Raw genomic sequence first — 57,671 nt, forward strand, 5'->3', positions numbered from 1 at the left:
TTTCCTTTTAACAAGTGAGCATTGACGTCTCGGTTTGAATTTGAGATAGTGATGAGTTCACCGGGAATTAGTTTTGGGTCTATTTTCTCAGATTTCCCGTAATACAGAACACTTCGAAACAAATAAGGGTATGAAAAGAACAAAATTAAGATTAGAGGTATAGTAATAACTACATTCTTCGTTTTCGAATTATAGAGGGATTTCAAATTATTTAGTCTTATGAAAATTTTGGGCTTTATTTCGCTTAACGACCAAGGCTTGACGACGTTGGCGAGCTGAACGAAGTGAAGACAGGCATGAGAATTGCTCTGCAATTCGAGTGACTGAGCCAATGTGCCGAAGGCCAAGCGAGAGTTGCGTAAGCAATCTCGAAGCGATGCGTCAGAGCCGATAGTTATGCGCAGTTTTGGATATTTAATCGCATGCTTTCTCGCTGATCATGCCCACTTTTATGCCTACTTGAGGAAGGAACGGTTTCTTCTTTATATTCTTTTCAACTGCTTTGGTAACAAATAACAACATCTTTCCATCTACGAGACTAATCTTCATTTGAACTAATGCCTCAGCTTTCAATTTTCCAAATTCATTAAGTATCTCAGTTTTACATACATTTCTGCAAGATTTTTCATTCGAATTTTCATTTTCAAAACACACGTTTAAGCAATCGGTTAAAGTAGAATCGATAAAATTAAAATTTAAAAGTATTTCCCCTGAACGCATTTCCCACTTTCCAATCTGTTGCGTAAACGAGTTACCCAAATCGACTGAATGAATTGCGGCTATCTTATTGTCTAAAAGGATCAATTCAAATCCCGGAAAATGAAAGCCCATATTTCTATGAAAATTTGGAAAGTTGGAGCAATTACTTTTCAAAGAATTTTCAGGAGTTTCTATAATAATATCCTTCGAGTAAATCCAACCATATGCCCAACCATCTTGATGAGCAATTTTTAGCCAAAGACGAGGAATATCGTTAATAACACTTATTTCATTCGAGTAATCAATTATATCAACATCCGTATATCTTACAACTCGCCATATTTTCTTAGAATCTATCTTCGGTGCTAAATAGGCATCAACATCCGAAAATAATCTTCCATATAATTTCTTATCATTGGAATACACGTCCGGAACAATGATAAAGTATAAAAGATAGATAACAATATATTTAGTCATAATATAATTTTTCCAAAATTGCGCATAACGACGTTGGCTTGCCGACGTTGGCGACTCTGAGCCTCGAAGAGGCGTTAGAGCCAGGCGCGACCTTTTGCCAAGCAAAAGTCGTGACTGGAGCCAATGTGCCGAAGGCCAAGCAAGGGTTGCGAAGCAAGCCCGAAGCGATGCGGCAAGTTGGCAGTTAAGCGAAGTTACGCCTCAAACACATTGCAATTTAATTCAATTTCACTACTTGGACGAAAGTCCAATAGTATTAAATTCCCTAATGCCAAAGAATCGCGCTCCCCTTTCGGGATTGGATAAAATGAAGCCATAAGCTTCCGCAGGACGCTTAAATATCAAGATGCAATCCCTGGCGACGGCACCAGCTCGCATTGGGGAGCGCTAAAACTCTGAATAATTTCCTATGTTTTAGAACCAAATCTACACGCTTCCGAGCTTCGAAAAATAAAAAAACAAAATCCGGCGGAATTTCGCTTAACGACGCATGATTGTCGAAGTTCCGCGCGTCCGAAGGACTTGGCACGAGGCTTGCTTTGCAAGACGAGTGACAAAGCGGAATTTGGCGAAGCCCAAGCAAGGGTTGCGAAGCAATCCCGAAGCGCCGCGACAATTTTTAGTTATCTGCTGTGCCGCGCCCCGAATCTCTAACCGAGCGAAGCCACGGAAGGCGTAGCCGGTTAGGGAACGCCAACAGAATTGCTATTTAAGATTTAAAAGATTACTTCTTTTTTGCAAATTCAGAAGCTACATCAGCAATGATCTTTCTCTGATCAGGTGAAATTTGTAAGAGTGTCTTTACGATTTCTTTCACACCTTTTGTGCTTTTGATTTTGCTGAATAAAACTTTATCCTCATCCATCTGATAAACCTGTCCTTCATCAGAAGAAGAATACAAAACAGGTTTAATAGGTTTCGAATCATCTAAAAGCCAGTCGAGGTTTACCTTATATCTTTCCTTGAAAGTAGTTAGAAATGCTTGAGAAAGCGATTCTACTCTACCTTGGATAATATTGTTCAATCCTGCTGGAGAAATATTTAGCTCAGGAGCTGCTTCTTTCTGGCTTTCACCATGATCTTCTATAACTGCTTGTACCTTCTTTCCAATTAGTTTTTCAGTTTTCTTTGAGGTCATTAAAAATACACTAATAATTTATTTTTCATTGACATTAATTCACTTATGGTGTATTAATGTATTTACCGATACACGGGCGCAGAATTAGTTTCTATGGCATCACCTCATACGCAAAGCAGAAAAAGACCTAATCGAAAGCGCTCGATTCCTCCAGAAGAGGCAAATGCCGAAGTTCTCCTATTGGCAAGTGTCCTTCCAAAGTGGAAAGTCTCAAAAAAAGAGAAAGATTACTTCTGTGAGGCATTAAAGAGAGCGAGAAAGGAAGCCGGATTAACTCAAGCAGAAGTGGCTGAAAAGCTTAAACGAAGTCCGAGTCATGTTTCCAAGATAGAATTGGGGCTTAGAAGACTATTTATGGATGAGTTTCTAGTCTTATATAGACTTTATGAAAAGCCTACTATCTATTTTTACGCGTCTTTCATTAGAAGTGATCTTGTAGAACAAATAGATCAAGCCCGAGTAAAATCTGCGAAGCAGTTTTAACGAGGGAGAAAACTCGTCTTCGATCGCGCAGCGTTCGAACTTATGAATATTTATATAGCAACTAAATACATGTCAACCTGTTGGTGCTGAAATCTTCCGCTTTGCAATGGTGCGTATTTCGCGAATTAAATTATCTAAATCATAACCTTCTGTTACGATAATTAATTTAACTCCATTCTTTTTCGCTATTTCAGATTTTCGTAAATCTCTTTCAACGGTTTTCTCAAATGCTTCTACTCCACCAAAAAAATCAACTGGCCCAAAATGCTGAGATCCATGATACTCGACAGCTATTTTCCAATTTGGAAACCAAATATCGAAATGCTGTCGGCCAATCCATTGCGGCTGTCCATGCTGAATAACGGTTGTAATTGAGAATTCAGATTCCAGTTTCCGGAAAAGTTCTGTCTCCGATATCCACCCTTCACCAACCTGAGGAACACCTATCTCTTTTCTTGCTATGTTCTCGGCTTCTTTCGCAAGATTCCTTATTTGATCGAGGTTTTCATAGGCCGAATAATACGCACGTATAGGAAATTCCATTTCAGGATTTTTAGGGATCATCGCTCCGCTAAACAGGAGATGAGGGTACAACTTTCTCGAATAGTTCCAACCTTCAAAAATATCAAACCAATTTCCATTCTGACCGGAGAATGTAGAGAAAACATCTCTACATTTGTCTTTGTATAATGCTTGATTATTTATGATAAATTTGCTTTTTCTGCCCCCAGCCATACGCAGGATATCAATAGGATTAGCAGTGATGCCTATTTTTTTCTGAATATTCAGACGAAGATTAGAAATGTGAGATGATGTGCCAAAGGGAGTTTGCGGTTCCGTTTTTTCTAGATAGCTCTCATATTTTCTTTGGCCGAGCAAGCAATCATAGGCCCAGAAAAGGCAATACTCTGAGAGTTTTTTCTCATGAATATATATTTCCGATAAGTAAATGAGAAATTCACTTAAGCTATCGAAGCCTGTTTTATCCCATTTAGATAATAGTTTATATAGATACACAAAAACATAGCTTATGTTTCCTTCAATGTCTACGAATTCACCCTTCTTTAAACTTGCTTCAATAATCTTATAAAATTCAGCCTGTTCATTATCCATCGCATCTTCAGATGGGAAATATATGTTAAACTTTGGAACCGACATAGTGATCTCCCCTAAAACTAACGTTCAATAAGACTTTTTCCTTTTTAGTTTAACGGTTGAAGGCTATTTATTTTGACCTTGATAGTGATCAGCCTGTCCTCGCTGGCAAAAAGCTCCTGATTTGGTTCTCCTACAATCTTGAGCGATCCAGTAAAGTGAGATGAACCTTCCTCAAACTTTTCTGTAATTTCGTTACTCGTCTGTGCCCCTTTCGGCCAATCATATGGATTTGCATATGCCTTTCCGTATGCATCTGCGGTAGCAATGAATTCAAAATTAACATCCAATATGTTAGGGCGAATACTAACGGTTCCCGATGCATCCGACCACCTGCTTTCTCCTAACTTTTTTTTATCAAAGCATGAAATCCTGAGTTTTCTGGGGGGAGCTCCTGGAAAATGATTATTTTGCAAATTACTTTTCTCAAACGGACATTCTGTGGTCGCCAGGATTGATCGTCCAATTATGAATATGTTTTTAATAGCACCCCAAGCCTGTTCTACTTCGATTTTCTTTTTCTGTGCTTTTATTGTTTGCCTTGCTTCCTCTAACTCTTTTGCTTCCACTTGTAGAATAAGCCAATTATCAATAGCCGTTTCTAGAGCATCAAGATTTAGGCCCGTCTTTGCACGCGCTTTTTGACGAACCTGCACATCATGCTTTTTTTTCTCCGTATTGGCTATTTCCTTTTGTTGCTCTTCTTGATTCCTCGCTTCTTCTTCGGCTTTAACTTTGGCATCCAGAGCTTCTGCATTTTTTCTGTCCTGTGCAATAGCCATGCCACGCGTTTCGGGTGTAGAATATTCGCGACCATTATAATGGTATGTTTGACAAGCAGAAATGAAAAGTGAGATGTAAAACAGTGAGAGAAATTTCAATTTCATTAATTACCCCTTATTCCAAATTTTTCCTTGTGATGATTTAAACAGCATATCCATAAATAAATACTTTGCATATCTTCTAACATAGATTCTGTAAGGGAAAAATATGCACTAGGTTTTATAAAAAGAGTCGCTTTTTTATTTAATAATCGTCGCACTTAAGCCTGCCACGGACGGCAGGCGCTCAAATAAAAGGGGCGCGGCATGGCAGATAACGACCAAGCCTAGCCGACGTTTGCGATGGCACGAGTTTGCTCTGCAAACGAAGTGACAGACGCAAATGTGCCGCAAGGCCGGAGCGAGGGTGCGAAAGCAGCCCGAAGCGCAGCGGCTGAGGCGATAGTTATGCGTAGTGGTCAAATCTCTTAAGGATATCTTTCCATAAGGGATTTGACCCATATAACTGATTCTTCAATAGCACCATCAAGCTTCGTTTCAAATCCCTCAGACATCAAATAATGCTGATGTTCTAAATTGAAACGTAACCTATAACCCTTTTCATTCGTTTCAGAATGAGGTATGTTTTCGAGTGCCCCGACTGATAAATCGAACAATTTTAAAAGAGAAGCAATTGGATCATCTTTCTTATCAAATTCAGTCAAGGCGATAAGAAGCCTACTTAATACGGAATAGTTCGACATCTATTTCTATTTCAAAATACTGAATTAATAACCTGATTTTAGGATTTCATATACTTATTAAAATTATTAATATAGTCATCTATATTTTCTGTTAACATTTTTTTGTATTCTTCTACAAAATATTCTAATATCTCTGGCTTATCATTCGAAAGATCTTGTTCATCACTCGCGGCACACGCAGCAACCCAAGCATTAAACCGCGCCGCAGAATATAAAAGAGATGCACTCACCTTTCCCCGTCCTAAACCTGCCTCTATTTGTCGATTCGCTAAACCTATATGTTCATCTGCTCTCTTAAAAAACTCTGAGTCTATTTCATCCATTTTGATGATTCTTTGTTTCCTTCTCTATTTTTGAATTTAATGATCAGTATTTTTTGACCATTACGCATAACGACCAAGGTGTTCCGACGTTTCGCGAGTCCGAAGGACTTGGCGCGAGACTTGCCCTGCAAGACGAGTGACAAAGCGAAATGTGGCGAAGCCCAAGCGAGTGGTCGCGTAGCGATCCACGAGCGGAGCGGAAGCACCGATAGTTAGACGCTGTGCGAGCTTTCTAACTTTGAGTTTAAAAGCACGATTATTGTAAAAGTCTCATAAAAGACTATTCTGAGTAAATAATCGCTATTTGATAGTTCGAGAAAAGAATACTTAAAAATCTCGGGGTTTTCTCCTTTATCAATAATTGAATTGAAATAAGAGTTCATTTTTGCCTCTAACTTAAATAATTCATTATTCAAATTTGCTGACCTATCTCCACCGAAAATAGCTCCATTGAGGATCACCTCCATCGATCCAAAAAATATGTCTTTGTAGTCATGATAATATAACCCATAACTGATCAGCTCGATTATTTTTTGCATACGATTTGTATCTATTTTGTAAGACAATGATGAATAAGTTTTTCTATTTTTAGGATCATAAATCAAAACTCGTTTTGGATGTAATAGAAAAGTTGCATATTTTTTTGGATCTCTATTAATACCTCTCAAAACTTTCCCATTAAATTGATTTATACTATGTGAATTTCGCCTTATGTTCGTAGTAAGAATGAATTTCAGATATTCGTCATCGTGTGACTTATTTGAGTTATGAACATCACATGAAGGTACAGTTATTAAATTTCTTTTAAGATCTCTCAGCTCGGATTTTTCTTTCTGCGGGAAAAGACATTGGGGAGGAACGTGCTCACGAGAAGTAGCTTCTTTCCCACAAAAATAGCATTTATTTTCGATCAATTTCAATTGAATACTTTCTATGCTGCATTGGCAAGCATTGCGTCTAACGACCAAGGTGTTCCGACGTTTGCGATGGCACGAGCTTGCTCTGCAAGCGAAGTGACAGAAGCAAATGTGGCGAAGCCCGAGCGAGTGGTCGCGAGCGATCCACGAGCGGAGCGGAAGCACCGTTAGTTATGCGCAGTAACTTGTTTTAAGCTTCTATCGATCTTAAGAAGTCAATTGCTTCATCTATACTTAAGACTAACAATTTTAGATTATTTCCCTGGATAACAAATTTAGCCCGTTCTCTCAGGCTTACATCTTCAACGATAAAAACTGAACAATGCAAAGCGCATTGAAAGTGAACAGGGTCTGATAGTTCCATCCAACGCGGATTGCTCTTTTGCTTTTCTATTTCTTTTTTATCACGGAAATATCCAAAATGTGAAAGAAGAATAAGCTGAAAGCCGTATTCCATAAAATCACCATTTACGTTTGAAGCTTCAAGATACGGTTTACTTAAGGAAATTAAGTCTTTCAAGTTCTCAGGTTGTTTTATATTTGGATCAGGTGGATTAGATAGTGCATTCAAAGCTTTAATACTGTCTATTTTGAATTGCTCTTTCTGCTTATGAATATTCTCTATGAATACTTTTGTATTTTCGTAAGTTTTATTTCGTAGATCTACGACTGCTAACTCTAAAAGCGCCTCAGGCATAGGCTCTCCATTGATTAGCTCATAATATTCCTTAATGCTAACTCGTCCTTTCTCTATTTCATTTTCAATATTTAGATTCATTTTTGACTCAACATCTTCCAAATATGAAAATAAAGTTTTAAAACCCTTTTCCATTTCAACTTTTAAATCGCTTAAGAAATCTTTTGAATATTGAAGATTATTATTTTTAAGATAATAATTCATTCTCTCTATAACTTTTTTAGGTTCTAGATTATTTAAGTTGCCCGGCTTAAAACCAGCATCTTCTAGGTTCCTGCGAAGTTCTTTTGACATTGCCAAGGGGAAGATTTGATAAAGATTCATTACTTCCTCCATCAACTTGATATCATAATTTTGAAGAGTAACCACTGGGAAACCAGCTACCAATTCACCTTTTTGTGCATCGATCCGATAGCCACCAGATAATTGCTCAATAATATTAATGATTAGCGATTTAGTAGATTCGTTGGGAACGTAAGCCGTTTCTCCAATGTGTGTGCTTGAAAAAGGGGATAAAAGAGCCCCTTTCTTGATGTAATCTATCAACAAAGAGTGCAGCGGATGTAAAGAGTTTTGATTTTTTATACTTTCAGCAAACCGACTGTATATATTCTGATCTAAATAAAAAAGGTGAACTCGTTTCATAGTAAATTTTTAAGTTATTGCGCATAACGACCAAGGTGTTCCGACGTTTGCAACGGCACGAGTTTGCCAATGCAAACGAAGTGACGGAAGCAAATGTGGCGAAGCCCGAGCGAGTGGTCGCGTTAGCGATCCGCGAGCGGAGCGGAAGCACCGATAGTTAGCCGACGTGCTTGCCCCTACTTGAATAGATTTCTTTTTTATCTAAAACTTTAAGGATCTTTTTATCTAATGTCCAAAGTTGAAGCTTCTTACTTCTAACTTCATTAATAAGAATTGAATCAATCAATCCAATTCCTTTATCAATATGCTTATTCTCAAAAGAAAGTTTACCTGCTAATAAGAAACTTCCATCTGAAGTTAGAGTATTTAGATTCTCCCAATATTCTAGGATAAAAGATACTTCGTTCTTATTTTTACAGCCTTGAAGTAATTCTCCGAAGACAACTTCATGAACTATTACTTCTGATGATTCGATTAGTTCTTTTAACTCACTGAAATGAGGTTCATTTCCTCTAAAGAATTCTATCCAAACAGATGTATCTACGAGAATCATCTGTTCCGATTCAAGTTGCGGACATTTTCCCCAGAGAAGCCTTCCTGGAACGAAAGTGGGGATTTATGTAGTTTCGCGTTTAAATTCCTTATTTTAGCCTGTTTTAGCCACTCTGAGAGAGCTTTCTGGAGAGAATCAGTTATGTTTTTACCTCCAGAATACTTTTGAACCTCCGCAATGAGATCGTCTGGCAATATCGCAGTCACTTTCATACGATACAATATACGATAAAAATTCGTATTATCAAGCTTTTAACAGGAAATTTTCAAAATAATGAGCTCATTCTCCCCTGTTATTTAATTCTCCATAATAAATCAATTTTCGGGAAAGCATGTTCGGCTAACGACCAAGGTGTTCCGACGTTTGCAATGGCGCGAGGCTTGCCACTGCAAGACGAGTGACAGAAGCAAATGTGGCGTAGCCCGAGCGAGTGGTCGCGAGCGATCCACGAGCGGAGCGGAAGCACCGATAGTTAGACGCAGTAAACTAAATTACGTTAGGAGTTAATCCAATTATTAAACCCTACAAACAATATCATCACACAAAGAATCAGTTGCCGCAAAAGCAGTTTTATAATCTAACAATTTCTAAAAAAACAATAAATCTGTTTTTTCATTACATTCTTCATATTTATATTGGGCATATAAACAGCCTAAAAGTAAAGCGTCGATTTCTTCGGAAGGAATTGAGCCAACTTGACTGGGAATAGAATAGCAATATAAATCGCGAGAAAATCTCCAACCCTTTTTAGCCATAAAACCCTTTGTTCCTTCTTTGCAAGCATCTCGATCAGAAAGCGTAATTCGATTATTGCAATCTGCATTTAAGAAGAAAAAACAAAAAGTGGTAAATAGAATAATCTTAGAGAATATATTTAGAAATAATTTCATTCAATACTATTTTATTAGGTAATCCGGTAAAACTTGTTTATTGCGTCTAACGACGTTGGCTTGCCGACGTTGGCGACTCTGAGCCTCGAAGAGGCGTTAGAGCCAGGCACGGGTTTTGCCTCCGCAAAAGCCGTGACTGGAGCCAATGTGCCGAAGGCCGAGCGAGGGTTGCAAAGCAAGCCCGAAGCGATGCGGCAAGTTGGCAGTTAAGCGAAGTTACGCCTCAAACACATTGCAATTTACTACAATTTCACTACTTGGACGAAAGTCCCAATAGTATTAAATTCCCAAATGCCAAAGAATCGCGCTCCCCTTTCGGGATTGGATAAAATGGAACCATATACTTCCGCAGGACGCTCAAATACCAAGATGCACAGCCTGGCGACGGCACCAGATACCATTGGGGAGCGCTTAAACTCTGAAAAATTACCTATGTTTTAGAACCAAATCTACACGCTTCCGAGCTTCGAAAAATAAAAAAATAAAATCCGGCGGAATTTCGCTTAACTCCAACTCTCCGTATGTTCGCCCATGAAGCGCATGGGCGAATGTTCGAATAGTCAGAGATCGTCCAGAGGACTTTTGATCTTCGAAACCATCGGGTCAACAATTCTAGCGTAGATTTCCGTGGTTTTAACTGAGACATGGCCCAGAAGCCGCTGGATCATTTTGATCGAAGTTCCCGACTCCAGCAAGTGGATTGCAAACGCATGCCTCAGGTCGTGGATCGAAACGTCTTTTTTAATCCCTGCTTTTTCCTTAGCGTTAGTGAATATCTTTTCCGCGGTTCTTACGTTTAGGTTTTTGCCGGGGACTTGACCTGCGAAAATCCAGGAACTTCTACCCTGACGTTCGAGCAAATCCAAAAGATCTTTTTTGCAGCTATTTGGCAAAAGGCTGAACCGATCTTTCTTTCCTTTACCTTGTCGGATCCGGATTGATTTTTTGTCCCAATCTAAATCATATCCTTTTAGCTTTACAAGTTCCCCTACCCTTAACCCGGAGCCATAACAAAGTTTTAATAGAAGTCTGTGTTTCGGATTTGAGATCGATTCTATGATCAGGAAAACTTCTTTTCTAGATAAGGACTCAGGAATTTTATTCTCTCTTTTGGGAGGAGAATAAGAAATTAAAAATTTTGTCCCTATTACAATATTATAATAAAACCTAAAAGCTTGCAGAGCGGATCTTATAGAAGTGGCAGCTAGATTCTTTTCGTATAAAATTCGATCCAAATACATTTTTAGATCCGATTCGGTTACCGAATAAGGATTTTTTTCGATCGATCTCAAGAAAGCTCTATTATAAAGAAAATAGGACTTAAGAGTTTTCTTACTATAATTGCGCCTGAGCACCTCTGTCTTGAGTGGGATTAGAAGAATGTCTGGATCCGCTTCAATCTTTTCTCTGTGAGTAGAAACGAATTCTGTGAGAAAAGATTCAGAATATGGAATTTTCCAAAATCTTGCCTTTCGATCCCAAATTGCATTTGGCATTTTGGAGAAATTATGGAAGAGCTCGGTGTCATAAGAAAACGAAATGGCGCTAAAGCAGCGTCCATTCTCCCAATGATTCCAAATTTTGATTTTTGGGGGCATAAGGAGAAGATAGAGAAATACTATATATTTGTATAGTAAATTATATGAATCTCAGAATATAGCTCCGCCCCTTCAGTCACACTGAAACAAAAAAAATCCTTTGGAAAAGAAATCGTCGGACCTCATTTGACGCTTCTGGTGGAATTTTGCCTTTTTTACTCGTAATTCGACTTATAGCCAGCAAATTCCAAAATTCTATGAATCTTACTCTAAAATTATCCGTTATGTGCCTAGTCAGGACAAATTTATTGATCAAGTCGAGGAAAAATTTTGTAGGGGGTATGACAGCTCAAAGTATCGCTTAACATGCATTATTTTCGAAATTTTTGTGAAGTATTCTTAAGCTATCCCATCACTCAAAGGACAATTCTTGAATGACAAAACTATCAAGGTCGTTTAAAAACAGAGTGGATTCTAATGGAACTTTTTGGGATATTAGATATTCTATTTTATTCGTATTCTTTAATTTTGAAATGAATTCGTTTGATTTCGAGTTTGTTTTATTTTCTATATTAGGCAAATCAGATGGATCATTCTTCCTCTTCAGGCCCTGACTTTCGTGTTCTTTTTGAATCGATTCCCGGTTTGTATCTAGTTCTTTCTCCCGAACTCAATATTATAGCTGTAAGCGATGGATATCTAAGAGCAACTCGAACCGAGCGAGATAAAATCCTAGGCAGAGGAATTTTTGAGGTTTTTCCAGACAATCCTGATGATCCGGAAGCGACAGGTGTAAGCAATCTACATAGTTCACTTCTTCACGTTTTAGAAACTAAAGCTCCAGATACAATGGCAGTTCAAAAATATGATATCCAACTTCCGAAGGAAGAAGGTGGAGGATTTACTGTAAAGTATTGGAGTCCCCTGAATGTTCCCGTCCTAAACAAAAAAGGAAAAGTGGAATATATTATCCACAAAGCGGAAGATATCACCGAGTTCGTACTTTTGAAACAAAGAGGAGAACAACAAACTGAGATGACTGAAGCTCTTCTTTCTAAAACGGAAGAGATGGAAACTGAGATCATCCGTCGCTCCCAAGAATTGCAGTCAGCGAATAAAAGTTTGAGGGAAACGGAGAGGATCAAAAATGATTTTTTTGCGAATGTTTCCCATGAACTTAGAACTCCCCTTAGTTTAATCTTGGCTCCCGTAGAATCTATTCTATTAAATAAGGAATCAAATCTTACTCCGGACAATGCTCGCATGATGGAGACCGTCCATAATAATTCTGTGCGACTTCTCCAGATGGTGAATAGCATATTAGATTTTTCTAAGTTTGAAGCCGGAAAAATGAAAGTCGAATTAGAATCCACAAATATCAGCAATCTAATCCGTGCGATCCTGAAAGATTTTGAGCCGAGTGCTTTAAAGAAGAATATACAAATCAAAAAGGAACTACCATCTTCCGATCTGAATATCCTAATCGATCGTTACTTGTTCGAAAGGATCTTCTTTAATCTTCTTTCTAATGCATTAAAATTCACTCCTGAAGATGGGACTATTTCTGTTATTTTAACATATTTAGAAGATCAACTTCTTCTCTCCGTTCAAGATTCCGGGATCGGGATCTCAGAAACAGATCAAAAGATCATATTTAAAAAGTTCCAACAAGCGGAAGGTTCCTCTACAAGAAAATATGGAGGTACAGGCTTAGGACTTGCAATGGTAAAGGAATTTTCGGAACTTTTAGGCGGTTCAGTAGAAGTTGCCAGCAAATTAGACTCCGGAAGTACATTTACAGTCAAAATCCCTGCGCAAAAAGTGGAACCTGCCAAGAAGGATTATTCTTCCGAAATTTCTTCTCGTTCTCCTCAATATTCTAATTTAAATATTTCTAATAAAGAAGATAAAGATCTTTCGGATAAGCCTAAAGTTTTGATCTGCGAAGATAATGAGGATCTTTCCAGTTATATTTATTCGCTTCTTTCTACTTTATATCAAGTTAAGTCCGCCAAAAACGGAAAAGAAGGACTGAAATTAGTCTATCTCTGGGAACCTGATCTAGTTCTTTCAGATGTGATGATGCCTGAGATGGACGGCGTACAGCTTTGTAAGGAAATCAAAGCTGATCCTAAAATTGCCAAAACAATTGTGGTCCTTCTCACTGCATTAACTCATAGAGAGGCGATGTTAAAAGGCTGGGAAGCAAAGGCCGACGAATACTTATGTAAACCTTTTCATCCAGAGGAATTACTCGCGAGAGTAAAATCCCTTCTCTCAATTGCAGAAGACAGAAAAAGCAATTTAGAAATGTTGGAGCAGAAAAATTTCGAATTAGAATTTGCGAACGCGGAGTTAGAAGCATTTTCATATTCCGTATCCCATGATTTAAGAGCACCATTAAGAGCAATCCAAGGTTACACCCAAATGATCATAGAAGATCATAGTTCAGTTTTAGACGCTGAAGGGGTTCGATTTCTGAATGTGCTCATCGACTCCACGAAAAGAATGGAGAACTTGATAGATAATTTATTAGAATTTTCTAAAGTAGGAAAAAAAGAACTGAAAGATTCCACTTTCGATCTGACCGAAGTTGCAGAAACTGTGGTAAGCCAAATCAAGGACCAAACAGAACACAAAGCCGAAATTATAGTTCATCCACTTGCAAATGTAACTACAGATAGAGATATGATGTCCTATGTGTTTCAAAACTTGATCTCCAACGCTGTAAAATATTCCGCAAAAAAGGAAAAACCTAAGGTGGAGATAGGAGTTACAAATACTGAAAAGGGTAAAACATTCTTCGTAAAAGATAATGGTGCTGGTTTCGATATGAAATATTATAATCGACTCTTCGGCGTATTCCAAAGACTGCATAGGCAGGACGAATTCTCAGGCACGGGTGTTGGACTTGCAATCGTGCATAGGATTGTTACTAGATACAAAGGTTCGGTTTGGGCAGAAGGTAAACTCGGAGAGGGCGCTTCCTTCTTCTTTACCTTGGGAGAAAAAGCCGGGACCGCGGTCGGTTTCCATAACTGAAATAGACATTAAACTCTATAATTTCTTTACTTAAGAGATAAATTTACTCTTCAAAAATAAGATATATCTCAGCTAATACGTCTTATATTTTGAGCTTAGAAACTTTCTCCTTGAGCCGAAGGGGTGGCGTTCGATATTAGTTTGCATGGGAACGGAAGTCCAATCTTTAACCTGGTTCAAATGGACACCTTACGCGATCCTTCCCTTAATCAGCCTCTTTCTTTCTTTTCTCTCTATTAGAATAGGATTCAAAAGCAGACAAACCTCCGGAGCTCCGGAATTCATTCTCGTATGCCTTGGAATCATTCTCTATAGCTTCGGTTATTTTTGGGAGATAGTCAGCACAAGACCCGAAAGTATTATCTTTTGGGACAATTTCCAATTCATAGGTCCAGACCTTCTGATCGCCTCTCTGCTTTTCCTCTGCTTAAGAGTAGCGAACTTAAATAGGTTCATTCATCCCATCAGTGTCCTTCTTTTCTCTGTCATCCCTATTTGTACAGAATTCGCAGTTTGGTTCGGACCAGGTGAATGGATCCGTCCTAGTTTAAGATTCGATAACTCTGCACCTTGGTTAGCACTGATCTACGAATATGGACCTTGGATGCAAGTCTATGTAATCAATTCCATAGCTATATTTTCTCTTTGTATTCTTATACTAATATATGGTGCCTGGTCTCAAAGGGCATTCCATAGGATACGATGTTTGGTTTTTATGATCGGGATCTCTCTTCCATTCGGAAGTCAAGTGATGACTGCTGGAGGTTTTATTCCTTTCATCCATCCTAAACTAGATATCTTTCCTTTAACTTCCAGTTTCGCTTTGATTGTATGGATGTACGGCCTTTTTTATTTCAGGATCTTAAACTTGATCCCTCTCGCAAGGAACCAAGTATTCGAATACATACAAGATGCAGTTTTTGTAATGAACACTTACGGCTTTCTTTTGGACTGCAATGTCTCGGCCTTACACTTACTTGGAATGGCAAGGATCAGAAAAGATTCTAAACTTTCAGAATTTCTTCCAGACTTGAGCGTACTTGTAGAAGAATGCCATATCCACAGAATATCGAATACCGAATGGAAAACAAATCATGGAAAATATTATGATGTTTCCGTTCGTTCACAAAGAGCGGAAGGGTCTCAATTCACAATTGTAGTCTTAAGAGATGTGACCCAGAGAGCAATTTCGGAAAGAAAACTTTCAGAGAGAAGAGATATTCTTCAAAGTATTTTGGACTCCACTAGCATCCTCTTTCTAGTTTTAGACGGAGATGGTAAATTAATTTTATTGAATAGAGCTTGTTTACAAACCACAGGATTCGACCTAATGGAGTTGGAAGGAAAAGTTTTTTGGGAAACGGAACTATTTGGGGAAGAGAGTAAAACAATCGCAAAAGTTTTCGAACTTCGTTTTGCAAAGAAGAGGTTCCCAAAACATACAAGCGTACTTCTTAGAACCAAAGACGGAAAATCCAGAAGAACACTTTGGGAGCATAAAGAAGTCAGAGACCGAAATGGTCATTTGCAATATGTAATCTCTACAGGCACCGACGCCACAGGATTAAAAGAGGCAGAGTTCAGGATCGAAACATTACAAAGGGCGAACGAAGAAATTCTAGCCCAAAAAGAGATCATTGAATCCCAAAAATTCGATTTGGAAGATGTTTTGCAAAATCTAAAAAGAACCCAAGCTAAACTGATCCAAGCATCTAAACTTGCAGATCTAGGTCAGTTAGCAGCCGGGATTGCACATGAGATCAATAATCCTATAGGCGCCATCCAAGCAGCAGGTTTTAATATTCTTTCTTATTTAGAAAAGATCAGAACGGAATTACGCCCTATTCTTCCACTTCTCTCTTCTTTATCCGATGAAGACTGGAGATCCTACAAGCAGCTAATCTCTTTAGGCGTTTCCTCCAAAGAAATACTGATCGGCTTGGAAAGGAGGAGAATACTTGCGGATATCAAAGCAGAAATGAAATTGGCAGACATTCTTTTCCCGGATGAAACTGCAGAATTTTTTGTCGATTTCGGGATCGCTTCTTCCTGGAAAAGTTTTGAACGAATATTAAAAAATCCGAATACAAGGCAGCTTCTACCATTCTTCTTAAATCTTTTGGGGCCGGAACAATGTGTAGATACGATTAAAACTGCAGTAGAACGATCCGCGAAAATTGTGTACGCACTCAGAAGTTTCGCACATTTCGAGTCTTCTCATAAGAAGAGAAAATTTTCTTTAAAAGAAAATATAGATACTGTTTTAACCCTGTACCAGAATTTATTTAAACATGGCGTAGAAGTTTCGACTAACTTAGATGGCATTCCTGAATTCCTAGGATTCCCAGATGATTTAATGCATCTATGGACAAATTTGATCATGAATTCTGTTCAGGCCATGTCATATAAAGGCTCGATTGGAATTAACGCTTCAGTCCAAGGGAATGAAGTTATAGTTTCCATCCAAGACAAGGGACCTGGTATCCCTGCAGAAGTCCAAGACCAAGTGTTCGATGCATTCTTCACTACCAAACCTTTGGGAGAAGGTTCTGGTCTAGGCTTGGATATAGCAAAGCGAATTGTAGAAAAGCATAAGGGAAGGATCTGGTTCGATTCTTCTCCTGGAAATACTATATTTTATGTGGGGCTTCCTTTCGAGGTCTGATTTTTTGTGATCGCATTTTTAGATAATTTTTTCATTTATAATTCCTCTGCTAAACTTCTTACGGCAACATACAATCCTTGGCTGGTTGTTCTTTCCGTTTTGATGGCGATATTTGCTTCTTATATCGCTCTTCAGATTGTAGGACAAAAGGTTCCGGAATCTTCTCCACCAATAACAAAATATTTAATTTCTTCTGCTGCAAGTTTGGCATTGGGCTGCGGCGTTTGGTCGATGCACTTTATCGGAATGCTTTCCTTTGAGTTGTGCACAACAGTTCAATATGACAAAAGCCTGACTATCATATCAATCTTCCCAAGCCTACTTGCGTCTACTATTGCACTATTCTTTGTGAACAGGCCTAAAATTTCTCCCGCAGAATTAGTGTTAGGTGGCGTGCTAGTAGGCTCGGGAATTGGAGCCATGCATTATACTGGAATGGCAGCAATGCAAACCGGCCCTTACCTGCGTTATGATCCTTGGTATTTTGCATTGTCCATCGTGGTGGCAGTGGTCCTTGCAATTCTATCCCTTTGGGTAAGATTCGGTCTAGAAAATTTGAAATTGGGTAATCTCTGGCCTTCTCTTATTTCTTCTGTAACTATGGGGTCCGCTATTTCCGGAATGCATTACACTGGAATGGCAGCAGCAAGATTTATAGGAGAAGAAGATAAGATCCCTCAAACTGCAGATACTACATTCTTAGCGCTTGCTGTCTCTTTGATCACGATCGCATTCACTTTGTTTGCGTTCGCAGTTAACTGGTTCTTAAGATATCGTGATCTTATAAATGACCTAAGAATCAGCGAATCCAGGCTTAGGACAATCATTACCACTGCGGTGGATGGCGTGATAACAATGGACTCTCAAGGAAGGATCAGAGAGTTCAATCGTTCCGCAGAAGTGATCTTTGGTTATATAAATAAAGAAGTAATCGGAAAAAATATCAGAGAACTAATGCCTGATCCCTATTACACTGTAAAAGATAAAAACTCAGAGATAATGTTAAGCGCAGGCTTTGCCAAAATTATAGGAAGCAGTAGAGAAGTTATAGGCATTAGAAAAGACGGCTCTGACTTCCCGGTTCGTTTGGCAATCGGCCACGGAAAACTTGCTGGAGAAGATCTATTCGTTAGTTTTGTAACAGATATCAGCGAAAGAAAAATGATTGAAAATGCACTCAAACAAAGTGAGCAGCAAGTTCGTTCATTGATCGAAAATATTCCTGGAATCACTTACAGATGCCTTCCTAATAATGAATGGAAGATGTTATTCATGAGTGATGCTTCCGAATTAATAACGGGTTATCCTGTACAAGATTTCGTAGGCGCTAACTCTATACGATCTTTCAAAGATATAGTTCATCCTGAAGATCTGGAAAGAGTTGAGTTCGAAGTAGATGCTGCGGTAGCGGGAAAAAGAGCATTTACTTTAGAATATAGGATTATCCACCAAAAGGGCGAGATCAAATGGATTTGGGAAAATGGACGCGGAGTTTATGGCGGAAATGGAGAGCCCATCTTTATTGACGGAGTCATTTTAGATATCTCTGAAAGAAGAAAGATAGAAGAAGCATTACGCAAAGAAAAGGAAAAAGCGGAACTTGCTGCAATTAGTAAAACTTCTTTCTTAGCGAACATGAGCCATGAGATCAGAACTCCAATGAATGCAATCTTAGGCTTTACTGAAGTTCTCCTTTCAGACGAATTAGAAAGAAATCATAGAACACATTTGGAGACAGTTAAAAGTTCCGCTAAGTCCTTATTAAGACTTTTGAATGATATCTTAAATACTGCCAAGCTGGAAAAAGGAGCAGTGGAATTGGAAGAGATGGACTTCTCCCTTTTCAAATTGATCGCAGAATTAAAATCTACTCTGGGTATGAGCACTCGAAAGAAAAATTTAGAATTCGAAGTGGTTCAAGATACATCACTTTCCGAATTTTATAAGGGAGACTCTCTAAGGATCAGACAAATTCTAATGAATCTGATCGGCAACGCGGTTAAATTCACTGATAATGGAAAAGTCAGCTTACAAGTATCGAGGGAAGATGGAAAACTTCATTTTGCGGTCCAAGATACTGGGATCGGGATCCAAGCAGACAGACTTGAAAAAATTTTCGAACCATTCACGCAGGCAGATATTTCTACAACAAGACGTTTTGGTGGAACCGGACTAGGCACAACGATCTGCAAACAATTAACAGAACTAATGGGCGGAAAGATTTGGGCAGAGAGTGTTCTTGGCAGAGGAAGTACATTCCATGTGCTCCTTCCATTAGAAGAAGGAAAGCCTAGGCAAGAGAATAAGATACAAAGGGGGATCAAACTTCCTGAGCTAAAGATTCTAGTTGTAGATGATGTAGAAAAAAATACAGAGTTAGTAAGTCTTCTCCTTCAAAACCTTGGGCATCAGGTAGAATCATCGTATAACGGCGAAGATGCAGTAAAAAAAGCCACGACCGGATCTTTCGATTTAGTTCTAATGGATGTACAGATGCCCGGCTTGGATGGTCACCAAGCAACTAAAGTAATACGGATGCACGAGGTCCAGGAGAATGTTTCCCGGACCCCTATCTTAGCATTAACGGCAAGCGTTTTTGAAGAAGACAAAAATGCAGCGAGTGCTGCTGGGATGGATGGATTCATTTCTAAACCTGTTGAGATGGACCAGATGATTACAGAGATCGCAAGAGTATTAGGTTATTCTGAATTGATTACAGATCAAGGAATCGATCCTTCCTGGAAAGAAGTAGAATGGGATCCTAAAAAAGCTTCCATTCTTGCCAAAGAACTATCTGATTCTTTCCAGAGAGGTTCGATCGAGGAAGAATCTCTAGAAGAATTTTCGGATCTGATCCGAGCCAAAGTGGAAAATTCCGATTTTAAATCTTTTCGTTCCAAAATAGAACAATTCGAATTCGAAGAGGCATATACTCTTCTCAAAAAATTCAGCGACCAACTTGAATTAGAAACGGAACTCGGAAAATAGAATGAGCCATCTTTTAGATTTTAGGCCTAAAATTTTAGTCGTAGACGATGAAGCGGCAAACCTTCAGGTACTCAAACAAATATTACAAGAAGATTATAGATTGTTTTTTGCAAAGGATGGGATCAAAGCTTTAGAATTAGCCGTCTCCGAAAAACCGAATCTTATCCTTTTAGATGTAATGATGCCAGGAATGACAGGACATGAAACCTGCAGAAAACTCAGGCTTGAATCCTCAACTTCTAGGATACCTGTAATATTTGTGACCGCAATGGCTGAAGAAGAAGATGAGGCGGACGGTTTCGAGGCAGGAGCTGTAGATTATATTACAAAACCTGTAAGTCCAGCAATCGTTAAAGCAAGAGTAAAAACGCATCTTTCGTTGGTTAGAAATGATGAACTAAAAGAGACCAGGCTTCAGATCATCCAAAGATTGGGTTTAGCGGCAGAATACAAAGATAATGAGACCGGCCTTCATGTAATCCGGATGAGCCATTATTCCCAAACCCTTGCCAGAGCGTTAGGACATTCAGAAGAAACGGCTGAAAAAATATTACACGCTTCTCCAATGCACGATATTGGGAAGATAGGGATCCCAGACAGTATATTACAAAAGCCTGGTAAACTAGACCCCGAAGAATGGGAAATCATGAAAACCCATCCTACCATAGGTGCAGAGATTATAGGAGATCATGATTCTTCTCTATTACAAATGGCAAGAAGTATCGCTTTAAACCATCACGAAAAATGGGATGGAAGCGGGTATCCGAACGGGCTCAAAGGAGATTCAATCCCTATTGAAGCGAGGATAGTAACGATCGCTGACGTATTCGATGCACTCACTACGGAAAGGCCTTATAAAAAAGCATGGAGTATTGAAGACGCAGTCAATCATATCCGAAAAGGAGCTGGATCACATTTTGATCCAGGACTTGTTCCGGTGTTTTTGAATTTAATGCCTGAACTTTTAGAAATCAGAGAACGCTGGGCAGAAACCTAAAATTTAAAGCACACCTTTAGGCGGAAGAAAAAGGATCTCGTCCTGGTTGAAACTTGCAGGAAGGGAATATAAACTTTCCAAAAAGACGGCAGCATCCTTTGCCGGAATCATATCTTCTCTTTTAAAACCTTCTCTGCCATCCCAGATCGGAGTGTCGATTGCTCCTGCATATACTGTACTAACTCTTATCCCACGATCTTTTACTTCTTCCCGGATTGCTTTTGCAAAGCCCGCCAGGCCATGTTTAGAAGCGCAATAAGGAGAAGATTCCGGAAATCCCTGTTTTCCTGCAGTAGAAGAAATATAACAGAGAAGAGATCCTTTTTTCATAGAAGGGAGAAGTTTAGAAGTCAGTAAAATAGGAGCGCTTAAATTTAGAATGAGATGTTTTTGAAGATCTTCCCATTCCAAATCCTCTATCTTTAAGAATAGACCATCTCCGGAAGCAAAATAGATTGCATGAATCTCTTTCCAAATTTTCAAAAGTGAAGAAGTGAATTGGACGAGCTGATTTTGATTTCCCAAATCGCAGAGATAATTTAATCCTCTTTCTAAATTTTTCTCCAAAGGGATCCCGCGTCTGGAGATCCCAATCGGAAAATATTCAGGATTTGCATTCAGTTTTTCTAATAAAGATTTGCCGATCCCGGATCCGGCCCCGACTACCAGGATATTTTTGGGTTCCATGTTTTTACTTGGACATCGCCCGCACTTTTAATAAAAAATCCGCAGCTTCTAGATGTCGATTCGCCTGGATCAGATCTTTTCCCCAAACAGTGATCCCGTGTTTTTCTATCACGCAGAATGGAACTCTTGGTTTTGCCTGGATCAGATGTTGTTCCAAATGATCTGAGATATCTTGGACCTTAGGATAATTATATAAAACCGGAACGGATACATTCGGATTTTCATCCCAAATACCGAATGCTTTTATGATCTCTAAAGGAAGAAGTGGAAGATCCTCAATTGGATTTTCTTTAGAAACTCCAATTTCGATCAAATTAGATTCAGGAGTATGAACATGAAGAGAACATCCTATTTCAGGAAATGCTTTATACACTGCTCTGTGGATAGAAGTTTCAGCAGAAGGTTTGAGACCTTCTCTACCTTTCCAACCTTCTAATACTTTTCCGGATTGGATCTCGACAGGGAGAAAATCTTTGCGAGTCAGTTTGTTCTTATCCAAACCACTTCCGCTTACCCAGAATACGTTGGGATCTTTTTCGTCTTTGATAGAAAGGTTGCCCGCTGTTCCGGGCATCCACCCTTTAGAATGATATAGTACTCCCGACTCCGCTAAGCGGGTCAGGATTTTTTTTTGGGACATTCTTTAAACTAAAGCCGTAGTTTCTTCTACGTAATTAGGAACCCAGCCGCTCATGTCTTGGAAATAACGGACTGCTTTGATCCTTTTGTTCTCGTCTAGAGTAAACCAGTGGTTTGTATTTTTTGGAACAGAGATGAAATCGTCCTTCTCCACTCTTACTAAAAACTTTTCACCAGCGAGAGCGAACCCGAAAATCCCGGAACCATCTACGATATAACGAACTTCGTCGTCTGTATGATAATGCACTTTATCAAATTTGGCTAACATCTCGTTTAAGCCAGGAACTTGTGGATGAAGAACGATCAAATCTCTGGATTGATAACCTTCTTTTTCTTTTAAGGTCTCGAAACGATTGTCCAAATTTTTGAGAAGAGCTTCCTTCTCATCATCTACAAGAGTTAATTTATCAGTAAGAGAATTAGAGGTATTAGGAACCGGCCAATGATCGTACTCGATCCCTCTTTTATTTAGAAAAGATTTAACTTCAGTGTTGTCTTTGATTTCCGGTAGTCCCGGTTTTTGGATAATAGTCGCCATTCGCGCCCTCCTTTAGGTGGTGTCCCTTTTTTAGCTCCGCACCCTCAAGCGGTAGTCGCGGCCCCGTTTGTTTGGAAGGCCGCTTTATAAAACCTTATTTATTGACCCTCTCCACGTAGGTAAGATCTCTCAAGTCGATCCGGATAGAATCACCTTGTTTAATAAAAATAGGTACGTTAATCTCTCCGCCTGTCTCTACTGTTACTCTCTTAAGAGCAGTACCGGAAGTATCACCTTTTAGACCCTCTTCTGCATAAGTAACTTGCAAGATTGCAAAGTTTGGTGGAGTCACTCCGATTGGTTTACCTTCGTAAAAGGAAACTTCCATAGCGGTTTCTTCTTTTAAGAATGGAAGGATGTCCTCTAGGTATTCTTTAGAAACCGGAAGTTGTTCGAAGTCATTCGTGTCCATGAAGATGATATCATCACCCTCGGAATAACAGATAGTCATCTGTCTCTTTTCCAATTCTACGGATTCTAATTTTTCCGCAGCCTTGAAGGTTCTTTCAATGGAGCTACTACGGACCAGGTTCTTTAATTTTGTGCGGATAAAGGCAGATCCTTTTCCTGGGTTCACGAATTCGCTTTTTACAACGGAATAAAGTTCTCCTTCTACCTTGAGAACCATTCCTTTTCTAACTTCAGTGATGCCTAAGTTCATAAACGACCTAAAATAAAAATTACGCTACTTCTATATCCTTGCAGTAAGGCCGGGTGTCAAGCGATGTACTCGGGCTCCTTCGTTAATTGTAATATTTCAGGGCCAAAATCCGTTCGACTTTTACCCTTATAAGAGGAGAATCCCCTTTTGGAAAAGATTTCCGGAGAACCCAAGACTCGATGAAACAAAAATTAACGCTCTTACTCCTTCTGCTTACCGTGCTAACGGTTACCAATTGCAAAAAAGAACCCTTACTGATCACAGGCTCCGAAACCATGCATACTTTACTGAATGTGGTAGCGGCTGGATATGCTAAGAAAAATCCGAATGTAGAAGTCACCGTCCAAGGAGGAGGCTCCTTCGAAGGGATCGAAAAATTATTCGATGCAAAGACTGACATAGCTGCTTCTTCCAGACCGTTAACTCCCGAAGAACAAACCCAGTTCGAAAGAAGGGGAAGATTTGAGAATGTACTGATCGGTTACGATGGGATCGCCGTAGTAGTGAATCCTGCTAACTCTGTTTCTAAACTTACCTTAGAACAGATCTCCAAAATATTCTCCGGAGAAATAAAAGATTGGTCTCAAGTAGGCGGAAAGCCTGGGCCGATCCATGTTGTTCTTAGGAACGATAAGAGTGGAACTGCTGCTTATTTTGAAACTCATATCTTAAGACAAAGAGACCTGGGAGAAAAAGAATACCAAACTTCTAAAAAGAAAGAATTCACTAATGATTCCAAAGTAGTTGCGGATAACGATGAGATGGCGGATCTGATCGAGAAAGATACAGCATCCGTTGGATTCATGGGGATGGGAAGCGCCCAGATCCAAAACAAAGGAAAAGTAAAAGCAGTTCCATATTCCAAAACTGGAAAGGATCCTTTTGTAGAACCGAGCATCCAAAACGTTTCCGAAAGAAAATACAAACTCTCTAGAGGATTGTACCTATTTTATCTCTCCGATAGAGGTAAAAAAATTGATGAGTTCATTACTTATATCACTTCGGAAGAAGGGCAAACAATGGTGCTGAAAAGCGGCTATTTAAGAAGTACTTTAAGTACTGTAGAGGTAGAAGCTACCAAACCATAAATTCCGATTTTCTCTCCGAAAAAAGGTTGCGAAAGCCGTTTTGTTCCGTCTAAGTTTAGATAGATATGAAGCGGCTTTGGCTTTTACCTCTGATCTTATTTATGGTGCTCGCCCTCTTCAGCGAGGTAGTGGCCAGAGATTATAGTACCGCTAAAAGTTATTCTTTCCAGAAGAAATCAAGAACACAATCCTTTAGAGATGGTGATGACCAAGGACTTCCTTCCTTGTTCTCTGCAAGCGCAGACGATGCAGTCATTGGGTTATTTACAAAGTTCTCCCAGACAGCTTCCGGATTAAATAGTAGTCTTCTTGCAAACGATTCAGCTCGCAATTTTTACATTCACACCCTAGCATATCGTTATCTTTTCCTTCCCCCTCCGGTCTGACCGGTTTTCATTCTGTAAGTCCTCGGGAGGACTTTTCCCCGTAAAAAGCATGAATGCGGTTTCGGGCAAAAATTCCGCTTCGGCAAAAACAGAAAACGGGAAATCTTGCTCATCCTTCTCCTAAGTCTCCAACTTTAATTGATGGGCATTCTCCTCGAGGTTATATAAATAAACGACTCGAATGGAAACCTATGTTTGGTTTCCTTCTTTTTTATACGGATACTCAGTTGACTGAAATCACAGGCATGAGAATCCATCAGTAAGAGGGCTTCTTGGAACTAGTTTCCTCACATTTAAAACAAAAGACTGTTTCCGGGCCGGAATGGCTGGATTGGAAATGGCAGATCCAAAATCGGATCAAAGATGGGTCCGAATTGGAAAATTATATCCGGATCAGTTCTGAAGAAAAAGAAGCATTGCTCACCTGTGGCGAAGTGTTCAGCTTCTCCGCTACTCCTTATTATTTGAATCTTGCAGATCCGGAAGATCCGAACTGCCCTATTCGATTACAAGTTTTACCGAGAAAGGAAGAACTGCATTCGAGAACTTGGGATAGAAGGGATCCTTTAGCAGAAGAATCCTATATGCCCGTAAAAGGAGTAACACATCGTTATCCGGACAGGGCGCTTTGGTATCTATCTCATGTATGTGCTGTCTATTGTAGATTCTGTACCAGAAAAAGAAAGGTATCTCAATCTGCGGATACTCCAGGCTCAGAAGATTGGAAGGACGCGTTACGTTATTTTAGAGAGCATACAGAAATCAAAGAAGTGATCCTATCAGGTGGAGATCCTTTAAATCTATCAGACTCCAAACTGGATTACCTCCTAGGTGAATTAAAATCTATTCCACATATCAATCAAGTGCGCATTCATACAAGATATCCAGTTACACTTCCTATGAGGATTACACCTGAACTATGCCAGGTGCTGAAAAAACATTTCCCGATCTATCTGATCACACATTTCAACCATGCCAAAGAACTAACAGAACTTGTAAAAGAAAGGATCGGGATGCTCGCGAAAGAAGGTGCGGTGACAGTTCTAAACCAAGCTGTACTTTTGAAAGGGATCAATAATTCTGTAGGAGCTTTGACAGATCTATTCTACGGGCTCACCAAAATAGGGATCAAACCCTATTATTTGCACCAATGTGACGAGGTATTCGGATCTTCTCATTTTAGAGTCCCGATAGAAGAAGGTGTAGAACTTATGAAACAGATCCGAGGAAGTATCAGCGGGTTAAGCGTTCCCCTTTACGTCGTGGATCTAACTGGTGGTGGAGGAAAAGTACCTCTACCTGCGAACTATCTGGAAGAAACCAAACCTTCTTCTTATGTGTTCCGAAATTATAAAGGAGATCTGTATGAGATCGGTTTTTAGAATTGCGATTCTGCTTATATCGTCCCTGGCCCTTACAGAATGCAAAAGCCACCAGGAGAATCCGACCTCGGTCGTAGCCGAAAATCCGTCGGCACTTCGACTCAATTACGATGTAGTATATTATACAGGCGGACATTCCGTTTTACTCAACTCAGGTAGATTATTCGCCAGGGGTCTATTCTACGAATGTAAAGTATCCGACACGAATTCCAATTTTGAAAGTTTCAGGGCTTCTTCATACACTGAGGATAATTCTAACGATTTCAGACAATTGGTATCCGAAACAGACCAGTCAAAATTCAATTCCAGACAATTCCAATATTTCCCTATGGGGGAAAATTCCAGAGCTACAGTATTCTCAGGCTGCGCCAAAGCATCCGGAACAGAAAAATGTTACGTCCGTTGGGAATGGCAAAAAGAAGCGTTCATATTCGTATTCGAAACCCAATTGGAAAACAAAAAGGGATTGGGTACCGCGGAATTGGGAAAAGAATTCCATGAATTCGTAAGCCGGGGAATAAAAGCATTTTAACAGTGTATTTTCTTGACCGATTTTGATCCGGAAAGTATGTTATCCGGCGGGGAGAAGATATCCCGAGGATAAGATAGAATGTGGTTAAAATTGGGGGATACCGAGGTCATTAATCTAGACTATATCTCCTCCATCAAAAAGAACATGGCGGCAAACTCGATAGAGATCACCTACCATGACTTCAACCACGTAAAATCGTTGCCCTTCGGAGATCCGGAAGATAGAGATCGGGCCTACAAAGCAATTTTGGAAAACCTTTCCAGGATGCGTTTGTTTTTCGAATAAAAATATCTTCTAATATTCCTAGAGTAGAGACCAAAGCGATCTAAGCCATGGAACGAATTAAAGAAAATCTATCCAGCGTCTCCTCCCTAAAACCATTTGAACTCATATTTTTTGGTTCCAGACAAAGAGGAGAAGGAGACGAATCCTCCGACTTCAACTTTCTAGTACTCGCAGATCCTTCGGATCAACTCAAAGGGAATTTTATCCGAGAGATCAATAGAGCTATGGAGCCACTCCAAAGCCAGGGACAGGTCAATTTACTCGCAGCAGACTGGGACGGATTCCGCACCAGGATGAGAAGTTACGACCCAGGTGCCATCCATATCTGCGAACTGGGCGAACCTTATTTCGGTTCCGAATATTTTCCGGTCATCAAAGAAGAATGGGACAAACTTAAATCAGAGCCAATCGACGGAAATATCGCAGGCAAATATTTAAGAAAACGTTATAGATTCTATAAAGGTATTGTTCCGCGTAACACTAAGGAAGATGTAGTTCGGATGGAAAGACTATTAACAGTCTATCTGCAAAACTGGATGTTCCGACATATCGAAGATCTTGGGATCGCAGAAATCGTAAACTCAGACATCCCTTCCAGGATCGGGCCAATGTTCCGTGCGCTTTACTCTAAAGAAGCTAAAGGAAACACTTTGGAACTACTGGAACTGTATGAAGAAGTTCTAAAGTTAAAAAAAGAACTCCGCTCTCCAGAGTCCCCTTTCTCCGTGGAAAGATTCAACCAACTCAAAGAAACTCTTCGATTCGAAGAAAAAGAAATTCGAATTCTAAAACTGAATTATTGAGTCGCAGATTTGTAGGAGCTCCTACAAATTTTTCTTAGAAAAATTGTTTACCGCCTTGGCCAAAATAGATTCAGCAATTTCTTCTCCCCAAATAGAACAACCTTCTATCGAAGGATGAAATCCATCTGAACAGAAAATCCCTTTTGGAGAGAGTGATCCAATCTTCCTCATTGGAATATGAAATACATTTTCCAATTTCGCAGAAAGATAAGAAGAAGCTTGGTCTAAAAGTCGAGCCTTCCAACCCAAAACAAATCTCATAGTTTTGGGCAAGGCAGGGAAAATCCCAAGAGGAGGAACTCCTGCAATAAAAACTGGAGCATCCGGATATTTTGATCTACAAATGTCGATCAGATCCTGCAGATCAGATGACCATTTTTTCTGAGAGTGTAATTTAACTACATCGTTCGCACCTAAAGCAAGAACGATCGCATCCGGTAAAGACTCAGGCAAGCGAGACCCGAACTTCTGCTTTGCTTCCTCTAAAGTGATCCCACTTTGTCCAATCGCTTTCCAAAAAATCTTTCTTCCACTTTTGTTTCTCAGAGCTGAGGCAATTTGGCCAGTCAAAGAACTTTTATAGTCAGGAATTCCCACACCAGCAACGGTAGATTCTCCCAAAACCAAAAGATGAAATGGATTAGAACCCGGTAATTCGCCGAAGTCCGGGCCGGCAGCTTCTGGTAAACGAGGAATTGTTCTACGAGCCTTCAACCCCTGCCATAAAAGTACAGGGGATAAAAGAAGACTCGTAGTATAAAATGGGATCTCTTTCATTAGAATTTTCTAATTTTTTAATTCTCTCAGCAGGTTTGCATTTCCAGTTACCGCCAAGGCAGCAGCCAAGCCCCCCATCATAGCTCCTGCTATCCCGGGAGAAGCGGCATCTGCACCAGTCAAATAAAGTCCCTCAACCGGAGTTCTTACATCGAACCAAGGACTTTTTTCCTTCTTATATCTTTCTGGAACGCAGGCTAATCCATAAATGGCACCGTCTGGGTGAGAAGTAAAATGTTCGTTCGTGATTGGAGTCGAAAGTTCAGCAAATTCGACCAGCTTAGTAAGACCTGGAAATCTGGCTTCTAATGTAGTAAGGATTCGCTTTATGATCCTCTCCTTAAAGTCTTTATATTCCTCTCCCCTTTTTTTCCAAGGTTCGTCTTTCCATTCTGCAAAATTGGAATAATCAGTGAATGTGATCACATCCATTGTATGAGACTTTGCCTCTGGATTTTTCAAACTTGGAAAGGAAAGATATAGATTCGGTATTTCATCACTTTCAGAAAGCCAATCGTTCCTTTCAGAAAAATTCTTATCATGATCAGGAGAAGAGAAAATCCAGTAGTTCTCCCCACTAAATCCGAATTTTGCAGGACTCTCGGAAAGACCAAGGTAGAGACAAATACTTGTGGTCATTTTTTCTCTATTATAAAAGTCTTTTAGATCCTTTCTGAATGGAATCGGAAAAGAATCCGGGATCAGTTTTGTATAAGTGGGATAAGCTCCTGCACATGAGATCACAACCGGTGCGAAAAAGTCTCGTTCATGACCTTCTCCCCTCAATGCTTTTGCTTTAACCCCTACTACCTTTCCATCCTTGATCAGGATCTCCTTCGCTTCCACTGAAGATAAAACTGCGCCGCCATTTTCCTGAAGGATCGGTTCTATTGTATCAAAAATTTTACCCGCACCTCCCACTGGATAATAACCTCCGTTAATATAATGCTGCACTAGTGTTGCATGCATCGCAAAAGCTACTTTAGAAGGAGGAAGACCATAATCTCCCCATTGTGCCGCAAGGATCCCTTTCAAGTCTTCACTCTTGAAATTTTTATCGAAATAGTCTTTGAGAGTAACTACGTTCCCTTCCCCCAGAATACCAATGAGAGAATTCAAAGGTGGAGGAGAAAGCCTCATCATGATTGCCTTTCCAAAAAGAACCGAAACCTTTCTAATGTCCTTTAGATATCTTTCGATTGCTTCCTCTTCTTCAGGGAATTCGTTGATCAGATCTGATTTAAACTTTTCCGGATCTCCATATATATCAAATTTTCGAGAAGGAAAAACCAAACGTTCGAAAGGATCAGGCATCCTTTTCCATACAAGCTGCCCGCGAGTGATCTTATCAGAGATTTTTTTACAAAGTCCGCCTTCATGCATATCACCTACATAGTGAATGCCTACATCCCAATGATACTTTCCTTGTTTTCTTTGAAATTCGTGAGTAAAACCGCCCGGCTGAAAATGTTTTTCCAGGACTAAAACCTTCTTACCCGCAGATTGGGCCAAAAGACTTGCAGTGGTTAGGCTTCCCATTCCGGAACCTATAAATATAATATCGAATTCGTTTCCTACTTGATCAATATTCATTGACAAAACCTCTTATTCGCATTCAATGTGAACACTGAACACATTCAGTTTTATAATATCAACCTCTAATGTAATACATGTCAACATGAAAAATTCCCAAGAAAAAAATTCATACCACCACGGAGACCTAAAAAGGGCCCTATTGGATGCCTCCATAAAGATCTTAAAAGAAGAAGGTTATAAGGCCTTAAGTCTCAGAAAAGCCGCGACCTTGGCCGGAGTCAGTCAATCTGCCCCATATAGGCATTATCCAGATTTAGAATCTTTATATGCTGATATCGCTGAAGAAGGATTTAAGATCTTAGCGGAAAGGCAAAAGAAACTTAGATCGAAATACAAGAAGAGGCCATTACTTCTATTTAGAGAGTCTGGGGTTTCTTATGTAGAATTCGCATTAGAAAATCCTGATCTATTTAGGATCATGTATGGAAACCAGATTGAAAGCCATCTAAAATACGATTCTTTAATCAAAACCGAGGATGAAACTTTTCAAATCATAGTGGATATCATCAAAGATTGCCAAAAAGCAGGGCTGATCCCGGAAGGAAATGCAGAAAAAGCGGCCACCTCCGCTTGGACAATGGCTCATGGAGTCGCAGTATTATTATCAGGTCAACAAATGATGTTTCGATCAATAGAGATAAAACAGGCAAGAAAGATCACGAAGGACTTAATCCAATTCCTATATACCGGCCTAAAGGCATAATTTTAACCTAAGGAATAGAGCTCGTCGATTCGACTTTCTCGACTATTAGAAGAAACTAGAAGTTATACTTCTTCTATCTCTTATCGAAAAGATAATGTGATACGATCCATTCTTCTCCGTTTTTATATTTCCAAAGTTCTGCGCAAGCCATGAAGAAAGTTTTCCAATAAACAAACCATTTCACAGCCTGATCCTTTCCATAGGTTTCGCTTAAAATTTGCAGAACTTCTTCCTTATTTTTATACATATTAGAAAGCCAAGCTTCAGAAGTAAGAGCGTAATTATTGCCGTTTACCACCCATTGGTTGCGAATCTGAAAATCTTTTTGGAAATATAAGAACAGATCATGAGAAGGCATCTGCCCTCCCGTAAAAAAGTACTTTGCCATCCAATCTGTATCATCCACTACTTCGAAAGGATACGCGAACTTTTTATGAGTAAATATATGTACGAAAAATTTTCCCTTCGGTTTCAGGAAACTCGCAAGTTTTCCAAATAAAACTTCATAGTTTTTCATATGTTCTAACATTTCTATCGAGATGATACGATCGAATTTTAGGCTCGTTTTAAATACGTTCATATCGGCTGTTATAATATTTAGGTTTTTTAAACCTCTTTTCTTTGCCTCAGAATCTATGAACTTCTTTTGGGTTCTGGAATTAGAAACTCCTGTTACTTTACATTTCGGATACTTCTCCGCTACATAAAGAGAAAGAGATCCCCAACCACAACCCAAATCTAAAACGTTCATTCCATTTTCGAGCTCTGCTCTTTTGCAGGTGAGTTCGAGCATAGCCCTTTCTGATTCATCGATCCCAACATCGGGAGAAGTCCAAAAGCCTGAACTATACTTCATGTATTTTCCCATCACCAATTTGAAAAAGGCAGAAGGAACCTCATAATGTTGCTCATTTGCTGACTGAGTATCAATTGCAATGGGAGATTGTTTCAAAGAGTTTACGTATCGAATCAGATGTTCCTGATTTTTCTCCAAGCTCCCTTTATCTTCCATATGAAGTCTGAGATGCAGGAGTTGGCGTATCCTAAATCGGATCAGCCAATCCGGGAAAACATCTTTTTCCATAAGTTTATAGATAAGATTCATATTGAGTTTTCCTATATTTTAAATTTCGAATCTACTTTTTGGGAAACCAAGGAAAGAAGGCACTGGTCTTGGATTTGTATTCAGAGTACAGGTTCCCTTTAGACTTTAATTGCCCAATCTCATTCAGAGGAATGCCGGTGATCTTAGTCAAAAGAATAAACATGATCAACGGAGAGATGAGGCCGATCCAACCCCATGGAGAAGCAAGAGAAACTAAGCCGAAAGAAATCCAAATAACCCATTCAAAAAAATAGTTTGGATGTCTGCTGTATTTCCAAAGTCCTACGTCACACACCTTTCCCTTGTTAGCTGCGTCTAATTTAAATTCTGCCAATTGAAAATCAGCTACCGATTCTCCCCAAAGTCCCATCGCAAAAACACAAAGTCCAATCACTTCTAAAGGATGGGTTTGGATTGAAGGGTTCAAAGCCGGAAAAAGAAATGGGAGGCTTAAGATCGTTCCAAGAATTCCTTGGAACTGAAATACATTGATAAAAAACTTTCGATCTACCTTGTCTCCGTAGTCCTTTCGGAATTCGGTATATCTTGCGTCTTCATGCCCGGTCAGAACTCTTGTAGTAAATATGAAGTAAGAAAGTCTCCAACCCCAGACCGTTGCCATAAAAGCAAAAATAGCCTTTCTTACGGAAAAAGAATCGCCTAATATAAAATATACGATTGCAATTGTGGAGATACAAAGTCCCCATCCCACATCTACAATAGAATAATTTTTGATTAGCTTTCCAATCAACCAAAGTAAACTCATCAAAAAGAATACAACCACCCAAGCGCTGAACATTAAAGACACTGCTTTTTCGTACATTAGAATGCTCCGATATACATGGATTTTTATTTGCGAACAATCTGGTTTGCTTTTTTAACCAGTAATAATAATGGGAAATAAGAGATCACTGCTGAAATTGGCACGATACAAACCCAACCAAGAATAGCGTATCCAGCAGAATGAGAAAGCCCTTCCCAAACTTGGGAACTATCACCTTCTACAAGTTTATAGGCCCAAGTCAGATCTAATTCTCTATCTGATAAATACGCACCTAATTTCAAAAAAGGGACAATTAGAAAAACTTGAAATGGATACATTGCATAATTTGCGATCTGAATGGAAACTGGATTTAATCTTAAAACAAAACCTACAATAGCACATAGTGCCATTGTAGTTCCAATCAAAGGGAAAATACCAATTGCTCCGCCAATTGCCAATGATAATGCAATCTTTTTCGGACTAGTTCCGGTTTTTAATTCCTCTAATATCCTTAATTTTGTCTTAGCGAAAAAAGAAGGTTTCGATTCTTGATTTTCTAATTTTGTCACTGAGAATTTAATCCGAGATTATTCGGTCTGGTATACACTACCTGAACCACGCTGATATTTCTCATATGAAAGGCAGCAGCGCAATACGAAAAATAATATCTCCATTTACGTAGAAATGATTCATCATAACCCATGCTTCGAATGGAGGAAAGATTTACTTCAAATCCCTTCTGCCAAGACATGAGAGTTTGATCATAGTATCTACCTATATCTTCTAACTCATGGAGGAACATATCACCGGTTTTATTGATGGCCTCGTTGATCCTTGCAATCGAAGGCAAAAGTGATCCGGGGAAAATGTGTTTTTGGATAAAATCCACTCCCTTTCTAAAAGATTCATATCTAGAGTCAGGGCATGTGATGATCTGGTGTGCCATTAGTCCGTCTTTTTTCAAAACTCTATGACACATTGCAAAGAAGTCCTCGAAATATTCGTGGCCGACTGCTTCTAACATTTCCACAGTCACAATCTTATCGTAAGAGCCTTGTACTTTTCGATAATCTTCCAATCGGACTTCTATCTTATCTTCTAAACCCATAGCGGAAATCTTTGCTTTTGCAAATTTATATTGTTCTTCCGAAATCGTATAAGAAGTCACTCTGCATCCATAATTTTTAGCAGCGTAAGTAGAGAATGCACCCCAGCCAGTTCCAATCTCCAAGAGATGATCGGAAGATTTGAGTTTCAATTTTTTACAAAGATTTTCGATCTTTGCAATTTGAGCTTCTTCTAACGATTTTGATGGATCAGAGAAGTATGCGCAGGAATAAGTCATTGTAGGATCTAAGAATTTCTTGTAAAAATCATTTCCTAAATCGTAATGTTCGGAAATATTTTTCTTACTTCCTCTGACAGAATTATTTCTGAACAAATGTAAAAGCCGATTCCCCAAATTCATTAGAGCAAGATGAATGAAATTTTTATTAGAACCGCTGACAGAAGGTGTACTTTCTATATTTAGCAAGAACCAGCAAATGATTGCACGAATATCGTCCGTATCCCAATCACCGTCCATGTAAGATTCTGCTAGTCCAATATCTCCATACAATACTATCTTTTTGAAAAACTTTCTATCTTTCACTTGTAAGATAGCGTGATGGAACTCTGGGGGATCAGAAGAATTCGGATTTCCTAGATATCTTTGCCCGCCATCAGGAAAAAGAACACGTAAAGATCCTCTCTGCATTCCAGATAAAGCGGAGAAGAAAATCCTCTCATAAAAACCTAAAGTTCCGGACTCGGAACCTGCACTTTCCAACGGTTCTACTTTTGCAATATTATCGCCTTCCAAGATGCAATCCTCTTTGTTTGTCTAATCCTTCATTCTTTCGAATGAACGGAAGTTTTTTTAGGTAAAGAAGAAAGGCCTGCCAGTGTATAAGCCCGATCACTCTCAAAGTTACGAAAGGATATTTTAAGAACATCCAGATCAAATTTAGATCAGTTAGATCTAAATCCTTCCCGGTATAAGTAGTCACCATGACCCTTTCTCCATTTTCGAAAGCGTCTATCCTTAAGTTTATCCTTCCACCCTGGGGAGGATTTAAATAAAATTCGAACTCTGAGTCCAAGCTGACAAACGGAGAAACATAGAAGAACTTCCCTTCTTTCTTTTTAAATCCTTTTTGTTCAAAGGATCCTTTTCCAAGGAAGAATAACTTCATTTCTCCGAATGTATTTCCAACCTCAGCAACGGCGCATATTGGATTTCCATCTTTACCCTCAGCAAAATAAAATGATACCGGATTAAAGACGTAGCCGAATACTCTTAGGTTGGTGATTAGCGTTACCTTTTCTACCTCTTCTTTGACTCCTTCCTGTCTTAAGTACTCTAAAAAATTTTCTTTAATACCTTTTTTTCCGAAGTTTAGATGATCGCTATCCTTGAAAGAAAATATCCGAAACTTATTATTTCCAAGCATCCATAAACGATCGTTTACTAAATCAAGTTCGTCCAGATCCAATTGAAATGTAAAGATTCCGTAATTAAACCGATTCGGTTTAGGGATCTTTCGATCATGCATGACCCTTGCTTCGACTATCTTAGAATTTAGTCCCATACCTTCTTCCCAAGTAAGGTTTCTGATAATTCTTTTGCTGACCAAAAGGCATCCTCATGAAATCCATATCTAAAATAACTGCCGCAGAAATAGATAGGTCCAATTTGATTCAGTTCGGATAATCTACCTTGCGCTTTTAGAGAACCAACATGAAAGAGAGGATGTTCGTATTTTATCCTTTTCACGATCTTTCTAGGGTCCACAAGTCCCGGGTCCCCTATCGATAGAAAGTAATCCTTCTTCTTTGACACGCCCTGCAAACTATTCATCCAATAAATCGTATGAGGTTTGATTTGCCCTTGGATTTGGTCCATTCTATAATTCCAAGACGACCAAGTAGATCTTGTGTTAGGCATTACGGAAACATCAGTATGTAAGGTAGCAATATTCTCCTGATAGGCAAACTGTGATAATAATTCTTTCTGGAGCGGAGTAGGTTTTTTCAGAATGGATAAGGAACTATCAGCATGACAGGCAAGTATTACCTTATCGAATACTTCAGACTTTTTACCCTTGAATATAAGTTTTACCTTACCCGCTGGAGTCGCTTCTACACCTAAAACTGGTGAGTTTGTATGAAATCGATCTCTATTGGGAGAAAGAAGCCTTTTTACATACTCAATGGAACCCCCATCCACAGTGTACCATTGGTGTTGAGTATTCAGCCCCAAAAATCCATGATTCAAGAAGAATCGAACTAAAGAGTAAGCTGGGAACTCCAACATCAGATCTTCCGGAGTGGACCAAACTGCTGAACTCATTGGCACAAGATAGTATGTCAAAAGATCAGGATGATACCCTTCTTCTTTTATATATCTATCCAAAGAATATTCTTTGTATTTAGGATCTTGTAAGATCTTAGGAGACTCATCGTTGAAACGATTGATATTCAAAAGTAAACGTAAAAAGCGAAAATTGAATATATTCTTTTTCTGAGCAAATAAACCACTCAGACCTGAACCGCAAAACTCCAGATTGTCCGGAACATGCTGCACACTAAATGACATACTGGTCTTTTTTGTAGGCACATTCAATTCTTCAAAAAAACGTTTTAAGTTGGGATAAGTGACATGATTGAAGACAATAAATCCAGTATCTATTGGGATGTTTTTATCATCCTCCGGAACAGATACAGTATTTGTGTGACCTCCAACATAGTCTGCTTTTTCGAAAACGGTAATATCGTAATGATCCCTTAGGAAATAAGAACAACCCATTCCTGCAATGCCAGAACCAACGATAGCAAGTTTTTCCTTTTTTCGATTAGAAATCCGTACAGACTTCTTCTTTAGCGGAGAATTCTTTTTCAAAAACTTCCTTCTTCCTTTGTATTTTTGTATTATTGGAGTTCCTTCGCTAAGATATGTCTTAGGAAGGCTTTTTTATAGACTTACTTTGAATCTTTATGGTTTGGAAAAAATTTTCCAAAACTTGGCCATTAAAAGGAAATTCGTAGTTTTAGTAAAACAAATTAGCCGAATCCGTATGCAAGAGCAAGGTATCGTAAGATACGAAGTGAGAATACTACCAAAGCAAATATCCAAAACTTCTGTCGGAAGAAGCCAGAAAGTACCGTGATTGGATCTCCTACAAATGGTAGAAAAGAAAATCCCAATACCCAATATCCCCATCTGGACATTCTTTCTGCCCAGCCTGAGTATGTTTTGGATTCGGAGATCCTTGCTTCTATCTTTTTCCCGAACCAATAACCCAGAGAATAGTTGAAAGCGCAAGCGGCACAATTTCCGATCGATGCCCAGAGCACTGCCTCTCCTGGTGAAAGCCCGGACCAGATTGCTCCCATTAGCGCGGCCTCTGAACTGAATGGAAGCAATGTAGCGGCTGCAAAAGAGATCAGTGTCAATCCGGGGCCAGCATATGCTTGTAGGAATTCCGATAAAAATTTTGAAAATTCCAATATTGGGTCTCCAGGTCCTAGATTTTTTCCAGAACAAGTCCAATTTCAAATGACCCCTTTAGGCCTTGGATCGGATATGTAAAGTAAGACAATTTTAATACAAGAGCGCCTAACCTTGAAAAAATTAATATTCATATTTGCACTTTGCATTTTCTCCATTGTTCCTTTTTCATTATTCGCAGAACCCTTTACCCTATTAGGAGAAGGCACACAAATTTCCCCATTCACAGTAAAATTGGGAGTCGGAACAGGACAGGCAGAATACCAGTACGGTCTTTCAGGCAGATCTGAAACTTACAGAGCAGGTTTTGAATATAATCCTAGAAACTTAGGTTTCGAAGTTGGAGTGAACCGAAGCGGCTATTTTGTTCCTCAAGACCGCTCTACAGAAATGGCCTCCGCAATAATACTTTCCGCCCCTTCTTTGGACAATTTCGCTTATTATTTTGCAGCGGCAGCAGCGATCGATAAGGTGACCTTCTCCAAAACGTTTTTAGACCTGGGGCCCACGCTTCATTTTCGTCCTGGATCCAAATTCGATCCATATATTGGAGGTGGATTGGGAATTGCAGACTTGGGAGCCAAACAATCCACATTAAGGGCTTACGGTAAAATTGGAGTCCGGATGAATTTCGAACGTAGCTTTTTGTTTTTAGAATTGGAAGGAGCTTCTATCAATCGCCATTTCCAAGGAGAAAAGTTTATCTATGGAGAAGGTTCCGGAATTTTTGGATTCGGTTACTATTTCGGATCTTCCCCTTCCTCTGACACTAAAGAAATATCTCCTGTAAAACCGAAAGAAGAAGAACCTGCATCTAAGCAGGAAGAAGTTAAAAAAGAAGAGGTTACTCCTTCCAAAACGGAAGAGGATAAACATCTGGAAGAGAATCGATAAGATCGATTTTGAAGACTTCCTATATTTTATGAGGGAATGACTTAATTTTTCGTTTTACCTCGGAAAAGACCTAAAAACAATACGAAGCAAGCGGTGAAAAGCCTGCTTCGTATGGACATCTTCCAGTTTTCCTACCATTCTATCGGTTATATTTCCGGGACCATATTCACTGTTTTTCTAATCGTTTCTTTGCTAAAATTGAAAAGCAAAACGAAACATGCTTGGATCCTGATAACTTATCTTCTATTTGTTTTATTTTTGAATTTCGGATTTTTGGTCAGGACTTCTTTGTTTCTGCCTTCCCTATCTAAGCCCGCTTGCTTCTTAATCGCGCTATATACGTCTTTTTCCAATCTGGGGCTTTTATATTTTATATATTCCTTTTTTGGAATAGATCGCAAAAAAGAATCCAGGATCACACTAATAACAATATTTTCCGCCGGAGTGTTCGGATTTTTATTCTATGTTTTTAAGAATGTAAACTCAGATGTATCTTATAATTTCAGCATCCAGATGTTTGAATTTCAGGAGCCGGAATCCACGGCCCCTATGGGTTCTATACATTTTTTAACCTTTATTTGGATCTTGGTTGTGATACTAAGACAAAACGTACATTTAAGAAAGGAACTTACTCTCGAATCAGATACAGCCTCAATAACAGAGAAGAAAAGAGAATTAAGAATGTCCCGAAACTTCGGACTAGCTGTTTTACTTCATGCATTATTTTCTCTCACCTATACTTTTTATGGATGGGGCTATCTTTCATTTTCCAACTTTCAGCTTATACTAACTTCCGCCACAAGCTTGCAGCTTTTCTTATATACGGTTCTGTATCTGAATTATTTTCCAGAACCTTCTTCTTTTATGATCAAGATACTGGGGGTTTCCCTGGCTACCGTGCTCATACTTCTATGTGTGGTCGCTCGGATCAGCTTTATACTAATTGAAAGTAATTATGATGATACGAGAAGAACTGAAATTGAGAACCTAAGAGAAAATTTAAAATTAGGCAAAGACCATATCCTGCCTAAAGACGTATTATATCTAATCTCCAGTTCAGATCAAAATAATACTTCTAGGTCCAATTCTTCAGATGGGAACGAACTGGAGCCTATTTCTAAAAGAATGTATAGAACACTCTCTCTTCCTGAGAATAAACCTGCTTACATTATTTGGTATACATTTTATTCAGAGGGAAGGATCTACGAAATAGGTTATCCTTATGAATCTTATAGTAAGATGATACATTCGATAGTTTCGGTAATTGCTTTGATCCTAATTTCTTCTTCTCTCTTTTTGCTCCTTCTACTTCCATATTTGATCCGTAAAGGATTAAGAGATCTGCAAGTAGATCAGAAAAAGATCTAGCTCAATTTCGATAGTAGTAGTTTAGACTAGCAGCTTTCTCATTTGCTCCGTGATGGAAGCTGCTGCTTTCCCTGCTGCCTGAGCAAAATCAGGGCCGGAAGAAGAAAATATAATACTCCTGGAAGAATTGACTAAGGAATTTTTCCCACACACGGAGATCACCTCTTCTAAAGAAGCTCCTTGTGCTCCATAACCCGGTATCAAAAAGATCCGGTCCGGATGAGCTTTACGAATTTCTAATAATTCTTTCGGATGAGTTGCTCCAACTACGAGACCTACATTCTTGGCTGGGAATTTTTCACTGAGTGCAGCAACTTCTCTGTAAAGAGTTCTGCCGGTTTCAGAGAATGTTTTTTGTTGGAGTTCCGCAGAATCCGGATTGGATGTTAAACAGAGCAGGAATACCATTCTAGAATCGTCTTCGATGAACGGTTTGATCGTATCAGATCCCATATAAGGCGAAAGAGTGAGTGAATCCACACCCAATTGTTTGAAGAAAAACTTAGCATACTGTCTTGCAGTATTATCTAAATCCCCCCTCTTTGCATCCGCAACAATTGGAATCTCTGGATGATTTGTTTTAATATGAGAGATCAACTTTTCGAATTGTTCAATTCCTTTGGAACCAAATGCTTCGAAGAATGCAATATTTGGTTTGTAGGCGACTGCATATTCTGCGGTAGCATCTACAATATCTCTGGAGAATACGTATAGATTGTCTGGGACTTTTTCTAAATGGGAAGGAAGTTTAGTGATATCAGGATCGATCCCAACGCAAAGAAGGGAGTTTAATATCTCCCTTCTTTTGACGAATTTGGAATAGAAATCCATTATTTTCTGACGATGTACTCTTGCGCGAAAGGAGGAAGAGTAAATGCAGCCTTATGGATCTCCGTAGAGTAATATTTTAATCCTTTTGGAACTCTCTTAGGATCCGGTTCTACTTTATAAGGATCTGGCCCTTTAGAGCAGTAAGTGAATCCAATAATTCCGGAAGGATAAGTAGGAACCACTGTGAAATAATATCCGCAGTGATTGAATACCTGAGGAATGAATTGGAATAATTCCTTAATTACTTTTCCGTGATAGTAAAAACTTTCCGCTTGAGAAGTACAGATCCCTCCTTGTTTCAAGGAAGCAGCCATTGTCTCATAGAAAGGTCTTTTAAATAAAACTTCTGCAGGTCCAATTGGATCGGAAGAGTCGACACAAATTACGTCGAAATATTCTTTATAATCCTGAACGTATTTTGCTCCGTCTTCGTATGCATGTTTGACTCTTGGGTCTTTCATCGCATTTGCGATCTCAGGAAAATACTCGTAACAAACATCCACAACACCTTTGTCTATCTCGCAAAGATGTACTTCTTTAACGGAAGGGTGTTTTAGGATCTCGCGAACAGTTCCTCCGTCCCCACCACCGATCACAAGAACTCTCTCTGGATTCGGATGGCTCATCATAGGAACGTGAGCGATCATTTCATGATAAGCAAACTCATCTGCCTCAGTCATCATGACCACCCCATCCAGGGTAAACATGCGACCGAAACTTTGAGATTCGAATACGTCTATTTTTTGAAAAGGAGTCTTACGAGAATGTAAGAACTCCTTCACTCTAATCTTGAGAGCCCTTCCGTTAGGTAACTCGAGGGTCTCGTCCAGCCAAAGTTCCAATATGACCTCTTAGAAGCGGTTTGTTACTGTCAGACGCATTGCAGCGCCTTTGAAAAATTTGCGAGTAAACTCAGCCGCAACTTTAGGATCATATCCCTTACAAGAGAAGATATCGATATAAGAAGTATTGGTATCGTTTGCGAAGTGAGCAGAGATACAAGAAGTCTCGATCAATTGCACCATGGAGTATCCAGCTACACGATCGTCTTCTCCGAAGTAAACTACTTGGGTTTCGCCGAAACGTTTCATCTCGATCAAATCACATAGTTCAACTACGTATTGTTTAATTGCATCTGCATCACGAATAAGAGCTGCGTCACAGTTTTCCAAGTCGATGGATGTGAGAAGTCCCCAAGCTCCGTCTTTGAAAGGCTCATATACTTTCAATTCAGGATCAGACTCGATTTTGGACTGGATATAAGTAGGGAAACTTCCGTTGAAACGTTTACGGACGATTTCAGCCTCTTCATTACGAGCCCAAGCGAGTTCAGGATTTTTCATCGCAGGATGATAAGTGATCTCTTGACCAGCTTCGATATCACGAAGCGCAACCAGAGTAATATCCCCCTGGAAACCGCAGTTTGCATCCGCAGATTGGCGGATATAATGAACAGAATCAATTCCGTCATCATGCAAAGGAGAAACCAGATAGAAGTCCTTATGGACTCTATGAGGAGAAGAAAGTCCGGAAAGGCCTGCAAGCTCATTCTTATGAACTGCTTTTCCTCCCCAAACTGCTACAACTTCTCCAGCAGAGATAGTTTCCCTAGTGAAAAGGAAAGCTTCGCCCTTGTCGGTAGTAGCGATTTCGATACTGTTTCTTAGATAAGAAAAACGATTAACTATTTTAAGTTGGTCTTGGATCTTTAGGCTCATACTCTGATACCTCTCCTTAAAGTTTGAAAATAAGTGAAGTCGCCCTTTCCTCCCGGAGAGGGGAACTCGTCTTTATCAATTAGGGTGTTTCCGGCTCTGCCGGAGAGAAGATACTTATTTCCCAACTGGCTTGTGAGGTAGGTCTACGCCAAGTTTCAACAAACCGCGCTTCATCTCCACTACAGAGATGCTCTTTGAGCCGAAGCGTTCCTTGAGATATTCCAGAGCTGCCTGATTATCGATTAGGTCTCCGCAAGTGAAGACGTCGATAGCGCAATAACCGTATTCTGGCCAGGTATGTATGGCGAAATGGGATTCGCTCACGACAACCACACCGCTCACACCAAAAGGACTAAATCTATGAAAAACAGATTTAACTGTGGTGGCGCCGGAGAGGTCGACTGCCTTCAACATGATATCTTCTACCAATTCGTGATTGTTGATGGTCTCGTAATCACACTCATAAAATTCTGCAATTACGTGCTTTCCCAATGCGTTCATCTACTGCCTGACACCTCCGAACCGGTTTTGGTTTAGTAACCGAGCATGCGTATGACTATGTTTTTTTGTCAACTCTCTACGTAAATTTAATTTATTTTTTCTGTACAGCTTTTTCTAAGATCGGAAGATCCTACAAAGAGATAAGATCAGAACTTTCTGACGGCTAGATTGAAGAAATCCATACGAGGAGTATGAACATCAAAAATATACGAATTCAAAAATGGGTCCTTTTGAGCATTTTCGGGGTTTTTTGGGTTATTTTAGGTACGTTGATTTACATCAATAGTGAGAAGTTTGACTTCTTGAAAACTTCTTCTTTTATTTTTCATTCCAAACAGGAAGCGATATCGAGCGCAGAGAAGAATGAAAAAAAAGGAATCGTACTTATCTTAACTCCCAAAGCTTGCGGAGATTGTGGCGTAAGTACCACACTCCTAGAGGAATTAGATTCTTTAGGTTGGAGTATTGTACGATTGGATGAAGAAGATCCGGACTACGAAACCATCCTCTCCGATGATAGATTTTCAGAAATACTACCGGCGATACAAGAATCTAAACCCGCGTGGGGAGTATTTAATTTGGGAGAAGAACTTTTGCTTAGCAAACCTGGATTACCAAGCAAATCAGATCTAGAAACGATTTTGTAATATTAAGAAGGGAAGCCCTTTTGGTTCGCACGGAGACCACAGAGTCCACTGAGGGGTTGGCTCCGCATTAACAACTCTGCGTGCTCCGTGTTCTCTGTGCGATACTTCTTCTTTTTACTCAATCTCCCTTTTTCAGGAATTCGGAGATGGAGTTTTTGTCCTTCTCCAAAGAATGTCTATGGATCTCTTCGATCACAGTTTCGATCACAGAACCCATTAAGAAGACTCCGGAGCTTACTTTTACTTCGTAACTTCTTTCTGATTCATGAGGGCCAATCTCCTTGTATACAGAGAATCCCTTGATAGTGACTATGGAATCGTTTCCTGGAGGAGCAATCGTAAACTCGTGGGTGTTTGTAGAGATATCGAAAACGGAATCTTCCAGAAGAGAAGGATCCGAAAGAAGTGTAGCAAGCACCTTTGGCAGGGATTCGGCTAACTTTACCTTTCTTTTTTGGTAAACTTTGTTTCCCTCTTTTCTTTCCTCCAATAATTCCACGTTTTTCAACTCTGGGAATCTATCTAAATATTTGTACCTATCTTCTCTCGCTCTGAGTAGATCTTGGAGGGGAACTGGGAAAGTTTGTACTACTTTATATTGTTTCATCCAGGGGAATCCTTAAGGATTTGTTTAGCCGTTTCCCGGGCAGTCTGTTTGTATTTCCCCACTCGGGAAACCCTTTTTTCCTTCCGGTCGAAAGGAAAAATCCGAATGACAGGCTAGCCGTAAAAGGGGCTCATGACTAGAGATCCTACGCTCATTTCAAAGAATGAAAGACAGAACTTGGATAGAACTTTCCACAGCAGCGATCTCAGCGAACCTGAAAAATTTTCGCGCCCTTCTCTCTCCTAAGACCTTACTCACTGCAGTTATCAAATCAAATGCCTATGGTCATGGACTCTTAGAAACCGCTGAGCTTGCTTACCAAGGCGGAGCAAATCTTTTCGGGGTCAATTCTTTGGAAGAAGCAAAACTTCTCCGCGCAAAATATCCAGAGTTTAAAATCTTGATCATGGGAGAAGTTCCCGGGCTTGCAGAGAGGACATCCGAAGTTTCAGATCCGAATTTTTGGATCATAGTATCTCGAACGGAAGAAGTTAGAATTTTAACAAATTGTAAACCTTCTCCCCAGATCCATTTAAAGGTGGATACTGGAATGGCTCGGCTTGGTTTTTTTGGTGCCGACTTAGAAAGAACACTCTCCGAGATCAAATCAGAAGGCCTGAGATTGGACGGGATCGCAACTCACTTTGCAAGTACAGAGGATGTATTAGAGCAGAAATATTCTAAAGAGCAGATGAAAGCTTTTACGGAGGCAATCCTTCTCGCTGAAAAATTCGGATTCAAAAATTTAGTCAAACATGCATGTGCTTCTGCTTCGACAATGTTATTTCCGGAAGCTCATTATGATTTGGTTCGTGTGGGGATCTCACTCTACGGTCTATGGCCGAGTTTGCAAACAAGACTTTCTTTGCATCTAAGCGGCAAAAAAGATTTTAATCTTTCTCCTGTTCTTTCTTGGAAAACACGAATAGTTCATATCAAAAATGTTCCAGAAGATAGTTTTGTAGGATATGGTTCTACATACCAAACCAGTGCACCTACTCGCATCGCAGTTGTGCCTGTCGGTTATTACGAAGGATTGGATCGAAAACTTTCTAATAATGGAGTGATGCTCGTAAAAGGAAAAAGAGCAAAGATCCTAGGAAGGATCTGTATGAATATGACCATGTTGGATATCACACATATACCAGGAGCAGAGATCGGAGACGTGGTCACTATTATAGGTAAAGAAGGAGAAGAAGAAATCTCCACAGATGATCATGCAAACTGGACTTATACAATCAATTATGAAGTTACCACTCGGATCAGCGAGTCGGTCCCCAAAAAAATAGCAAAATAAAAAAAGAGAAGAGGAACTGGATGGATCCGATTACAGAAAAAGAAACTCCAAAACAAGTTCAACCTGTTTATACTACTAAGACCTATAGTTTTTTGATCAGGATCGTATTCAAAGCAAGAGGGATCCTATTCGATGGTTTTGAAGAACATTTTCCGGCAAGTAATCCTAAAAGAATTTTAGAAGCGCCTTATCCTTCCATTCTAATGGCAAACCATGTATGGGAAGGAGATGTTCCCGCTCTTGCTGCAGTTTATCCTCATATTCATCCTTCTATCAAATTTGCGATCCCAGCTAGAGAAGATATCTTAGGAAAAGATTTTTTAGTAAAGGAATTCAAACCGAAAGGACTACTTAAACTTTTCTTTTTGCTTATAGATAAATCAGGAATGATCCCTAAATATTTGGATTATATTGGTTGTGTTCCTATCAAAAGACCATTCAGAGATAATGCAAGGGAACTTCTGAAAAAAGGACTCTTGAGAGATATGGTAGACCAAGAATGGGGCTACCTTTCCGATCGGATCTCAGAAGGAAGGAATCTTTTTCTATTTCCAGAAGGAGTGTTTAACCAAGACGGTTATATGGCACAGGTCAAAAAAGGAGTCTATTTTCTCAGAACTAAATTCAAAAATTTGAATTTTACATCCTTCACCTTGACTTACGATTATTTCTCTTCTAAAAAATCAGAACTTCATATTGGTTACGGAGAACAATTCCCTATTCCCGAAAATGCAGATGCAGATCAAGTTTCAGGAATAGTAAAAGAAAGATTGGGGAGCGGGTATACAATCACCGCTGGAAATTTAGCTTCTTATTTAGTTTTAAAATTCGAAGGGAAAGCAAAAGAAAGTAAGGAAAAATTATTTTCACTTCTCACATCATTAGCGGAGAAGATTAAGAATACTCATCCTGAAATTTATATTTCCGAAAAATTTAAAACGGATGCAGTCCGACACGCGTTCGATTCTTTTTTAGAGAAGGCCAAAAAAGGCGGGTTCCTAAAATTAGAAGGAAACGATATAGTTTTCTTAGAAAAATTATTTCAGATCCCAAAAGATCTGCATAATTTAAAGAAGAAAAATCTGGTCTTATATCACAGAAACCAACTTACGTACCATCTTCCTAAACTTGATACGGCTTGGTCTACTATTAACGCCTGAGGAGTAACTTTTGGCATTTTGGAAAAGATTTGTTTCCCGCAAAACAAGGGTAGAAAACTGGATCACCAAACCCGGAGTTCTGGAAAACAGCGTACAAAAAAGTTTACATTTTTTATTTAGATCCAGCTTAGAGGAAATTTTTCCGGAAGACCTTTCTATCTCCCCTTCCGCTTTAGGACTCGTTCGTCTTCCTGAAGAAAAACTAAAAGTTTTAGCGGAAGAATTTCCAATTGAGAAAGCTTTTCCCTACACTTCTGCGGATGAATTTCTTTCAGAAGAATCTATGAATTCTATCGTAGAATTCATTGCCGGGACTCAGGCCGCCCCATCTAAAAATCTGATCCTAGGAATTTTGAATCAGCCTGAAGTTCAGGCAATTTTCTCCCAAGGTTTGGAAAAAGTCCTAAGTGAATTTCATAAAAAGATAAATCCTTTACACGGAGTTTTCCAAGCAGCAGGTCTGGAAAAGCAGATCTCTCAGTTTTTATCATCTTTATTACCTACATTTACCGAAAGGATAGCTGATTTTGTTTCTATAGGTTCTGGAACTCAAGAGATACAAACTGTAATCCGAAATACTTTGAAAATTCTTTTCCAAACAGGTTTTAGCGATCTAGGAAGATTGGAAACTTCTAGATTTGGTGCGGGGTCTGATAGGATCAGAAGAGCAATTGCAAGTGATGAAAAAGTTAGAAGTGCTATGGAGAATCTATACTCCGTAAGCAGAGACACATTACTGAATCATTATAGAAAAGAAACTTTGAAAGAGTTTATCGGACTTTCAGAACCTGAATTAGATTTATGGATCAGTAAAATTGCAGATGATGCAGCGTCTAATATTAGAAAGGTCCACGCCAAAAGATCTCTTTCGCCTTTAGTTCTGGATCTACTCTCGGATATTTTAGGATGAAGAAGGTAATCTCCACTATTCAAAACGCATTAGAATACCTGGATAAACTAGGCCCTCAAAAATCATTCCAGTTATTCCGTAATTTAGGTTATGAAGCGTTATTTTCCATTTCGGAAAAGGTGGATCATAAAAAACTTTTATTCTTAAGTCAAAATTTAAGCGAAAAAGAAATTGTAACCCTTCTGCAGTCAATCCAAGAGACTACACTCGTAGACCTGATCCAAAACACAGTCCCATCCGATATAGTTTATTATGTAAAACATCTAGGCCTAAAGGATCTGAAATTTTTAGCAGAATCCATTTCTCCTTTTGATGTTTCCAAGATCAATCATACAATAGGTTCTAAAACGATTGTGGAGATCTTAACAAATATCGGACCGGATTCTTCGATCTCTTATTTGAATGCGATTGGTATAGATTCTTTTCTGGAACTGACAAAGGCATTGCCAGTAAAAGATTTTGTTCCTTTAACCAAAGCATTAACTCCAGAAGAATGTGCGGAATGGATCCGTAAAAGATCCATCTCAGAAATCCCTGCTTTATTAAAAGGTTTAGGAACTAAAAACGCAGTAAATCTTTTGCAACAAGTTGGTTTTCAAAAGGTAATTTCTATCTTATCCGTTTTGAATCCGGATGAGCTTGTGAATTTAATTCACACTTTAAATAAAATGAAATTACCTTCGGCAAAAAAACCTGCCGCTAAGAAAACAAAAGTTCCTCAAAATAATAGAAGTTCAAAGAGAAAACGTAAAAGTTCTTAAACTTAGTTTCCTTTTTGGGCAGAGATCACTTCTTCCCTACTCTTAGAAATTCCATCCAATCTTTCCTTTACAAGTTTCTCATATTGTGGATTGGCGCTTTTAGGATTTTCTTCGACTAATTTTCGGTAATTCTCCATTCCATATTTCAAGATCTCTAACATGTCGTCGGATCTTTTGAGTTTTGCATTTAGATAGAAGGACATTTCTTCCTTAGGAACATCCTTTCTTTCTAATATTTCTCTTTGGACCCTATAATAATGGTCTTCATTCTCTTTCTTCTTAGCTATTTCCTCTTCTGAGAGTTTTCTAGGAATAAGAGAATTGTTAGGAAATTTTTCAGTAAGAGGTTTGAACTTCTCGTAGAGTTGATCGTATAACTTTGCTCTTTCTTCCGGGCTTAAACTTTCTAGATAAGTTTTCGTTTTAGTAGGTTTAGAACCAGATTCTTCGACAAGTGCAACTGGGCCGGAGGCTGTCTCTTCTACATGTCCTGAAAAGTCTAAAAAGGATCCTCCTTCGAATAGGGAGTTTTCTTGTCTAGTCAAGGTTTCTTCCGAGAGTCCACCTTGGTAGCTTGTGCTTTCTTTTGTAGATGTTCCCGGAAATAGAAGATAAAAAATTCCTATTAAGGAAACGATTAATACAGATAAAATTAAATACGTTCGTTTTTGATTCATTCAGAATACAAAGGTAAAATCACCTTAAAAATGCTGCCACCTTTTTGGTTTGGCTCTACGATGACTTCTCCTCCCATTTTATTGATTAAAGTCCGACTGATAGAAAGTCCGAGTCCAGTACCGCCCACAGTTCTGTTCCTTTGGTCTGGTATCCTAAAAAATCTTTCGAAGATCAGTTCTTTATATTTAGGATCTATACCTATCCCGGTGTCCGTAAATCGAACCTCTACTTTTTTATCCCCGATTTTTTTAAGAGAGACATCAATTCCCCCCTTCTCCGTATATTTTATCGCGTTTACAAAAAAATTCGTGATGATCTGAGAAAATTCAAACCTTACTCCTTTGAGTTTCAATTTTTCAGTAAGATTTGTAGTCACTGTTAAGCCACTCTCAGATGCAGAAGGGGAATTAATATATAGAACCTCTTCGATCACGGTTAATGGATCAAAAATTTCGTACATCTCTTCGGAGGTTTGTGAGTCCTTTTTTTCCAATTGTAGAAGGTTATCTATTAGAAAGTTTAATCTCCTCACATTCTTACGAATTACATCAGTCATTTCCTTCTGATCTTTGTCCAAAGGAAGTTGTTCATTCGAGAACAGAAGATCAAAATATCCTTGGATATTCGTCATAGGAGATCTAAGTTCATGCGATATATTGGATATAAATTCATGTTTGATCTTTTCGGATTCTAGAATTAATGCATTATCGTTTACTTGTATCTGATAGAATCTTTTTGTCTCCGCACTAAAACCTGTAACACTCAAACCTACTGAAAATTTAGTACCATCTTTTAGGATCAAGCCTGCTTCCGGAATGAAGGTCATGTTTTGATCCTTTCCCCCGGGAGATTTTAATTCTGTTTGTTCCAAAATATCAGGAAGGACCCTGGCAAGTCTGATATTTTTGATCTCCGAGGTTTGGTATCCAGAAACTTCTCTAAATCTTCTGTTCGCATCCACAATCATTCTCGTGTCTGCATTTACAATGATCATCGCATCCGTTGCAAACTCGAACATATAACGATATCTTTCTTCCGTAGTTTGGCGTTTTAGATCGCTTATATCCAATCTGGTTTCTAAGAGATAATTGTCCTCAGAAAGTCTTTTGTTCTTTTCCTCAATATCACGGATCTCTTGATTCAAATAATCTAATATTGCATTCACTGTTGAACGTATAAAAAGGTAAGGGCTTCTGGGAAGTTGTGTGTCTAATGCGACTTCTCTTCTTCCTAAAAAGAGAGAAAGAGCCAACTCTTTCATTTCGGAAACTAAACTTCGAAGAGGAGAGATATCCTTTACAATATTACCAAACTTGGATTTCCCATTTGAATAATACCCATTATAAAGTTTGGAGTTAGTTTGAGTGACAGAAGAAGGGAATTTGGGGAAAGGATTATCTGCTACCGAATGAGCTAGATTTTCTAAAATCTTTTTTCCTCCGTCCAAACCCGGGAATGTTTTTCCGTACATCTCCATCACAAAACGTACATCTTCAAACGAAGGCATTCCGGATAAAATTTTTCCGAGCTCAGGGACAGGTCTTCTATAAAATCCGTCTAGCTCTCCTGGTTTCCAAGGACAAGGACCTACCCAATCTGCTACGAAAGAATCTCCTTCATATGCAACGTGATTCGCAAGGTCTTCCATTGCCTTTTTGATAGCCCTGGAAACTCTGTTTGCTTCTTCCGGGAATTTGGACGCGAATCGTCCGGTGAACACCAGCATATTTGTAGGCAAGTAATAAGGAGGAATCTCGTTTTCCACAGTGAGACAGTAACCCTTCTCCCCAAAAAATGGATACTCTTGGAGAGACGCGGCTGCACCTAAACATTCCGCACGTATAAACTCATGAGCGAGTAACGTAGGTCTTGTGGTAAGATAAGGTACCGGTTTTCTGCGATGATAGTTTTCCGAGCGGAAAAATTCCTCTGCCACGAATCTATCCAATGAATAAGGATGAAGGATGGGTAAAAAGCTATGGTATGAATCTCGGATAGACTCAGCTTCCATATAAGATGCAGAATAAAATCCATGCACCAAACAAGATAAAATGACCCCTCTATAAAAAGTCCAATGAGGTGAAGTTTTTTTGAGTTGCTGATGAGCCCATGCAGTAAAAGGAATTTCCCCTGCTTCTGCCCTACCTTCTCTTAAGTGAGCAAGAACTGCCTCGTAACTTTTGAGTGCCCGAACTCTGACAAGTACGTCTTCTTCTTCAAAGTATCCTCGGCTGAAAGCCAAGAATACGGGAAATGCGGTGAGCCTTGGTGTTGTGACTATCTCTATTTCTATCACGCGGTCTATCGTTCTTAGGCGCCGGGTTTTTTCAAGAAACCCTTGGATTTCCTTTCTAAAACCTGTAAAAAAGACTCAGGGATTCGGGAATTTTAGCCGAGAGACATAATAAGGATGTTAAGATTAGCCTTTTTGGCTTAGGTAGGAACTCCTGAGGCCTGTATGAAATTAGATGATCTAGAATCTTATCGCAGAATTGTCTCGAGACTGGAAGAAATCCAGGGACTGACGGAGAGGTTTCAACCAAAACGTCCGGTTGAGGAAGGAGATCCTACACCTAAAAAGATAGAGTCTGAATTTTCACAAGAGTTGGACTCCAAAATGAAAGGAATTTTCTCTCAGGAGAATGATCCGACTCCAAAAGAACTAGGCAATATTATAGAAAGGGAATCTAATAGAAATCATTTGGATCCGAATCTGGTCAAATCCGTGATCAAGGCAGAGTCAAATTTTAAACCGAATGCTGTCTCTTCTAAAGGTGCTATCGGTCTCATGCAGCTCATGCCAGGGACAGCGGATATTTTAGGCGTAGAAAATCCTTTCGATCCGGAAGAAAATATCGCAGGTGGAACAAAATTCCTCGCGGATTTGATGAAGAAGTTCGGAAATTCTGATATGGCAATCGCAGCATACAACGCTGGACCAGGTGCAGTCCAAAAATACGAAGGAATTCCTCCTTACAAAGAAACAAAAGATTACGTTAAGAAGGTAAATCGTTTCTGGAAAGGAGAATATTAAGAAAGTTTTAATAATACTTTTTTAATTCTCCGAACAAACAAGAGGTCAATTCAGAACAGCTTGCCATTTTTTCCGGTTGGAGACAGACCTGCATTTTATCAAAATGTTTTCTGCAACCTCTTAGACAGGAGTTTTCCACCTTATACAATTGGTCTTCGGAAGTCTGAGGATATTTATTCTTAGTACATTTTGCAAGATTATCGCAATAATCCAAACAGATTTCTTTTCCTTCCCACTCCATTCCAGACTGAACCACAGTTCCTCTGGAATATTTGAAGGCGATAAATGTGCCCACGGCCAAACCCAAAACAAAAATGGGAAGATAAGGGAAAATTTTTCTAAAAGGGATTTGGCTCATCGACTCTCCAATTCGGAATCCTTATTCCGAGTAGGCTCATAAAAATATACGTATTCTTTTCCCTGAGTTGGACTCAGGAGTTCCTTCAGGGTAACATCTCTTTTCCAAACAGTTTGTGTCTGAAGAAGTTGGTATCCCGACGGAATAGGGATCTGTTCTTGGAAGAAGACCAAATATCTAGTTCCATCCACACAATTTCGATCCGCTCCAGGAACAGAGTGAATGATCTCCGCTCCAGGAAGTGCGTTTCTAAAAGTAAGTGCAGTCCAAGGATTTTCAGAAACAATACAGATATGCTTTGCTTGAGTGAATGGTCCATTCTCCGGAACCTCACTTAGGTTCACTCTAGGAAGGATAGAAAATTGGATATAAGAGAGTAAACCTGCCGCGATCACCAGGTTTAGAGCAACTGTGGAAGGAACTCCCGACCTTTCTCTTCGAATCCTTCTTCGCATTAATAAAATCAAAAGCAAGAATGCTGTGAATATCAATTCCGCCCAGATATTTTGACCCAGAAGAATTCCAAAACCCAACATTACGGCCAAGACAAAGACACTCACTCCAAAACAGAAGAAATAGTTCAAGGAAAGAAGTCTCGAGAATTGATATTCCTTTTTTCGAATAAAGAATAATCCAATTCCAAGGAAAGCCAATGGAATCAAAGGAAGAAGGTAGTAAAAATCCTTTCGATTCGGTGCCAGGTGGACTAAGCAGATAGCGAGGACTGCCCAAAGGTAGGAACTCCCGACCACTTCCCTTACTGACTTAGGCTTTTGAAATAATTTAGAATAAAATCCGTAGAAGACCGCAAGGCTGAAAGGAAAACTATAGAGTAAGAATCCAATTGGTATGATCCATTCAGACTGGTTGGCGGTGGCTGAGGAAAATTTACCCAAGTTCTCCGTGAAAAAGAAGATTTTTAAGAATTCTTTTCCCAATTCTGAATAGGAAAGAAGGACCAAGATCCAAATTACTGGAACGATTAAAGAAGAAGAATGAAAGATAATATGGGAGAGGAGTTCCTTCCAAATTCTTTTCTTGCCTGCCCATCCCCCATTTGAGTTAAGAAGAAAAATTCCAATAATGGAATAGGACCCTAAAATAATCCCACTATATACTTGGAACACAGGTCCTTTGATTAGAATTGCAATTCCGGAGAAGAGACCTCCCAGAAATAACCAGATCCGATTTTTGGAGAGCCTAAATTCTAAAATGGTGATAGCGACTAGAATGATGAAGAAGCTTAATAGGGACTCCATCATTACCAAACGAGAGAATTTAAACACTCCCAAGGTCAAAGTATAAGCAGAAGAAATTGTGAACGCTAATTTAGAACTTCCATCTGCCCTTCTAATCCCTAAGTAAATTAGAACAGAGGACCCCAAAAAAAGTAAGAAGGAAGGAAATCTTTCCGCAAAAAAGCCAATACCAAAAAGGTTATCCGAGAAAATTCCGAGCCAAAACAAAGCGGGTGGCTTGTAGAGATTTAAAACGCCTTCAAATTTAGGAAAAAGATAGGAAGAAGAGGCTAAACTTTCCCGGATTGTAGCAATATGCATCGCTTCATCCCCTTGGGTTAAGAGCGCGTTCCCTCCGGATCCAGGAAGAAGAAGGAATACGTTTAACAAAATGAGCAGAGAAACGAATATTCTATCTCTATTTAAGCTTTTTTTTAAAAACGAATTCCAACCCATATATTTGAAGAAAGTTCCCTTTTTTACGGAGCCTTGATCGGAATGGATCAAAAAATCCGCATGTAATCATTCACTTACTTATCACCACATTGTAAAAATAAACGTAACAGGCAAGAGTAAAGTGATTTAAAAAGTAAAAATGCGCTTGGCTGATTAGTCGAAGGTCGGGATACATCCCATATAGGCAGTTAGATGGTTCGAACCCCTAAAAAGAAGGTCAAAAAAACTAAGGCATCCAAAGCAGGTGCTCATAGTTCTAATAAAGGTCCTAAAAAAAGAGACCGAAAGGCAACTGAGACCGCTTTAATGAAAGCGGGGATACAAGTTTTTGCCAAAAAAGGATATGATGCAGCAACGACAAAGGATATAGCCAAGACTGCGGGAGCAAACGAAGCTCTTATCATGCGTTATTTTGGTGGGAAGAAGGGACTTTTAGAAGCAATCCTAACTAGAACCGATGATCTAGGCGATTCGACTACAAGCAAAAAAGAAGAGGATACAAAAGAACTTCATTTAGATGAGGCATTGGTCGAGTCCATTACGGAAAGATGTTCTGATTTTAAACATTATTCGGACTTTATGAAAGTTGCAGTTAGTAGGATCATCTTAGATCCAGACGTTAGTAGAATTATCCAAACGAAAATATATACCAAAGCTCTTCCGGAGATGATCCATGAGCTGGAAAAATTTAAGAAGGGAGGAGAAATTGATCCTAAAGCGGATCTGAAGTCAGTTGCATTTGGAATTTCTTCTTTAACCTTTGCCCTCGGATTTATGGCTCAGGTGGTTTATAAAATTCCTGAATCGGAAATCAAAGCTACTATTAAAGAAATGGTTCGGATCTTGCAGAAGGGCCTAAGGCCAGAATCCAAATAAAAAAGCCGAGACCAATATTAGGTCCCGGCTTTCTTCAGAAAAGTTTTACTTTTTGCTTCCGATCAAATTTAAAGCACTTCCCGCTTTAAACCATTCAATCTGCTGAGCATTGTAAGTGTGGTTTACTTGAAATTCATCCTTACTTCCATCTTTATGATGTAAAACTAAAGTAAGAGGAGTTCCTTCTTTAAAACCAGTGAGTCCGATAATATCAATCTTATCGTCTTCTTTGATCTTGTCGTAGTCCGCCTTATCTGCAAATGTCAAAGCAAGCATACCTTGTTTTTTCAGGTTTGTTTCATGAATACGAGCAAACGATTTTACAAGAACCGCTCTCACTCCTAAAAATCTAGGCTCCATAGCAGCATGTTCTCTGGAAGAACCTTCACCATAGTTCTCGTCACCAATCACTATGGTACCGATGCCTTGAGCTTTGTATTGGCGTTGGACTTTAGGAACCTCGTCGTAAGATCCATCTAATTGGTTCTTCACGCTATTGATCTTTTCGTTAAAGATGTTCGTAGCTCCGATCAAGAGGTTATTGGAGATATTATCCAAATGTCCTCTGAACTTCAACCAAGGACCTGCCATTGAAATATGGTCAGTAGTACATTTTCCTTTTACTTTAATCAGAAGGTTCAGCCCTTTCAGATCAGTACCTTCCCACTTTGTAAAAGGAGCAAGCAACTGTAAACGATTGGACTTAGGATCCACAACTACTTGCACACCAGAACCATCGGCAGCAGGAGCTTGGTAGCCGGCATCTTCTACATCGAATCCTTTCTTAGGAAGTTCATCTCCATTTGGAGGATCTAATTTTACCTTCTCCCCTTTTTCATTGGTAAGGGTATCATTATTCGGATCAAAAGTAAGATCTCCCGCAATCGCTAAAGCAGTTACAAGCTCAGGAGAGCCCACGAATGCGAATGTGTTCGGGTTTCCATCGTTTCTAGATTGGAAGTTACGATTGAAAGAGTGAACGATTGTGTTCTTCTCCTTCTTATCGGCTCCTACCCTGGACCACATCCCGATACAAGGACCGCAAGCGTTTGCAAAAACTTTCGCTCCGATCTTTTCGAAAACTTTAATAAACCCGTCTCTTTCAATCGTAAAACGAACTAACTCTGAACCAGGAGTGATCGTAAACTCAGCCTTAGGTTTTAAGGATTTTTCCGCTGCCTGATTTGCAAGAGAAGCTGCACGAGCAATATCCTCGTAAGAAGAGTTTGTGCAGGAACCGATCAAACCAACTTCTACTTTTGTTGGCCATCCGTTCTTCTTAGCTTCTTCTTTCATTTTAGAAATAGGAGTCGCCAAATCGGGAGTGAAAGGTCCGTTCAAGTGAGGTTCTAACTCAGAAAGGTTAATCTCGATCACTTGGTCGAAAAATTTATCAGGATTTGCATACACTTCAGGGTCGGCGGTAAGGTGTTCCTTCACTCCATTGGCCAAATCCGCAATATCCGCTCTATTAGTGGAGCGAAGGTATCTTTCCATAGATTCGTCATAGGCAAATGTGGAAGTAGTTGCGCCGATTTCAGCTCCCATATTGGCGATGGTCCCTTTTCCAGTGCAAGAAAGAGAAGTAGATCCTTCACCGAAGTATTCTACAATTGCTCCAGTCCCACCTTTTACAGTAAGAATTCCTGCTACTTTTAAGATAACGTCTTTTGCAGAAGTCCAACCATTCAATTTTCCGGTTAGTTTCACACCGATCAACTTCGGCCATTTGAGTTCCCAAGGAAGACCAGCCATCACGTCGCAAGCATCTGCTCCTCCGACCCCAATCGCAACCATCCCCAAACCACCTGCGTTTACAGTGTGAGAGTCAGTTCCGATCATCATTCCACCAGGAAATGCATAATTTTCTAAGACTACTTGGTGAATAATTCCAGCTCCTGGTTTCCAGAATCCAATTCCGTATTTGTTGGAAACGGAAGAAAGAAAGTCGTAAACTTCTTTGTTTTCCGTAGAAGCAGTTGCTAAGTCTGTAGAGGAACCAGTTTTCGCAGTGATCAAGTGGTCACAGTGTACTGTGGAAGGAACTGCTACCTTACTTCTACCTGCAGACATGAATTGTAATAAGGCCATCTGTGCCGTCGCGTCCTGCATGGCAACGCGATCTGGGGCAAAATCAACGTAAGATTTTCCTCTTTCGAAATTGGAGGAAGGAGTTCCTTCCCAAAGGTGTGAATAAAGAATTTTTTCGGTCAGAGTGAGAGGTCTTCCGACCACTTCTCTGGCTTTCTTAACCAGGTTCCCGAGTTTTTCATACCGGGCACGAATCATATCTATATCAAATGCCATTGTCATCTCCGATGATGGTTTCATCGTCTCTTAGGGTCGGGGTGCTTGTATAGGATTTTTCAGCCAAAAGGACAATTTTAAGAATACGGAATATCCGTTTACTATTTGATTAGATGGAAGATGGTCGAGAAGGAAAGGTCTGGAGTTCCTACCAGAAATTGGAAGAAAGAAAAGGGAAATAGCTCCCCTTCACTTAACGATTTGGATATCCACTCGTCTATTTTTTTCCTGACTTTGTCTCTTTCCCTCTGAAGAAGAAACTACTTGAGAACCTTTCGCTTCCAAAACGAAACGAGAAGCTTCTAAACCATTTCCCAATAAATAATCCCTGACCATCTCGGCCCTGAGTTGCGAAACTTTCAGATTCACCTCTTCGGTTCCTTCAGATGAAGCATGTCCAATTAAAACTGCTTTTGCATCCAAATGTTTTTTGAGAAGAAGCGTAAGCGAATCCAAAATCCTTCTTTGGGATTGAGGAATTTTTATATCATTTTTATCAAAAAGGATTGGGGAAGATTGAATTTTAGAAGCAAGCTCCGCATCTTTTCCGGAAAAATTAGCAGATTCATGCTTCTGGGAGAAAAAGCTAAAGATACTTTCCTTTTCTGAAGAAGCAGAAGTTTCCTTCTTTTCTTCCAGTTGCTTAGATTTACCTTCTTTAACTTCTTCTGTATGACTAATAGACTTCCTTCCATTATTTCGGAATGCATAATAGATCCCTATTCCAAAACCACCAAGAATAACGAGGGAAAGGACCAGAACAGGAATTCTATTCTGTTTCCTGGTCTGTCCTGCAGAAGGAGT

The 57,671-nt window shown here is 39.4% G+C and carries 57 protein-coding genes (1 of these 57 running past the window's edge); 21 read left to right on the top strand and 36 right to left on the bottom strand.

Features of this window, described 5'->3' with window-relative positions:
* Positions 1 to 414: 414 nt before the first annotated feature.
* Positions 415 to 1,176, bottom strand: a complete 762-nt coding sequence (locus tag B1C82_RS00365) for a hypothetical protein (protein ID WP_086445639.1) — start codon at positions 1,174 to 1,176, stop codon at positions 415 to 417.
* Positions 1,177 to 1,900: 724 nt separating this feature from the next.
* Positions 1,901 to 2,314 (bottom strand): helix-turn-helix domain-containing protein, encoded by a 414-nt coding sequence (locus tag B1C82_RS00370; RefSeq protein ID WP_086445640.1) that lies wholly within the window; start codon positions 2,312 to 2,314, stop codon positions 1,901 to 1,903.
* 93 nt (positions 2,315 to 2,407) lie between these two features.
* Here B1C82_RS00370 and B1C82_RS00375 point away from each other — a divergent pair, with 93 nt between their 5' ends.
* Entirely contained in the window at positions 2,408 to 2,797 is a 390-nt protein-coding gene (locus B1C82_RS00375; protein ID WP_086445641.1) for a helix-turn-helix domain-containing protein, read from the top strand.
* Between the two features lie 72 nt (positions 2,798 to 2,869).
* Here the strand turns inward: B1C82_RS00375 and B1C82_RS00380 are convergent, their stop codons facing one another.
* From B1C82_RS00380 to B1C82_RS00425, 10 genes are all read right to left on the bottom strand, one after another.
* A complete protein-coding gene (locus B1C82_RS00380) occupies positions 2,870 to 3,955 on the bottom strand; it encodes a hypothetical protein (RefSeq protein WP_086445642.1) in 1,086 nt (361 codons plus the stop codon).
* A 44-nt stretch (positions 3,956 to 3,999) separates the two neighbouring features.
* Positions 4,000 to 4,839 carry a cell envelope integrity TolA family protein gene (locus B1C82_RS00385; RefSeq protein WP_157894078.1) on the bottom strand — a complete coding sequence of 280 codons (840 nt, stop codon included), beginning with the start codon at positions 4,837 to 4,839 and terminating at the stop codon, positions 4,000 to 4,002.
* Positions 4,840 to 5,201: 362 nt separating this feature from the next.
* On the bottom strand, positions 5,202 to 5,438 hold the full coding sequence (locus tag B1C82_RS00390) for a hypothetical protein (RefSeq protein WP_157894079.1): 237 nt from the start codon (positions 5,436 to 5,438) through the stop codon (positions 5,202 to 5,204).
* A 77-nt stretch (positions 5,439 to 5,515) separates the two neighbouring features.
* Positions 5,516 to 5,800, bottom strand: coding sequence for a DUF3144 domain-containing protein (locus B1C82_RS00395; RefSeq protein ID WP_086445645.1), 285 nt, complete (start codon positions 5,798 to 5,800; stop codon positions 5,516 to 5,518).
* Positions 5,801 to 6,012: 212 nt separating this feature from the next.
* A complete protein-coding gene (locus B1C82_RS00400; protein WP_157894080.1) occupies positions 6,013 to 6,714 on the bottom strand; it encodes a hypothetical protein in 702 nt (233 codons plus the stop codon).
* Between the two features lie 193 nt (positions 6,715 to 6,907).
* Positions 6,908 to 8,059, bottom strand: coding sequence for a hypothetical protein (locus B1C82_RS00405; protein WP_086445647.1), 1,152 nt, complete (start codon positions 8,057 to 8,059; stop codon positions 6,908 to 6,910).
* 157 nt (positions 8,060 to 8,216) lie between these two features.
* The gene (locus B1C82_RS00410) at positions 8,217 to 8,612 is read right to left on the bottom strand and encodes a PIN domain-containing protein (RefSeq protein WP_086445648.1); all 396 of its coding nucleotides are present in this window, start codon (positions 8,610 to 8,612) and stop codon (positions 8,217 to 8,219) included.
* Entirely contained in the window at positions 8,609 to 8,824 is a 216-nt protein-coding gene (locus tag B1C82_RS00415) for a DUF2191 domain-containing protein (RefSeq protein WP_086445649.1), read from the bottom strand. The genes B1C82_RS00410 and B1C82_RS00415 overlap by 4 nt, the downstream gene beginning before the upstream one ends.
* Positions 8,825 to 9,199: 375 nt before the next feature.
* Positions 9,200 to 9,502, bottom strand: a complete 303-nt coding sequence (locus B1C82_RS00420) for a hypothetical protein (protein ID WP_086445650.1) — start codon at positions 9,500 to 9,502, stop codon at positions 9,200 to 9,202.
* 560 nt (positions 9,503 to 10,062) lie between these two features.
* Positions 10,063 to 11,100 carry a tyrosine-type recombinase/integrase gene (locus tag B1C82_RS00425; RefSeq protein WP_086445651.1) on the bottom strand — a complete coding sequence of 346 codons (1,038 nt, stop codon included), beginning with the start codon at positions 11,098 to 11,100 and terminating at the stop codon, positions 10,063 to 10,065.
* 525 nt (positions 11,101 to 11,625) lie between these two features.
* Here B1C82_RS00425 and B1C82_RS00430 point away from each other — a divergent pair.
* The 4 genes from B1C82_RS00430 to B1C82_RS00445 all read left to right on the top strand — a co-directional run bounded on the left by B1C82_RS00430 (position 11,626) and on the right by B1C82_RS00445 (position 20,732).
* Positions 11,626 to 14,082, top strand: a complete 2,457-nt coding sequence (locus tag B1C82_RS00430) for a hybrid sensor histidine kinase/response regulator (RefSeq protein ID WP_086445652.1) — start codon at positions 11,626 to 11,628, stop codon at positions 14,080 to 14,082.
* A gap of 145 nt (positions 14,083 to 14,227) precedes the next feature.
* A complete protein-coding gene (locus tag B1C82_RS00435; RefSeq protein ID WP_086445653.1) occupies positions 14,228 to 16,747 on the top strand; it encodes a histidine kinase N-terminal 7TM domain-containing protein in 2,520 nt (839 codons plus the stop codon).
* Between the two features lie 6 nt (positions 16,748 to 16,753).
* Positions 16,754 to 19,735, top strand: a complete 2,982-nt coding sequence (locus tag B1C82_RS00440) for an MHYT domain-containing protein (RefSeq protein ID WP_086445654.1) — start codon at positions 16,754 to 16,756, stop codon at positions 19,733 to 19,735.
* Position 19,736: 1 nt separating this feature from the next.
* Positions 19,737 to 20,732: a response regulator gene (locus B1C82_RS00445; RefSeq protein WP_086445655.1), complete on the top strand. Its 996-nt coding sequence runs from the start codon at positions 19,737 to 19,739 to the stop codon at positions 20,730 to 20,732.
* Between the two features lie 3 nt (positions 20,733 to 20,735).
* Here B1C82_RS00445 and B1C82_RS00450 read toward each other — a convergent pair whose 3' ends face one another.
* The 4 genes from B1C82_RS00450 to efp form a co-directional block, all read right to left on the bottom strand.
* Positions 20,736 to 21,419, bottom strand: a complete 684-nt coding sequence (locus B1C82_RS00450) for an SDR family NAD(P)-dependent oxidoreductase (RefSeq protein WP_086445656.1) — start codon at positions 21,417 to 21,419, stop codon at positions 20,736 to 20,738.
* Positions 21,420 to 21,423: 4 nt separating this feature from the next.
* Positions 21,424 to 22,059 (bottom strand): methylthioribulose 1-phosphate dehydratase, encoded by a 636-nt coding sequence (gene mtnB, locus B1C82_RS00455; protein ID WP_086445657.1) that lies wholly within the window; start codon positions 22,057 to 22,059, stop codon positions 21,424 to 21,426.
* A 3-nt stretch (positions 22,060 to 22,062) separates the two neighbouring features.
* Positions 22,063 to 22,596 (bottom strand): 1,2-dihydroxy-3-keto-5-methylthiopentene dioxygenase, encoded by a 534-nt coding sequence (locus B1C82_RS00460; protein ID WP_086445658.1) that lies wholly within the window; start codon positions 22,594 to 22,596, stop codon positions 22,063 to 22,065.
* 94 nt (positions 22,597 to 22,690) lie between these two features.
* A complete protein-coding gene (efp, locus tag B1C82_RS00465) occupies positions 22,691 to 23,257 on the bottom strand; it encodes an elongation factor P (protein WP_086445659.1) in 567 nt (188 codons plus the stop codon).
* Positions 23,258 to 23,436: 179 nt separating this feature from the next.
* Between efp and B1C82_RS00470 the strand changes: the two genes are divergently transcribed.
* From B1C82_RS00470 to B1C82_RS00500, 6 genes are all read left to right on the top strand, one after another.
* Positions 23,437 to 24,345 (top strand): phosphate ABC transporter substrate-binding protein, encoded by a 909-nt coding sequence (locus B1C82_RS00470; RefSeq protein ID WP_086445660.1) that lies wholly within the window; start codon positions 23,437 to 23,439, stop codon positions 24,343 to 24,345.
* A gap of 65 nt (positions 24,346 to 24,410) precedes the next feature.
* Complete coding sequence (locus tag B1C82_RS00475) at positions 24,411 to 24,731, top strand: hypothetical protein (protein ID WP_086445661.1); 321 nt, start codon at positions 24,411 to 24,413, stop codon at positions 24,729 to 24,731.
* A gap of 272 nt (positions 24,732 to 25,003) precedes the next feature.
* A complete protein-coding gene (locus tag B1C82_RS00485; RefSeq protein WP_086445662.1) occupies positions 25,004 to 26,113 on the top strand; it encodes a KamA family radical SAM protein in 1,110 nt (369 codons plus the stop codon).
* Positions 26,097 to 26,645, top strand: coding sequence for a hypothetical protein (locus B1C82_RS00490; RefSeq protein ID WP_086445663.1), 549 nt, complete (start codon positions 26,097 to 26,099; stop codon positions 26,643 to 26,645). The genes B1C82_RS00485 and B1C82_RS00490 overlap by 17 nt, the downstream gene beginning before the upstream one ends.
* Before the next feature lie 78 nt (positions 26,646 to 26,723).
* Positions 26,724 to 26,930, top strand: coding sequence for a hypothetical protein (locus B1C82_RS00495; protein ID WP_008589214.1), 207 nt, complete (start codon positions 26,724 to 26,726; stop codon positions 26,928 to 26,930).
* A gap of 47 nt (positions 26,931 to 26,977) precedes the next feature.
* The gene (locus tag B1C82_RS00500; RefSeq protein ID WP_086445664.1) at positions 26,978 to 27,733 is read left to right on the top strand and encodes a hypothetical protein; all 756 of its coding nucleotides are present in this window, start codon (positions 26,978 to 26,980) and stop codon (positions 27,731 to 27,733) included.
* 21 nt (positions 27,734 to 27,754) lie between these two features.
* Here the strand turns inward: B1C82_RS00500 and B1C82_RS00505 are convergent, their stop codons facing one another.
* Together B1C82_RS00505 and B1C82_RS00510 are read right to left on the bottom strand one after the other, a co-directional pair.
* Positions 27,755 to 28,510 carry an SGNH/GDSL hydrolase family protein gene (locus B1C82_RS00505; protein WP_086445665.1) on the bottom strand — a complete coding sequence of 252 codons (756 nt, stop codon included), beginning with the start codon at positions 28,508 to 28,510 and terminating at the stop codon, positions 27,755 to 27,757.
* Positions 28,511 to 28,519: 9 nt separating this feature from the next.
* Positions 28,520 to 30,103, bottom strand: coding sequence for a phytoene desaturase family protein (locus tag B1C82_RS00510; protein ID WP_086445666.1), 1,584 nt, complete (start codon positions 30,101 to 30,103; stop codon positions 28,520 to 28,522).
* A gap of 85 nt (positions 30,104 to 30,188) precedes the next feature.
* On the opposite strand from B1C82_RS00510, the gene B1C82_RS00515 reads away from it, so the two are divergent.
* Positions 30,189 to 30,809, top strand: a complete 621-nt coding sequence (locus B1C82_RS00515; RefSeq protein ID WP_086445667.1) for a TetR/AcrR family transcriptional regulator — start codon at positions 30,189 to 30,191, stop codon at positions 30,807 to 30,809.
* Between the two features lie 73 nt (positions 30,810 to 30,882).
* Here B1C82_RS00515 and B1C82_RS00520 read toward each other — a convergent pair whose 3' ends face one another.
* The 7 genes from B1C82_RS00520 to B1C82_RS00550 all read right to left on the bottom strand — a co-directional run bounded on the left by B1C82_RS00520 (position 30,883) and on the right by B1C82_RS00550 (position 37,225).
* Entirely contained in the window at positions 30,883 to 31,914 is a 1,032-nt protein-coding gene (locus tag B1C82_RS00520) for an SAM-dependent methyltransferase (RefSeq protein ID WP_086445668.1), read from the bottom strand.
* Between the two features lie 31 nt (positions 31,915 to 31,945).
* On the bottom strand, positions 31,946 to 32,737 hold the full coding sequence (locus B1C82_RS00525; RefSeq protein ID WP_086445669.1) for a DUF1295 domain-containing protein: 792 nt from the start codon (positions 32,735 to 32,737) through the stop codon (positions 31,946 to 31,948).
* A 26-nt stretch (positions 32,738 to 32,763) separates the two neighbouring features.
* Entirely contained in the window at positions 32,764 to 33,246 is a 483-nt protein-coding gene (locus B1C82_RS00530) for a DUF2062 domain-containing protein (RefSeq protein WP_086445670.1), read from the bottom strand.
* On the bottom strand, positions 33,243 to 34,538 hold the full coding sequence (locus B1C82_RS00535) for an SAM-dependent methyltransferase (RefSeq protein WP_086445671.1): 1,296 nt from the start codon (positions 34,536 to 34,538) through the stop codon (positions 33,243 to 33,245). Before B1C82_RS00535 ends, B1C82_RS00530 begins: the two co-directional genes overlap by 4 nt.
* Positions 34,525 to 35,307: a DUF1365 domain-containing protein gene (locus B1C82_RS00540; RefSeq protein WP_086445672.1), complete on the bottom strand. Its 783-nt coding sequence runs from the start codon at positions 35,305 to 35,307 to the stop codon at positions 34,525 to 34,527. The genes B1C82_RS00535 and B1C82_RS00540 overlap by 14 nt, the downstream gene beginning before the upstream one ends.
* A complete protein-coding gene (locus B1C82_RS00545; RefSeq protein WP_086445673.1) occupies positions 35,298 to 36,617 on the bottom strand; it encodes an NAD(P)/FAD-dependent oxidoreductase in 1,320 nt (439 codons plus the stop codon). Before B1C82_RS00545 ends, B1C82_RS00540 begins: the two co-directional genes overlap by 10 nt.
* 161 nt (positions 36,618 to 36,778) lie before the next feature.
* Positions 36,779 to 37,225 carry a YqaA family protein gene (locus B1C82_RS00550; protein ID WP_086445674.1) on the bottom strand — a complete coding sequence of 149 codons (447 nt, stop codon included), beginning with the start codon at positions 37,223 to 37,225 and terminating at the stop codon, positions 36,779 to 36,781.
* A gap of 115 nt (positions 37,226 to 37,340) precedes the next feature.
* On the opposite strand from B1C82_RS00550, the gene B1C82_RS00555 reads away from it, so the two are divergent.
* Both B1C82_RS00555 and B1C82_RS00560 read left to right on the top strand, forming a co-directional pair.
* Positions 37,341 to 38,120: a hypothetical protein gene (locus B1C82_RS00555; protein WP_086445675.1), complete on the top strand. Its 780-nt coding sequence runs from the start codon at positions 37,341 to 37,343 to the stop codon at positions 38,118 to 38,120.
* 111 nt (positions 38,121 to 38,231) lie between these two features.
* Entirely contained in the window at positions 38,232 to 39,488 is a 1,257-nt protein-coding gene (locus B1C82_RS00560; protein WP_086445939.1) for a HAMP domain-containing protein, read from the top strand.
* A 21-nt stretch (positions 39,489 to 39,509) separates the two neighbouring features.
* Here the strand turns inward: B1C82_RS00560 and pyrF are convergent, their stop codons facing one another.
* The 4 genes from pyrF to speD form a co-directional block, all read right to left on the bottom strand.
* Positions 39,510 to 40,319, bottom strand: coding sequence for an orotidine-5'-phosphate decarboxylase (pyrF, locus tag B1C82_RS00565; protein WP_086445676.1), 810 nt, complete (start codon positions 40,317 to 40,319; stop codon positions 39,510 to 39,512).
* On the bottom strand, positions 40,319 to 41,161 hold the full coding sequence (gene speE, locus B1C82_RS00570) for a polyamine aminopropyltransferase (RefSeq protein WP_086445677.1): 843 nt from the start codon (positions 41,159 to 41,161) through the stop codon (positions 40,319 to 40,321). Before speE ends, pyrF begins: the two co-directional genes overlap by 1 nt.
* A 9-nt stretch (positions 41,162 to 41,170) precedes the next feature.
* The gene (locus tag B1C82_RS00575; RefSeq protein WP_086445678.1) at positions 41,171 to 42,037 is read right to left on the bottom strand and encodes an S-adenosylmethionine decarboxylase; all 867 of its coding nucleotides are present in this window, start codon (positions 42,035 to 42,037) and stop codon (positions 41,171 to 41,173) included.
* A 114-nt stretch (positions 42,038 to 42,151) separates the two neighbouring features.
* On the bottom strand, positions 42,152 to 42,538 hold the full coding sequence (gene speD, locus B1C82_RS00580; protein WP_008596834.1) for an adenosylmethionine decarboxylase: 387 nt from the start codon (positions 42,536 to 42,538) through the stop codon (positions 42,152 to 42,154).
* Positions 42,539 to 42,729: 191 nt separating this feature from the next.
* On the opposite strand from speD, the gene B1C82_RS00585 reads away from it, so the two are divergent.
* Entirely contained in the window at positions 42,730 to 43,185 is a 456-nt protein-coding gene (locus tag B1C82_RS00585) for a hypothetical protein (RefSeq protein WP_234008485.1), read from the top strand.
* Positions 43,186 to 43,303: 118 nt separating this feature from the next.
* Here B1C82_RS00585 and B1C82_RS00590 read toward each other — a convergent pair whose 3' ends face one another.
* Complete coding sequence (locus B1C82_RS00590) at positions 43,304 to 43,792, bottom strand: DUF2505 family protein (RefSeq protein ID WP_086445679.1); 489 nt, start codon at positions 43,790 to 43,792, stop codon at positions 43,304 to 43,306.
* A gap of 163 nt (positions 43,793 to 43,955) precedes the next feature.
* Here B1C82_RS00590 and alr point away from each other — a divergent pair, with 163 nt between their 5' ends.
* Genes alr through B1C82_RS00610 form a run of 4 tightly spaced genes read left to right on the top strand, consistent with a single transcriptional unit; the run spans position 43,956 to position 47,920 of the window.
* Positions 43,956 to 45,089: an alanine racemase gene (gene alr / locus B1C82_RS00595; RefSeq protein ID WP_086445680.1), complete on the top strand. Its 1,134-nt coding sequence runs from the start codon at positions 43,956 to 43,958 to the stop codon at positions 45,087 to 45,089.
* A 20-nt stretch (positions 45,090 to 45,109) separates the two neighbouring features.
* On the top strand, positions 45,110 to 46,249 hold the full coding sequence (locus B1C82_RS00600; RefSeq protein WP_086445681.1) for a 1-acyl-sn-glycerol-3-phosphate acyltransferase: 1,140 nt from the start codon (positions 45,110 to 45,112) through the stop codon (positions 46,247 to 46,249).
* A gap of 10 nt (positions 46,250 to 46,259) precedes the next feature.
* Complete coding sequence (locus B1C82_RS00605) at positions 46,260 to 47,159, top strand: hypothetical protein (protein WP_086445682.1); 900 nt, start codon at positions 46,260 to 46,262, stop codon at positions 47,157 to 47,159.
* Positions 47,156 to 47,920: a hypothetical protein gene (locus tag B1C82_RS00610; RefSeq protein WP_086445683.1), complete on the top strand. Its 765-nt coding sequence runs from the start codon at positions 47,156 to 47,158 to the stop codon at positions 47,918 to 47,920. The genes B1C82_RS00605 and B1C82_RS00610 overlap by 4 nt, the downstream gene beginning before the upstream one ends.
* Before the next feature lie 2 nt (positions 47,921 to 47,922).
* Here B1C82_RS00610 and B1C82_RS00615 read toward each other — a convergent pair whose 3' ends face one another.
* Positions 47,923 to 48,597 carry an LIC_20245 family lipoprotein gene (locus B1C82_RS00615; RefSeq protein WP_086445684.1) on the bottom strand — a complete coding sequence of 225 codons (675 nt, stop codon included), beginning with the start codon at positions 48,595 to 48,597 and terminating at the stop codon, positions 47,923 to 47,925.
* Positions 48,594 to 50,894, bottom strand: coding sequence for a sensor histidine kinase (locus B1C82_RS00620; RefSeq protein ID WP_086445685.1), 2,301 nt, complete (start codon positions 50,892 to 50,894; stop codon positions 48,594 to 48,596). The genes B1C82_RS00615 and B1C82_RS00620 overlap by 4 nt, the downstream gene beginning before the upstream one ends.
* 162 nt (positions 50,895 to 51,056) lie before the next feature.
* Here B1C82_RS00620 and B1C82_RS00625 point away from each other — a divergent pair, with 162 nt between their 5' ends.
* Positions 51,057 to 51,632, top strand: coding sequence for a lytic transglycosylase domain-containing protein (locus B1C82_RS00625; RefSeq protein WP_086445686.1), 576 nt, complete (start codon positions 51,057 to 51,059; stop codon positions 51,630 to 51,632).
* A gap of 7 nt (positions 51,633 to 51,639) precedes the next feature.
* On the opposite strand, the gene B1C82_RS00630 is transcribed toward B1C82_RS00625, so the two are convergent.
* Together B1C82_RS00630 and B1C82_RS00635 are read right to left on the bottom strand one after the other, a co-directional pair.
* On the bottom strand, positions 51,640 to 51,990 hold the full coding sequence (locus tag B1C82_RS00630; RefSeq protein ID WP_086445687.1) for a Cys-rich protein: 351 nt from the start codon (positions 51,988 to 51,990) through the stop codon (positions 51,640 to 51,642).
* The gene (locus tag B1C82_RS00635) at positions 51,987 to 53,735 is read right to left on the bottom strand and encodes an ArnT family glycosyltransferase (RefSeq protein WP_234008484.1); all 1,749 of its coding nucleotides are present in this window, start codon (positions 53,733 to 53,735) and stop codon (positions 51,987 to 51,989) included. Before B1C82_RS00635 ends, B1C82_RS00630 begins: the two co-directional genes overlap by 4 nt.
* Positions 53,736 to 53,876: 141 nt before the next feature.
* On the opposite strand from B1C82_RS00635, the gene B1C82_RS00640 reads away from it, so the two are divergent.
* Positions 53,877 to 54,560: a TetR/AcrR family transcriptional regulator gene (locus B1C82_RS00640; protein ID WP_086445688.1), complete on the top strand. Its 684-nt coding sequence runs from the start codon at positions 53,877 to 53,879 to the stop codon at positions 54,558 to 54,560.
* Between the two features lie 45 nt (positions 54,561 to 54,605).
* On the opposite strand, the gene B1C82_RS00645 is transcribed toward B1C82_RS00640, so the two are convergent.
* Positions 54,606 to 56,867 (bottom strand): aconitate hydratase, encoded by a 2,262-nt coding sequence (locus B1C82_RS00645; protein ID WP_086445689.1) that lies wholly within the window; start codon positions 56,865 to 56,867, stop codon positions 54,606 to 54,608.
* 189 nt (positions 56,868 to 57,056) lie between these two features.
* Positions 57,057 to 57,671, bottom strand: the 3' portion of a protein-coding gene (locus B1C82_RS00655) for an OmpA family protein (protein WP_086445690.1). It continues 375 nt past the right edge of the window; the window shows 615 of its 990 coding nt (coding positions 376-990); the start codon falls outside the window, past its right edge; its stop codon occupies positions 57,057 to 57,059.

It is taken from the genome of Leptospira venezuelensis (assembly GCF_002150035.1).
Classification (GTDB): Bacteria; Spirochaetota; Leptospiria; order Leptospirales; family Leptospiraceae; genus Leptospira_B; species Leptospira_B venezuelensis.

Bases quoted from the DNA above. Each gene is read 5' to 3' on its own strand.
- B1C82_RS00365 (WP_086445639.1), bottom strand. From the start codon at position 1,176: ATGACTAAATATATTGTTATCTATCTTTTATACTTTATCATTGTTCCG.
- B1C82_RS00370 (WP_086445640.1), bottom strand. From the start codon at position 2,314: ATGACCTCAAAGAAAACTGAAAAACTAATTGGAAAGAAGGTACAAGCA.
- B1C82_RS00375 (WP_086445641.1), top strand. From the start codon at position 2,408: ATGGCATCACCTCATACGCAAAGCAGAAAAAGACCTAATCGAAAGCGC.
- B1C82_RS00380 (WP_086445642.1), bottom strand. From the start codon at position 3,955: ATGTCGGTTCCAAAGTTTAACATATATTTCCCATCTGAAGATGCGATG.
- B1C82_RS00385 (WP_157894078.1), bottom strand. From the start codon at position 4,839: ATGAAATTGAAATTTCTCTCACTGTTTTACATCTCACTTTTCATTTCT.
- B1C82_RS00395 (WP_086445645.1), bottom strand. From the start codon at position 5,800: ATGGATGAAATAGACTCAGAGTTTTTTAAGAGAGCAGATGAACATATA.
- B1C82_RS00405 (WP_086445647.1), bottom strand. From the start codon at position 8,059: ATGAAACGAGTTCACCTTTTTTATTTAGATCAGAATATATACAGTCGG.
- B1C82_RS00410 (WP_086445648.1), bottom strand. From the start codon at position 8,612: ATGATTCTCGTAGATACATCTGTTTGGATAGAATTCTTTAGAGGAAAT.
- B1C82_RS00415 (WP_086445649.1), bottom strand. From the start codon at position 8,824: ATGAAAGTGACTGCGATATTGCCAGACGATCTCATTGCGGAGGTTCAA.
- B1C82_RS00420 (WP_086445650.1), bottom strand. From the start codon at position 9,502: ATGAAATTATTTCTAAATATATTCTCTAAGATTATTCTATTTACCACT.
- B1C82_RS00425 (WP_086445651.1), bottom strand. From the start codon at position 11,100: ATGCCCCCAAAAATCAAAATTTGGAATCATTGGGAGAATGGACGCTGC.
- B1C82_RS00430 (WP_086445652.1), top strand. From the start codon at position 11,626: ATGGATCATTCTTCCTCTTCAGGCCCTGACTTTCGTGTTCTTTTTGAA.
- B1C82_RS00435 (WP_086445653.1), top strand. From the start codon at position 14,228: ATGGGAACGGAAGTCCAATCTTTAACCTGGTTCAAATGGACACCTTAC.
- B1C82_RS00445 (WP_086445655.1), top strand. From the start codon at position 19,737: ATGAGCCATCTTTTAGATTTTAGGCCTAAAATTTTAGTCGTAGACGAT.
- B1C82_RS00450 (WP_086445656.1), bottom strand. From the start codon at position 21,419: ATGGAACCCAAAAATATCCTGGTAGTCGGGGCCGGATCCGGGATCGGC.
- mtnB (WP_086445657.1), bottom strand. From the start codon at position 22,059: ATGTCCCAAAAAAAAATCCTGACCCGCTTAGCGGAGTCGGGAGTACTA.
- B1C82_RS00460 (WP_086445658.1), bottom strand. From the start codon at position 22,596: ATGGCGACTATTATCCAAAAACCGGGACTACCGGAAATCAAAGACAAC.
- efp (WP_086445659.1), bottom strand. From the start codon at position 23,257: ATGAACTTAGGCATCACTGAAGTTAGAAAAGGAATGGTTCTCAAGGTA.
- B1C82_RS00470 (WP_086445660.1), top strand. From the start codon at position 23,437: ATGAAACAAAAATTAACGCTCTTACTCCTTCTGCTTACCGTGCTAACG.
- B1C82_RS00475 (WP_086445661.1), top strand. From the start codon at position 24,411: ATGAAGCGGCTTTGGCTTTTACCTCTGATCTTATTTATGGTGCTCGCC.
- B1C82_RS00490 (WP_086445663.1), top strand. From the start codon at position 26,097: ATGAGATCGGTTTTTAGAATTGCGATTCTGCTTATATCGTCCCTGGCC.
- B1C82_RS00495 (WP_008589214.1), top strand. From the start codon at position 26,724: ATGTGGTTAAAATTGGGGGATACCGAGGTCATTAATCTAGACTATATC.
- B1C82_RS00500 (WP_086445664.1), top strand. From the start codon at position 26,978: ATGGAACGAATTAAAGAAAATCTATCCAGCGTCTCCTCCCTAAAACCA.
- B1C82_RS00505 (WP_086445665.1), bottom strand. From the start codon at position 28,510: ATGAAAGAGATCCCATTTTATACTACGAGTCTTCTTTTATCCCCTGTA.
- B1C82_RS00510 (WP_086445666.1), bottom strand. From the start codon at position 30,103: ATGAATATTGATCAAGTAGGAAACGAATTCGATATTATATTTATAGGT.
- B1C82_RS00515 (WP_086445667.1), top strand. From the start codon at position 30,189: ATGAAAAATTCCCAAGAAAAAAATTCATACCACCACGGAGACCTAAAA.
- B1C82_RS00520 (WP_086445668.1), bottom strand. From the start codon at position 31,914: ATGAATCTTATCTATAAACTTATGGAAAAAGATGTTTTCCCGGATTGG.
- B1C82_RS00525 (WP_086445669.1), bottom strand. From the start codon at position 32,737: ATGTACGAAAAAGCAGTGTCTTTAATGTTCAGCGCTTGGGTGGTTGTA.
- B1C82_RS00540 (WP_086445672.1), bottom strand. From the start codon at position 35,307: ATGGGACTAAATTCTAAGATAGTCGAAGCAAGGGTCATGCATGATCGA.
- B1C82_RS00560 (WP_086445939.1), top strand. From the start codon at position 38,232: ATGGACATCTTCCAGTTTTCCTACCATTCTATCGGTTATATTTCCGGG.
- pyrF (WP_086445676.1), bottom strand. From the start codon at position 40,319: ATGGATTTCTATTCCAAATTCGTCAAAAGAAGGGAGATATTAAACTCC.
- B1C82_RS00575 (WP_086445678.1), bottom strand. From the start codon at position 42,037: ATGAGCCTAAAGATCCAAGACCAACTTAAAATAGTTAATCGTTTTTCT.
- speD (WP_008596834.1), bottom strand. From the start codon at position 42,538: ATGAACGCATTGGGAAAGCACGTAATTGCAGAATTTTATGAGTGTGAT.
- B1C82_RS00585 (WP_234008485.1), top strand. From the start codon at position 42,730: ATGAACATCAAAAATATACGAATTCAAAAATGGGTCCTTTTGAGCATT.
- B1C82_RS00590 (WP_086445679.1), bottom strand. From the start codon at position 43,792: ATGAAACAATATAAAGTAGTACAAACTTTCCCAGTTCCCCTCCAAGAT.
- alr (WP_086445680.1), top strand. From the start codon at position 43,956: ATGAAAGACAGAACTTGGATAGAACTTTCCACAGCAGCGATCTCAGCG.
- B1C82_RS00600 (WP_086445681.1), top strand. From the start codon at position 45,110: ATGGATCCGATTACAGAAAAAGAAACTCCAAAACAAGTTCAACCTGTT.
- B1C82_RS00610 (WP_086445683.1), top strand. From the start codon at position 47,156: ATGAAGAAGGTAATCTCCACTATTCAAAACGCATTAGAATACCTGGAT.
- B1C82_RS00615 (WP_086445684.1), bottom strand. From the start codon at position 48,597: ATGAATCAAAAACGAACGTATTTAATTTTATCTGTATTAATCGTTTCC.
- B1C82_RS00625 (WP_086445686.1), top strand. From the start codon at position 51,057: ATGAAATTAGATGATCTAGAATCTTATCGCAGAATTGTCTCGAGACTG.
- B1C82_RS00630 (WP_086445687.1), bottom strand. From the start codon at position 51,990: ATGAGCCAAATCCCTTTTAGAAAAATTTTCCCTTATCTTCCCATTTTT.
- B1C82_RS00640 (WP_086445688.1), top strand. From the start codon at position 53,877: ATGGTTCGAACCCCTAAAAAGAAGGTCAAAAAAACTAAGGCATCCAAA.
- B1C82_RS00645 (WP_086445689.1), bottom strand. From the start codon at position 56,867: ATGGCATTTGATATAGATATGATTCGTGCCCGGTATGAAAAACTCGGG.